The organism is Klebsiella michiganensis (assembly GCF_002925905.1).
Taxonomy (GTDB): domain Bacteria; phylum Pseudomonadota; class Gammaproteobacteria; order Enterobacterales; family Enterobacteriaceae; genus Klebsiella; species Klebsiella michiganensis.
The window spans coordinates 395668-453338 of record NZ_PRDB01000004.1 but is presented as its reverse complement, the minus strand read 5'-3'; the positions used below and the strand labels follow the sequence as shown (position 1 = coordinate 453338).

Genomic DNA, 57671 nt, shown 5'->3' with positions numbered 1-57671 from the left:
ATCGTTACGACATACAGCTTTAGGACTGGCGCTCAGCCTGGCATTTGCCGGACAAGCCCTGGCGGTAACCACTATCCCGTTCTGGCACTCGATGGAAGGGGAGTTGGGGAAAGAAGTTGATTCACTGGCGCAACGTTTCAACGCAGCCAACCCGGACTACAAAATTGTTCCGGTGTATAAAGGCAACTATGAGCAGAGCCTGAGCGCCGGCATCGCCGCCTTCCGTACCGGCAACGCGCCGGCTATTCTGCAGGTTTACGAAGTCGGCACCGCGACGATGATGGCCTCGAAGGCGATTAAGCCGGTCTATCAGGTGTTCAGCGATGCGGGCATTCAGTTTGATGAAACGCAGTTCGTGCCAACCGTCTCCGGTTATTACACCGACTCCAAAACCGGCCATCTGCTCTCCCAGCCGTTTAACAGCTCCACGCCGGTGCTGTACTACAACAAAGACGCCTTTAAAAAAGCCGGATTAGATCCGGAACAGCCGCCGAAAACCTGGCAGGATCTGGCGGCGTATACCGCGAAGCTGAAAGCCGCCGGGATGAAATGCGGCTACGCCAGCGGCTGGCAGGGCTGGATTCAGATTGAAAACTTCAGCGCCTGGCACGGCCTGCCGGTGGCGACTAAAAACAACGGCTTCGACGGTACCGATGCGGTACTGGAGTTCAACAAGCCGGAGCAGGTGAAGCATATCGCTCTGCTCGAAGAACTGAACAAGAAAGGCGACTTCAGCTACTTCGGGCGTAAAGACGAATCCACCGAGAAGTTCTATAACGGCGACTGCGCCATTACTACCGCCTCTTCCGGCTCCCTTGCGGATATTCGCCAGTACGCGAAGTTCAACTATGGCGTAGGGATGATGCCGTACGACGCCGACGTGAAAGGCGCGCCGCAAAACGCCATTATCGGCGGGGCCAGCCTGTGGGTGATGCAGGGTAAAGACAAAGAAACCTATACCGGTGTCGCCAAATTCCTCGATTTCCTGACCAAGCCGGAAAACGCCGCCGAATGGCATCAGAAAACCGGCTATCTGCCGATTACCACCGCCGCTTACAACCTGACCCGCGAACAGGGCTTCTATGATAAGAACCCCGGTGCCGATATCGCGACGCGCCAGATGCTGAACAAGCCGCCGCTGCCGTTCACCAAAGGTCTGCGCCTGGGCAATATGCCGCAGATTCGTACCATCGTGGATGAAGAACTGGAAAGCGTATGGACCGGGAAGAAAACGCCTCAGCAGGCGCTGGACGCCGCGGTTGAGCGCGGTAATCAGCTGCTGCGCCGTTTCGAGCAGTCAACCAGGTCGTAATCTTATAGCCAGCCCCTCACCCTCTCCCCGTCGGGGAGAGGGGATCGCCCGGAGCCGTCTTTTCATCCTCGCCCGTTTAGGGAGAGGGCCGGGATGAGGGGAAACCAACTCAGAGTTTAACTATGTCATCATCCCGTCCGGTGTTTCGCTCGCGTTGGCTGCCCTATGTGCTGGTCGCGCCGCAGCTGGTTATCACCGTCATCTTTTTTATCTGGCCCGCGGGCGAAGCGCTGTGGTATTCGCTGCAGAGCGTCGATCCGTTTGGGCTCTCCAGCCAGTTTGTTGGCCTGGATAACTTTTCAGCCCTCTTCCAGGACCCGTACTACCTGGACTCCTTCTGGACCACCATTAAGTTCAGCACGATGGTTACCGTCAGCGGCCTGCTGATCTCGCTGTTTTTCGCCGCGCTGGTGGATTACGTGGTGCGCGGCAGCCGCTTCTATCAGACGCTGATGCTCCTGCCCTATGCCGTTGCGCCCGCGGTGGCGGCGGTGCTGTGGATCTTCTTGTTCAACCCCGGACGCGGGCTGATTACGCATCTCCTCGGTGAGATGGGCTACGACTGGAACCATGCGCAGAACAGCGGTCAGGCGATGTTCCTCGTGGTTTTCGCCTCGGTCTGGAAGCAGATTAGTTACAACTTCCTGTTCTTCTTCGCCGCGCTGCAATCTATTCCCCGCTCGCTGGTAGAAGCCGCCGCGATTGACGGCGCCGGCCCGGTTCGCCGCTTCTTCAGGCTGGCGCTGCCGCTGATCGCCCCGGTGAGCTTCTTCCTGCTGGTGGTGAACCTGGTATACGCCTTCTTTGATACCTTCCCGGTTATCGATGCCGCAACCGGCGGCGGGCCGGTTCAGGCGACAACAACGCTGATTTATAAGATCTACCGTGAAGGTTTTGCCGGGCTTGACCTTTCCGCTTCCGCCGCCCAGTCGGTGGTGCTGATGTTCCTCGTCATTATTCTGACGGTGGTGCAGTTCCGCTACGTTGAACGAAAGGTGCGCTACCAATGATTGAGAATCGACGCGGGCTGACGATTTTCAGCCACACCATGCTGATTTTAGGGATCGCGGTCATTCTGTTTCCGCTGTATGTCGCCTTTGTCGCGGCGACGCTGGACAGTAAAGCGGTTTTTGATACGCCGATGACGCTGATTCCCGGCGGGCATCTGCTCGAAAACATGAAATTTATCTGGGTGAACGGCGTAGGGGCCAATAGCGCGCCGTTCTGGCTGATGATGCTCAACAGCTTCATCATGGCCTTCGGCATCACGGTGGGCAAAATTACGGTCTCGATGCTCTCCGCTTTCGCCATCGTCTGGTTTCGTTTTCCGCTGCGCAACCTGTTCTTCTGGATGATCTTCATCACGCTGATGCTGCCGGTTGAGGTGCGTATTTTCCCGACGGTGGAAGTGATCGCCAACCTGAAAATGCTCGACAGCTATGCCGGGCTCACCCTGCCGCTGATGGCCTCGGCGACCGCCACCTTCCTGTTCCGCCAGTTCTTTATGACCCTGCCGGACGAGCTGATAGAGGCCGCACGTATCGACGGCGCGTCGCCGATGCGCTTCTTCCGCGACATCGTGCTGCCGCTGTCGAAAACCAACCTGGCGGCGCTGTTCGTCATCACCTTTATCTACGGCTGGAACCAGTATCTGTGGCCGCTGCTGATCATTACCGACGTGAATCTCGGCACGGCGGTCGCGGGCATCAAAGGGATGATCGCCATCGGCCAGGGTACCACGCAGTGGAATCAGGTGATGGCGGCGATGCTGCTCACGCTGATTCCTCCGGTTGTCATCGTTTTAGCCATGCAGCGCGCGTTTGTGCGTGGTTTAGTGGATAGTGAGAAATAAAATGGCAGGACTTAAGCTACAGGCAGTAACCAAAAGCTGGGATGGCAAAACCCAGGTGATCCAGCCGCTGACGCTGGACGTCGCGGACGGCGAATTTATTGTGATGGTGGGTCCCTCGGGCTGCGGAAAATCAACCCTGCTGCGCATGGTGGCGGGCCTGGAGCGGGTCACCAGCGGCGATATCTGGATCGACCGCAAGCGCGTCACCGAAATGGAACCGAAAGATCGCGGTATTGCGATGGTGTTCCAGAACTACGCCCTCTACCCGCATATGTGCGTGGAAGAGAATATGGCGTGGGGCCTGAAAATTCGCGGTTTAGGTAAAGGATTAATTGCCGAACGCGTCCAGGAAGCGGCGCGCATTCTGGAGCTGGACGGCCTGCTGAAGCGCCGTCCGCGCGAACTCTCCGGCGGCCAGCGCCAGCGCGTGGCGATGGGGCGGGCTATCGTGCGCGACCCGGCGGTATTCCTGTTTGATGAGCCGCTCTCCAACCTCGATGCCAAACTGCGCGTGCAGATGCGTCTGGAGCTGCAGCAGCTGCACCGTCGGCTGAAAACCACCTCGCTGTACGTGACGCACGATCAGGTGGAAGCCATGACCCTCGCGCAGCGGGTGATGGTGATGAATAAAGGCATCGCCGAGCAGATTGGTACGCCGGTCGAGGTCTACGAAAAACCGGCCAGCCGCTTTGTGGCGAGCTTTATCGGCAGCCCGGCAATGAACCTGCTGGAAGGCCGGGTCAGCGACGACGGTAGCCGCTTCGAGCTTGAGGGCGGGATGCTTTTACCCATCAACAGCGAGCATCGCCGCTATGCCGGGCGTAAGATGACCCTGGGTATTCGTCCGGAACATTTTGCATTAAGCTCCGAGGCGGAAGGTGGCGTACCGCTGGTGATGGATACGCTGGAAATTTTAGGTGCCGATAACCTCGCCCACGGGCGCTGGGGCGAGCAAAAGCTGGTGGTCCGGCTGCCGCACCAGCAGCGTCCGCAGGCGGGCAGCACCCTGTGGCTGCATCTGCCGCAGGAAAGTCTGCATCTTTTTGATAGTGAAACAGGACAACGCGCATGAGTCACTGGCCTTATCCTCATATCGTCGCCCACCGCGGCGGCGGTAAACTGGCTCCGGAAAATACCCTGGCGGCCATCGATACCGGCGCTCGTTACGGCCATACGATGATTGAGTTTGACGCTAAGTTATCGAAAGACGGGCAGATTTTTTTACTGCACGATGACAATCTCGAACGCACCAGCAACGGCTGGGGCGTGGCGGGCGAACTGGCGTGGAACGATCTGCTAAAAGTGGATGCCGGCAGCTGGTACAGCGGCGAGTTCGAAGGCGAGCCGCTGCCGCTGCTGAGCGAGGTGGCCGACCGCTGCCGTCAGCACGGCATGATGGCCAATATCGAAATTAAACCGACCACGGGCACCGGGCCGCTGACCGGCAAAGCGGTGGCGCTGGCGGCGCGTGAGCTGTGGCAGGGAATGACGCCGCCGCTGCTCTCATCGTTTGACGTTGATGCGCTGGAAGCCGCGCAGGAGGCGGTGCCCGAACTGCCGCGCGGGCTGCTGCTGGATGAGTGGCGCAACGACTGGCGCGAACTGACCGCGCGTCTCGGCTGCGTCTCTATTCACCTCAACCATAAGCTGCTGGATGAACCGCGCGTGGCGAGCCTGAAGGCCGCGGGCCTGCATATTCTGGTCTATACCGTTAACAAACCGCAGCGCGCCGCCGAGCTGCTGCGTTGGGGCGTGGACAGCATCTGCACCGATGCGATTGACGTCATCGGCCCCAACTTCCCGGCGTAATCCGCTTCTGCGTCAGGCGGCCGTTACGGGGTCGTCTGGCGCTGCAGCATCCCACCGTTGGTGTTAGGGAGCGGCTGCTCACGGGTCAGATTGTTATTCTGCTGTACCCGCTGCCGATCGTTATTCAACTGCGTCTGAAGATGCTGCTGCTGCGCGCGCGACTGGCTTTGAATACCCTGCTTAAGATTGTTTTGCTGCTGCATTTGCTGGGTCTGCATCTGATTTTGCATCCGCTGCTGGCTGGGCACCACGTACCCCGGCTGATTGGGGTTATTGTCGATATTGATCGGCTGCGCCATGACGCTCAGCGGCAGCAGCGCCGCCAGATATAACATTGCTTTCATTGTTCTCTCCTCACTTCGTGGGATCGCTTAAGTTTACTCCCTTTCCGGCGCAACAATGATTTTTTAAGACTTATCATCCAGGATTATGGGTAAATAAAAACATCATTCAGGAGTATGACAATGATAAAAACAACGCTCTGGCGTCAGGTGGTCATCGCTGCGTTGCTGGCGGGCGGCAGTTTTACCGTTGCGGCAGATCCCGCCCCTCCGCCGGTATCTTATGGCGTAGAGGAAGATGTATTTCACCCGGTCCGCGCTCAGCAGGGGATGGTGGCCTCGGTGGACGCGCTGGCAACGAAGGTAGGCGTGGATATTCTGCGTCAGGGCGGCAACGCGGTCGATGCCGCCGTGGCGGTGGGCTACGCGCTGGCGGTCACCCATCCGCAGGCCGGTAATATCGGCGGCGGCGGGTTTATGATGCTGCGAACCAAAGACGGTAATACCACGGCGATCGACTTCCGCGAGATGGCCCCGGAACAGGCCACCCGGGATATGTTTCTCGACGATCAGGGCAACCCGGACAGCAAGAAATCGCTGACCTCGCATCTGGCTTCCGGCACGCCGGGCACCGTCGCCGGGTTCTCCCTCGCGCTGGAAAAATACGGCACGATGCCGCTCAACAAAGTGATTCGCCCGGCGATTAAGCTGGCCGAAGAGGGCTTCACGGTAAATGATGCGCTGCCCGACGACCTGAAAACCTACGGCAGCGAAGTGATCCCCGACCATGCCAACACCCGGGCTATCTTCTGGAAAAACGGCGAGCCGCTGAAAAAGGGCGATAAGCTGGTGCAAAAACAGCTGGGGAAAAGCCTGGAGCTGATTGCTGAGCTGGGGCCGGATGCCTTCTATAAAGGCGCGATTGCCGACCAGATTGCCGCTGAGATGAAGAATAACGGCGGGCTTATCACCAAAGCGGATCTGGCGAATTACAAAGCGGTCGAACGTACGCCGGTGAGCGGCGAGTATCGCGGCTATCAGGTGTTCTCGATGCCGCCCCCATCGTCCGGGGGCATTCATATCGTGCAGATCCTGAATATCCTCGAAAACTTCGATATGCATAAGTACGGCTTCGGCAGCGCCGACGCCATGCAGGTGATGGCGGAAGCCGAAAAGCACGCCTATGCCGACCGTTCGGAATACCTTGGCGATCCGGACTTCGTCAAGGTGCCGTGGCAGGCGTTGACCAGCAAAGCGTACGCCAAATCGATTGCTGAGCAGATTGATATCAATAAGGCGAAGCCGTCGAGCCAGATTCGCCCCGGTAAGCTGGCGCCGTATGAAAGCAATCAGACCACCCATTTCTCGGTGGTGGATAAGGACGGTAACGCCGTTGCCGTGACCTATACGCTGAATACGACATTTGGAACCGGCATCGTGGCGGGGAACTCCGGCATTCTGCTGAATAATCAGATGGATGATTTCTCAGCTAAACCCGGCGTGCCAAACGTCTACGGGCTGGTGGGCGGTGACGCCAACGCCGTCGAGCCGAAAAAACGTCCGCTGTCGTCGATGTCGCCAACGATTGTGGTGAAAGATGGCAAAACCTGGCTGGTGACCGGTAGCCCCGGCGGCAGCCGCATTATCACCACCGTCCTGCAGATGGTGGTGAATACCATTGATTTCGGAATGAACGTCGCGGAAGCCACCAACGCCCCGCGCTTCCATCATCAATGGCTGCCGGACGAACTGCGTGTAGAGAAGGGATTTAGCCCGGATACGCTGAAGCTGCTGGAGAGCAAAGGGCAGAAAGTGGCGGTGAAAGAGGCGATGGGCAGCACCCAGAGTATTATGGTTGGCCCGGACGGCACGCTGTACGGCGCATCCGATCCGCGTTCCCCGGATGATTTAACGGCAGGGTATTAGGTTTACCCTCACTCCGACCCTCTCCCTGCCGGGAGAGGGTTAGTTGAGCGTCACCCCTTCAGCCGCGCCATAAAGTAGGCATCGACATATTCGCCGTTGCGCAGGGCGTATTGCTTGCCGGTCCCTTCTACAATAAAGCCAAATTTGCGGTAAAGCGCCATCGCGGATGGGTTGTCCGTAAACACGGTTAATTCAATACGATCGACGCGCAGCCAGTTATCACAGAGATTAATCATCTCTCGCATCAGCGCGCTGCCTACGCCACGGCCGTGCGCCTGCGCGGCAACGCTGACGCCAAAGGTCGCCACGTGGCTGCGACGAGGGCTGGGTTCGATGCTGAGCCTGAGGTGGCCCACCACCTGTTCGTCGATTGTCGCGACCAGATGACGGCTACCGGGTTTCGGTAGCAGGCGTTCCTGCCACATTTCCATAGAAGGATGAGGGAGCTGTAGCGTGTCGTGATAGACCTCCGGATGCGCAGTTATCTGGCGTAAAGGTTCAGCATCCCGTGGCTCGGCGTGACGTATCACTATGTCGCTCATTCTTCATTTTCCTTTTTGGGTTAATCGTCCCCTTAAAGATCGCTGACTTTAAAAAAGGGAGCAACGCCTATTTTTTGCAAAAAGAGGTGGACAAGTGCGAATGAGAATGATTATTATTGCTCTGCATTCAGGGAGACCCTTGCGGAAAGCCTGAAAGCACGACATTGCTCACATTGCTTCCAGTATTACTTTAGCCAGCCGGGTGCTGGCTTTTTTTTGCTTTTTTTTCAGCCTGCACCCGAAGACGCTACTGCGCCGCTTCGGCAGTATGCGCTTCCGCTCTCTCTTTCGTTTCTACCGCGGTATCTGTGATGAATCCCACCACGTTGTTCTTTTCCGCGACCGGCGGCAGCACTTCTGCCTGGCCGGAAAAAACGCCGCCCTTGTTAATGGCCAGCGTGCGGTAGGCCAACGTGCCGGTGACCTGGCCGTTCTTATCGATTTCAATCGTCTCGCTGCGGCACTGGCCGAGGATGCAGCCGTCGATAATCAGCTCGCGGCAGGTGATATTTCCCTCGACCAGGCCTCCGGCCATAATCTTAATCTGGCTCTCTTCGGCGTCGATATTGCCGCTTACGGTACCGTAAATATCGACATCTCCCTCGGCGATAATATTGCCGTCAAAGCGGATGCCGCTGGCGATAACCGTGGCGGCAGGTTTGCGGGAAACGGCTAACGGGGATGCGCTGTTGAGTACCGGCGTAGCCACCGTCTGTGGCGTCGCTTCAACGTTTTTATTCTTTTTAAACATATGGTTAATCCGATGATATTGAAAATGAAAAACGAAAGATGACAAGGAGAAAGAGCCCGATAGCCAGGCCAGATACGTGGATTCGCAGCACCAGGCCATCAGGCCAAGCAGCCAAAAGAGAAGGGCGCTATTCAGGGCGATATACTTGCTTTCCATACGAACGAGATGGCTACTCCTTTAGTCATCGTGTTTTGGGAAACGGCGAGCGCGATGCGGCGTCATGTTCCTACGCGCTGGATAAAAAACGTTCTTTTCCCGAGGGCCCTCTTATCCAGAATTTAGGCCGTAGGGTCAATGAATTTGAGCGTTAAATTTTACATTTAAGAATTTGGCACACTTATTGAAGGGGTTAAGTTCGCAGCCAGCTTGCGCTATGGTTAATAGCAGAGACCTAACAAAGGACCGCGTTATGACTTTGCACTGCGCATTTATTGGATTCGGCAAAAGCACCACCCGCTACCATCTTCCCTATGTCCTGCACCGAAAAGACCGCTGGCACGTGGCGCATATCTTTCGCCGCAGCGCAAAGCCAGAGGAACAGGCACCGGTATACTCGCATATTCACTTCACCAGCGACCTCGACGAAGTGCTTAACGATCCGCAGGTCAAGCTGGTGATTGTGTGCACCCAGGCGGACAGCCATTTTGCCTATGCCAAACGGGCGCTGGAGGCGGGCAAAAATGTACTGGTCGAAAAGCCCTTTACCCCGACCCTTGATGAGGCAAAAACGCTATTCGCCCTGGCGAAAAGCAAGGGATTGACGGTCACGCCGTACCAGAATCGTCGCTTCGACTCCTGCTTCCTGACCACGAAGAAAGTGATTGAGAGCGGAAAGCTGGGCGAGATCGTCGAGATTGAAAACCATTTTGACAACTATCGCCCGGTAGATGGAGGGAAACCCGGCCTGCCTCAGGACGGCACGTTTTACGGCCTGGGCGTCCATACCCTGGACCAAATTATCTCCCTGTTCGGTCGCCCGGACCATGTCTCTTACGACATCCGTAGCCTGCGTAACAAGGCCAATCCGGACGATACCTTTGAGGCCCAGCTGTTCTACGGCAACCTGAAGGCGATTGTCAAAACCAGCCATCTGGTGAAGCTGCCCTATCCAAAATTCATCGTCCATGGTCATAAAGGGTCGTTTATTAAATACGGTATCGACCAGCAGGAGACCAGCCTGAAGGCCAATATTATGCCGGGCGAGCCGGGATTCGGCGCGGACGAGACGGTTGGTCTGCTGGAGTACGTCAATGAGGCGGGCGAAACCGTACGGGAAGAGATCCCGCTTGAAACCGGCGACTATGGGCGGGTCTATGATTCGCTGTATGAAACCCTCGTTAACGGTCAGCCAAATTTCGTCAAGGAATCTGACGTTCTCACGAATCTGGAGATCCTCGAACGCGGCTTTGAACAGCCATCTCCAGCTACGATTACCCTTACCCGATAAGCCCTCATGGCTCCTCTGCACTCGTTCATATTTTTTGAACAGAGGAGTCAATTTTCACCCTCTATGATCGCCAGGGGATTGGGTCCACACTTATCCCATCGAAAACATACGGGGGTGCAACATGATCTACTTACGCAAAGCTAACGAACGCGGCCACGCTAACCACGGCTGGCTGGATTCCTGGCATACTTTCTCTTTCGCGAACTATTACGACCCTAACTTTATGGGCTTCTCGGCGCTGCGGGTGATCAATGACGACGTGATTGATGCAGGCCAGGGCTTCGGTACCCATCCGCACAAGGACATGGAAATCCTGACCTACGTGCTGGAAGGGGCCGTTGAGCACCAGGACAGCATGGGGAATAAAGAGCAGGTGCCGGCGGGTGAGTTCCAGATCATGAGCGCGGGTACCGGGATTCGTCACTCGGAGTACAACCCAAGCAACACGGAAAAACTGCATCTGTACCAGATCTGGATTATGCCGGAAAAAAATGGCATCACGCCGCGCTACGAACAGCGCCGCTTTGACGCCGCGCAGGGCAAACAGCTGGTGCTGTCGCCGGATGCCCGCGAAGGTTCGCTGAAGGTGTACCAGGATATGGAACTGTACCGCTGGGCGCTGCTGAAAGATGAGCAGTCGGTGCACCAGATTGCCGCTGAACGGCGGGTGTGGATCCAGGTGGTGAAAGGTGATGTCACCATCAACGGGACGAAGGCCACCACCAGCGATGGCCTGGCCATTTGGGACGAGCAGGCGATTTCCGTACACGCCGACGGCGATAGCGAAATTCTGCTGTTCGATCTGCCGCCCGTCTGATCGTTCTCCGATCGGGTCTAAATAAATTGCGCAACCTTCCCTGATGTTAGGGAAGGTTGCGCTTTGTCCGTGATAAACTGAGAAAATGTTTCCCCGTTGATCGCAGTCAGGACGATGAAAAAGAAAAGACCCGTACTTCAGGATGTAGCCGATCTTGTCGGCGTGACCAAAATGACGGTCAGTCGCTACTTACGTAACCCGGAACAGGTTTCCGAAGCGCTGCGTGGCAAGATTGCCGTTGCTCTCGATGAACTGGGTTATATTCCTAATCGCGCCCCCGACATCCTCTCGAATGCCACCAGCCGCGCTATTGGCGTGCTGCTGCCCTCGTTAACTAACCAGGTTTTCTCAGAAGTGCTGCGCGGTATTGAAAGCGTGACCGACTCTTTCGGTTACCAGACGATGCTGGCGCACTACGGCTATAAGCCGGAAATGGAAGAAAAACGCCTGGAATCCATGCTTTCCTGGAACATTGACGGCCTGATCCTTACCGAACGAACCCATACGCCGCGCACCCTGAAGATGATTGAAGTGGCGGGTATCCCGGTTGTGGAGCTGATGGACAGCCAGTCGCCGTGCCTCGATATCGCCGTCGGCTTTGATAACTTTGAAGCGGCCCGGCAGATGACCGCGGCGATTATCAATCATGGTCACCGTCACGTTGCCTATCTTGGCGCACGTCTTGATGAACGTACTATCATCAAACAGAAGGGGTATGAGCAAGCGATGCTTGATGCCGGAATGACGCCCTACAGCGTGATGGTTGAGCAGTCTTCCTCTTATTCATCGGGGATTGAGCTGATGCGCCAGGCGCGTCGCGAATATCCGCAGCTTGACGGCATTTTCTGTACCAACGATGACCTTGCGGTCGGCGCGGCGTTTGAGTGCCAGCGGCTGGGGCTTAAAATCCCTGACGATATGGCGATTGCCGGTTTCCACGGCCACGATATCGGCCAGGTGATGGAGCCGCGCCTGGCCAGCGTGCTGACGCCGCGCGAGCGGATGGGGCGGATTGGTGCTGAACGTCTGCTGGCGCGTATTCGCGGTGAAGCGGTGACGCCTAAGATGTTAGATTTAGGTTTCACATTGTCACCGGGCGGATCTATTTAAACTGACAAATTTGAAGTAGATCACACATATTCACATCTGGCACGAATGGTTATTGCTTCTCCACAACTCCGGCATGACAATGTTACCGATAACAGTTACCCGTAACAATTAACCTGTACGCCAGTATTCCACGCCGTTAAACGCTGCCAGGCTGCGCGTATGTGTCCAGTGGGAGGAAGCTTTGAGCACGACTAACCATGATCACCACATCTATGTCCTGATGGGCGTTTCCGGCAGCGGCAAATCCGCTGTCGCCAGCGAAGTGGCGCATCAACTGCACGCCGCGTTTCTCGACGGCGACTTTCTGCATCCGCGCAGCAACATCAACAAGATGGCTTCCGGCGAACCGTTAAATGACGATGACCGCACCCCGTGGCTGCAGGCGCTGAACGATGCCGCGTTTGCCATGCAGCGTACCAATAAAGTGTCGCTGATTGTCTGCTCCGCGCTGAAAAAGAGCTACCGCGACATCCTGCGTAAAGGTAACCCGAACCTCTCATTTATCTACCTGAAAGGCGACTTCGAGGTTATCGAACAACGTCTGAAGGCGCGTAAAGGCCACTTCTTTAAAACTCAGATGCTGGTCACGCAGTTTGAAACGCTGCAGGAACCGGGCGCGGATGAAAACGATGTTTTAATCGTCGATATCGACCAGTCATTGGAAGGCGTGGTCGCCAGCACCATTGAGGTGATCAACAAAGGCAGTAAATAGTGAGTACATTAACGCTTGTTTTAACAGCAGTCGGCTCCGTTTTGCTGCTGCTGTTTTTAGTGATGAAGGCGCGTATGCATGCCTTCGTGGCTTTGATGGTGGTTTCTATTGGAGCAGGGCTTTTTTCCGGCATGCCGTTGGACAAGATCGCGGCGACGATGGAAAAAGGCATGGGCGGCACGCTGGGCTTTCTGGCTATCGTCGTCGCGCTGGGGGCTATGTTCGGTAAGATCCTGCATGAAACCGGCGCGGTCGACCAGATTGCCGTTAAGATGCTGAAATCTTTCGGCCACAATCGCGCCCACTATGCGATAGGCCTGGCCGGACTTATCTGCGCGCTGCCGCTGTTTTTCGAAGTGGCGATCGTGCTGCTGATCAGCGTGGCTTTCTCAATGGCGCGCCACACCGGCACCAACCTGGTGAAGCTGGTGATCCCGCTGTTTGCTGGCGTAGCCGCTGCGGCCGCGTTCCTGCTGCCGGGGCCCGCGCCGATGCTGCTGGCCTCGCAGATGCACGCCGACTTTGGCTGGATGATCCTGATTGGCCTGTGCGCCGCGATCCCGGGGATGATTATCGCCGGACCGCTGTGGGGTAACTTTATCAGCCGTTACGTTGAGCTGCATATTCCGGACGATATTAGCGAGCCGCACCTCGGCGAAGGCAAAATGCCGTCATTCGGCTTCAGCCTGTCGCTGATTCTGCTGCCGCTGGTGCTGGTTGGCCTGAAAACCATCGCCGCGCGCTTTGTGCCGGAAGGCTCTACCGCCTACGAATGGTTTGAGTTTATCGGCCATCCGTTTACCGCGATTCTGGTGGCGTGCCTGGTGGCTATCTATGGCCTGGCGGTACGTCAGGGGATGGCCAAAGATCGGGTGATGGAGATTTGCGGTCATGCGCTCCAGCCTGCGGGCATTATCCTGCTGGTCATCGGTGCGGGCGGCGTGTTCAAACAGGTGCTGGTCGACTCTGGCGTCGGTCCTGCCCTCGGCGAAGCGTTGACCGGTATGGGCCTGCCGATTGCCATCACCTGCTTCGTGCTGGCGGCGGCGGTGCGTATTATTCAGGGCTCCGCGACCGTTGCCTGCCTGACGGCCGTTGGGCTGGTGATGCCGGTTATCGAACAGCTGCACTACAGCGGCGCGCAGATGGCGGCGCTCTCTATCTGCATCGCCGGCGGCTCTATTGTCGTCAGCCACGTTAACGACGCGGGCTTCTGGCTGTTCGGTAAGTTTACCGGCGCGACCGAAGCGCAAACGCTGAAGACCTGGACGATGATGGAAACCATCCTCGGCACCGTAGGGGCGATTGTCGGCATGATTGCGTTTACGCTATTGAGTTAAACGACAAAGTGAAACACCCGGCGGAGCGAGGCGATGCCGGGTTAATTTTTCCGCTCTACTTATATCGAAAACCCTTAGCTTTACCCCTCTCCCGAGCTGCCACTATCAGAAATACGATAAACGTCATACGGCTCACAAACCCGCGCCACGCCTGGCTTTAACCGGTTTGGTTAGCAAGAGTAAAACAACCGAATTTCTGCCGTAATTCATAATCCTGATCAATAAAATAGCGGCGGAAAATATTTCCTTCGCGATATAAATTCCCTGATAATTATTAGGGTATTCCGGGGGGCCAGCGACGGCTGCCGCTATGCAAAATTAGTTACGTTACTGATTGCCTGGCAATCATTGATTAATTTCACTTGCGACTTTAGCTGCATTTTGTAATGTGAAGGACTAACCAGTAGGAAACTGGCCTGGAACAAACAGCACACACCTCGCAGGAATACGTTATGAAAAATGTTGGTTTTATCGGCTGGCGCGGAATGGTCGGCTCTGTCCTCATGCAACGCATGGTTGAAGAGCGCGATTTTGATGCCATTCGCCCTGTTTTTTTCTCCACCTCCCAGCTGGGGCAGCCTGCTCCATCTTTTGGTGGCAGTACCGGTGGCACGCTTCAGGATGCATTCGATCTGGAAGCACTGAAGGCGCTGGACATTATTGTCACGTGTCAGGGCGGCGATTACACCAACGATATTTACCCGAAGCTGCGTGAAAGCGGCTGGCAGGGCTACTGGATTGACGCCGCCTCTTCGCTGCGCATGAAAGACGACGCCATCATCATTCTCGACCCGGTGAACCAGGACGTTATCACCGCCGGTCTGAACAACGGCGTTAAAACCTTTGTCGGCGGCAACTGTACCGTCAGCCTGATGCTGATGTCTCTCGGCGGCCTGTTTGCTCAGGATCTGGTTGAGTGGGTTAGCGTGGCGACTTATCAGGCGGCTTCCGGCGGTGGTGCGCGGCATATGCGCGAGCTGCTGACCCAGATGGGCCAGCTGCACAGCCATGTTGCGGCTGAGCTGGCGGATCCGGCTTCCGCGATCCTGGATATTGAACGCAAGGTCACCTCGTTGACCCGCAGCGGCGAGCTGGCGGTAGACAACTTTGGCGTTCCTCTGGCGGGCAGCCTGATCCCATGGATCGACAAACAGCTGGATAACGGCCAGAGCCGTGAAGAGTGGAAAGGCCAGGCGGAGACCAACAAAATTCTCGCGACCGCCTCACCGATTCCGGTAGACGGCCTGTGCGTTCGCGTTGGCGCGCTGCGCTGCCATAGCCAGGCGTTCACCATCAAGCTGAAAAAAGAAGTTTCTATTCCGACCGTTGAGGAACTGCTGGCCGCGCATAACCCGTGGGCCAAAGTGGTACCGAACGATCGTGATATCACCATGCGTGAGCTGACTCCGGCTGCCGTTACCGGCACCCTGACCACCCCGGTGGGTCGCCTGCGTAAACTGAACATGGGGCCGGAGTATCTGTCGGCCTTCACCGTTGGTGACCAGCTGCTGTGGGGGGCCGCCGAGCCGCTCCGCCGCATGCTAAGACAGCTGGCGTAGTCGTCACAAGATGAGAAAAGGGGTGTTGAAACACCCCTTTTTTTTGCGTAATACAAGGAGTAAACGCGAATGTTAGATTTTTCCCAACGGAGGTAACTCAGCCTTGGCTATGCTTTAAGTAAGGAGTCACGATGTCTCCTTACCTGAAGGTGGGACGGAGCAGGGGGACGCATAACGTGCTGCGCCGTTCAGGTCAAAAAAAAGTCGCCGGATACAGGAAAGGGCGACACCTACAACAGGATGAAACCATGTCTAATCGTATTGATAAGGACGTGATTAATGCGCTTATCGCCGGCCATTTTGCGGATCCTTTTTCCGTGCTTGGCATGCATTACACCGACGCCGGGCTGGAAGTTCGTGCATTATTACCCGATGCCACCGATGTGTGGGTCATTGAACCAAAAACCGGACGCAAAGTCGGCAAGCTGGAATGCCTCGACTCGCGCGGTTTCTTCAGCGGCGTTCTGCCGCGTCGTAAAAATCCTTTTCGCTATCAGCTGGCCGTCACCTGGCACGGGCAGCAGAACCTGATTGATGACCCGTACCGTTTTGGTCCGCTGTTGCAGGATCTCGATGTCTGGCTGCTGTCGGAAGGCACGCATCTGCGTCCTTATGAAACGCTGGGCGCGCATGCCGATACCATGGACGGCGTGGTCGGTACGCGTTTCTCCGTATGGGCGCCGAATGCCCGCCGGGTATCGGTCGTCGGCCAGTTTAACTACTGGGACGGCCGCCGCCACCCGATGCGCCTGCGTAAAGAGTCCGGCATCTGGGAGCTGTTTGTTCCCGGCGCGCTGAACGGCCAGCTGTATAAATTCGAGCTTATCGATGCCCACGGCAACCTGCGGGTGAAGTCCGATCCTTACGCTTTTGAAGCGCAAATGCGCCCGGAGAGCGCCTCGCTCATCTGCGGGCTGCCGGAAAAGGTCGCACAGCCGCCGGAGCGCAAGCAGGCTAACCAGTTTGATGCGCCGATCTCGATTTATGAAGTACACCTCGGCTCCTGGCGCCGCCACACCGATAATAACTTCTGGCTGAGCTATCGCGAGCTTGCCGACCAGCTGGTCCCGTATGCCAAATGGATGGGCTTTACCCACCTCGAACTGCTGCCGGTTAACGAGCATCCGTTTGACGGCAGCTGGGGCTACCAGCCGACCGGGCTGTACGCGCCCACCCGTCGCTTCGGTACCCGGGAGGATTTCCGCTACTTTATCAACGCCGCGCACGCCGCGGGGCTTAACGTTATTCTGGACTGGGTGCCTGGCCATTTTCCGGCGGATGACTTTGCGCTCGCCTCGTTTGACGGCACCTCGCTGTATGAACATAGCGACCCGCGCGAAGGCTACCATCAGGACTGGAACACCCTGATTTACAACTACGGCCGCCGCGAGGTCAGCAATTACCTGGTCGGCAATGCGCTGTACTGGATCGAACGCTTCGGCATTGACGCGCTGCGGGTTGATGCGGTGGCGTCGATGATTTATCGCGACTACAGCCGCAAGCAGGGCGAGTGGGTGCCGAACGAATTCGGCGGTCGGGAAAACCTTGAAGCGATTGAGTTTCTGCGCAATACCAACCGCGTGCTGGGCGAACAGACGCCGGGCGCGGTAACCATGGCGGAAGAGTCGACCGATTTTCCCGGCGTTTCCCGTCCTTCCTCCACCGGCGGGCTGGGTTTCTGGTTCAAGTGGAACCTCGGCTGGATGCACGACACCCTCGACTACATGAAGCTGGACCCGGTGCATCGCCGTCATCATCACGACAAGATGACCTTCGGTATGCTCTACAACTACACCGAAAACTTTGTCCTGCCGCTCTCTCATGATGAAGTGGTGCACGGCAAAAAATCGATACTCGACCGCATGCCGGGCGACGCCTGGCAGAAGTTCGCTAACCTGCGCGCCTACTACGGCTGGCTGTTTGCCTTCCCGGGTAAAAAGCTGCTGTTTATGGGCAATGAGTTTGCTCAGGGGCGCGAATGGAACCACGACGCAAGCCTCGACTGGCATCTGCTGGAAGGCGGCGATAACTGGCACCACGGCGTCCAGCGGCTGGTGCGCGACCTCAACCATACCTATCGTCACCATAAAGCGCTGCACGAGCTGGATTTCGATCCCTACGGCTTCGAATGGCTGGTGGTGGACGACCATGAGCGTTCGGTATTTATCTTTGTTCGTCGCGACAGGGCGGGCAATGAAATTATCGTCGCCAGCAACTTCACCCCGGTCCCGCGTCATGAGTACCGTTTTGGCATCAACCAGCCCGGCCGCTGGCGTGAAGAGCTCAACACCGACTCCATGCATTACCACGGCAGCAACACCGGCAACGGCGGCGTCGTTGAGAGCGACCCGATCGCCAGCCACGGTCGTGAACACTCCCTCTCCATTACGCTGCCTCCGCTGGCGACGGTGTGGCTGGTGCGGGAGGCGCAATGATCGCACTCGCGGCAGGACAGCCCGCGCCTTTAGGGGCCAGCTACGACGGTAAGGGCGTGAATTTCGCGCTCTTTTCCGCCCACGCGGAGCGGGTGGAACTCTGCGTGTTTGACGAGCAGGGTAATGAACGGCGCGTCGACCTGCCCGCGCGCAGCGGCGATATCTGGCACGGCTGGCTCGCCGATGTCGGGCCTGGCCTGCGCTACGGCTACCGCGTCCACGGGCCCTGGGACCCAACGCAAGGGCACCGCTTCAACCCGGCGAAGCTGCTGCTTGACCCCTGCTGCCATCACGTGGAGGGTGGGCTGCCTGACGATGAGCGTCTCCACGGCGGCGACTTCGCTCCCGACAACCGCGACAGCGCAGCGATAGCGCCGAAGTCGCGGGTGATCGACCTGCATTACGACTGGCGCGGCGATAAGCCGCCGCGCACGCCGTGGGGCCAGACGGTGATTTATGAAGCCCACGTCAAGGGGCTGACGTATCTGCACCCCGATCTGCCGGAGAATATCCGCGGCACCTATAAAGCGCTTGGTCATCCGGTGATGATCGATTACTTCCGCATGCTGGGCATTACTGCACTAGAGTTAATGCCGGTGGCGCAGTTCGCCAGCGAACCGCGCCTTCAGCGGATGGGGTTAAGCAACTATTGGGGCTACAACCCGCTGGCGATTTTCGCCCTCGACACGCGCTACGCCAGCGCGCCGGAGCAGGCGTTAAACGAGTTTCGCGATGCGGTAAAAGCGCTGCATGCGGCGGGCATCGAAGTGATCCTTGACGTGGTGCTGAACCATAGCGCGGAGATAGACCTGGAAGGGCCGACCTTCTCCCTGCGCGGAATCGATAACCGTAGCTATTATTGGATCAGGGAAGACGGCGATTACCACAACTGGACCGGCTGCGGGAACACCCTCAACCTCAGCCACCCCGGCGTGGTGGAGTATGCCCGCCAGTGCCTGCGTTTTTGGGTTGACGAGTGCCACGTTGACGGCTTTCGTTTCGACCTCGCCTCGGTGATGGGGCGGACGCCGGCGTTTCGTCAGGATGCGCCGCTGTTTGAGGCCATCCGTAACGACCCGCGTCTGGCGGAGGTCAAGCTGATCGCGGAACCCTGGGATATCGGCCCGGGCGGCTACCAGGTGGGTAACTTTCCGCCGCTGTTCGCCGAGTGGAACGACCATTTCCGCGATACCGCGCGTCGATTCTGGCTGCAGCAGAACGTCTCGCTGGGCGACTTCGCTCAGCGTTTTGCCGCATCCAGCGACGTTTTTCAGCGTAACGGCAGAGCGCCTTCGGCGGCGGTTAACCTGGTCACCGCGCACGATGGTTTCACCCTGCGCGACTGCGTTTGTTTCAATCAGAAACATAATGAGGCAAACGGGGAGGAGAATCGCGATGGGACTAACAATAACTACAGCAACAATCATGGTATAGAAGGATTAGAAGGGAGTCTTGCCGTGATTGAACGGCGCCGTGCCAGCGTTCACGCTCTTCTGGCGACGCTACTGCTGGCGCAGGGAACGCCGATGCTGCTGGCGGGTGACGAACACGGTCACAGCCAGCATGGCAACAACAATGCTTACTGTCAGGACAATGCGTTGACCTGGCTGGACTGGAACCATACTAACCGCGGGCTGACCGCGTTCACCGCCGCGTTAATTCATCTGCGCCAGCGGGTTCCGGCTTTAACCGAGAATCGCTGGTGGCAGGAGGGAGACGGCAGCGTTCGCTGGTTAAACCAACATGCGCAGCCGCTGTCCGCCGATGAATGGCAGCACGGTGCGCCGCGTATGCAGATCATATTGTCCGATCGCTGGCTGATGGCGCTCAACGCCACCGCCGAGGTGGCAGAGATGGTTTTACCCGCGGGGGAATGGCGCGCCATTCCACCTTTCGCCGGAGAGGATAATCCGGTCACTATAGCTGTCTGGCATGGGCCCGCGCACGGAGTGTGCGTATTTCAAAGGTCGTAACCTCGGGGCTTCCGGTTGGTCTCGAAGCGGCGGCGCGACGAGAAGGGCAGGCAAGCTGGGGAGTAAAAAAGGAGTTAATTATGGTTGGGGTAGAAAAGAACGATCCATTGATGCTGGCGCGTCAGTTGCCGATCAAATCCGTTGCGCTGATCCTTGCCGGGGGACGTGGTACCCGTCTGAAGGATCTGACCAATAAACGCGCGAAACCTGCTGTCCATTTCGGCGGCAAGTTCCGCATTATCGATTTTGCGTTATCTAACTGTATTAACTCAGGCATTCGACGCATCGGCGTCATCACCCAGTATCAATCGCATACGCTGGTGCAGCATATCCAGCGCGGCTGGTCGTTCTTCAATGAAGAGATGAACGAGTTTGTTGACCTGCTGCCCGCCCAGCAAAGGATGCAGGGGGAAAACTGGTATCGCGGCACGGCGGATGCGGTGACGCAGAACCTCGACATCATTCGTCGTTACAAGGCGGAGTACGTCGTTATCCTCGCGGGCGACCATATTTACAAACAAGACTACTCGCGCATGCTTATCGATCACGTCGAAAAAGGCGCGCGTTGCACCGTGGCCTGTATGCCAGTGCCTATTGAAGAAGCACGGGCGTTCGGGGTCATGGCGGTGGACGAGAGCGATAAGATTATCGATTTCGTCGAAAAACCGGCTAATCCGCCTGCGATGCCGGGCGATGCCAGCAAATCGCTGGCGAGTATGGGTATCTATGTCTTTGACGCGGATTACCTTTATGAGCTTCTGGAAGAAGACGACAGCGATGAAAGCTCCAGCCACGATTTTGGTAAAGACATCATTCCGAAAATCACCAAAGCTGGCATGGCTTATGCACATCCTTTCCCGCTCTCCTGCGTGCAGTCCGATCCGCAGTCTGAGCCCTACTGGCGCGATGTGGGGACCCTGGAAGCGTACTGGAAAGCCAACCTCGATCTGGCTTCGGTGACCCCGGAACTGGACATGTACGATCAGAACTGGCCGATTCGCACCCATATGGAGCCTTTGCCTCCGGCAAAATTCGTCCAGGACCGCTCGGGCAGCCACGGGATGACCCTGAACTCGCTGGTTTCAGGCGGCTGTATTATCTCCGGCTCGGTGGTTGTGCAGTCGGTGCTGTTCCCGCGCGTGCGGGTGAATTCATTCTGTAATATTGATTCGGCAGTCTTGTTGCCAGAGGTTTGGGTTGGCCGTTCGTGCCGCCTGCGTCGCTGCATTATTGACCGCGCCTGCGTGATCCCGGAAGGTATGGTTGTTGGGGAGAACGCGGAAGAGGATGCACGCCGTTTCTACCGCTCGGAGGAAGGTATCGTGCTGGTCACCCGCGACATGCTGCGGAAATTGGGGTATCCACAGGAGCGCTAATGCAGGTATTACATGTATGTTCAGAGATGTTCCCGCTGTTAAAAACCGGTGGACTGGCGGATGTGATCGGCGCGCTGCCTGCAGCGCAAATTGCCGGGGGCGTCGACACGCGCGTACTGCTGCCCGCGTTTCCTGATATCCGCCGCGGCGTGACGGATGCGCAGGTGGTGACGCGCCGCGAGACGTTTGCCGGGCGCATCACTCTGCTGTTCGGTCACTTTAACGGCGTGGGCATCTATTTGATTGATGCCCCGCATCTCTACGATCGCCCAGGGAGCCCTTACCACGATACTAATCAGCACGCCTATACCGACAACGTGCTGCGCTTTGCGCTGCTGGGATGGGTCGGTAGCGAGATGGCCTGCGGCCTGGATCCTTTCTGGCGCCCTGACGTTGTTCACGCCCACGACTGGCATGCGGGCCTGACCCCGGCCTACCTGGCGGCGCGCGGCCACCCGGCTAAGTCGGTCTTTACGGTGCATAACCTGGCCTACCAGGGGATGTTCTACTCGTGGCATATGAACGACATTGAGCTGCCCTGGTCGTTCTATAACGTTCATGGCCTTGAATTTAACGGCCAGATCTCCTTTCTGAAGGCGGGGCTCTACTACGCCGACCATATTACGGCGGTCAGCCCGACCTATGCGCGCGAAATCACCGAGCCGCAGTTCGCTTACGGCATGGAAGGGCTGCTGCGTCAGCGGCAGCATGAGGGCCGCCTCTCCGGGATCCTCAACGGGGTGGATGACCATATCTGGAATCCGGAAAGCGACCTGCTGCTGGCCGCGCGCTACGATCGCGATCGGCTGGAAGAAAAAGCGGAAAACAAACGCCAGCTGCAAATCGCCATGGGGCTGAAGGTGGATGACAAAGCGCCGCTGTTTGCCGTTGTCAGCCGTTTGACCAGCCAGAAGGGGCTGGACCTGGTGCTTGAGGCGCTGCCGGGCCTGCTGGAGCAGGGCGGTCAGCTGGCGCTGCTGGGGGCGGGCGACCCGGTGCTGCAGGAGGGCTTCCTGGCCGCCGCGGCCGAGCATCCGGGCAAGGTGGGCGTACAGATTGGCTACCATGAAGCCTTCTCGCACCGCATTATGGGCGGCGCCGATGTGATTCTGGTGCCCAGCCGTTTTGAACCGTGCGGCTTAACCCAGCTGTACGGCCTGAAGTACGGCACGCTACCGCTGGTGCGGCGTACCGGCGGACTGGCGGACACCGTGTCCGATTGCTCGCTGGAGAACCTCGCCGACGGTCTGGCTACCGGCTTTGTTTTTGAAGATAGCAACGCTTTGTCGCTGCTGCGGGCTATTCGACGCACATTCGTCCTGTGGTCGCGCCCGTCGCTCTGGCGCTACGTCCAGCGTCAGGCGATGAATATGGATTTTAGCTGGCAGGTTGCCGCAAATTCTTACCGCGAACTTTATCAACGCTTGCTGTAACCAGGAGCCAAAGCTATGAATGTACCTTTTAGCTACTCATCACCCACCCTGAGCGTTGAGGCGTTAAAGCACTCTATTGCTTATAAGCTGATGTTTATCATCGGCAAAGATCCGGCTATCGCTAACAAACATGAATGGCTCAACGCCACGCTGTTCGCCGTTCGCGATCGCATGGTTGAGCGCTGGCTGCGTTCAAACCGGGCGCAGCTCTCTCAGGAAGTGCGCCAGGTTTACTATCTGTCGATGGAGTTTTTGATTGGCCGTACCTTGTCCAACGCGCTGCTATCGCTCGGTATTTATGAGGATGTGAACAGCGCGCTGGAAGAGATGGGGCTGAATCTTGAAGAGCTGATTGACGAAGAGAACGACCCGGGCCTGGGCAACGGCGGTCTTGGTCGTCTGGCTGCCTGCTTCCTCGACTCGCTGGCGGCGCTGGGTTTGCCGGGCCGCGGCTACGGTATTCGCTACGACTACGGGATGTTTAAGCAGAATATCGTCGACGGGCGGCAGAAAGAGTCCCCGGACTACTGGCTGGAGTACGGCAACCCGTGGGAGTTCGAGCGCCACAATACTCGCTACAAAGTGCGCTTCGGCGGCCGCATTCAGCAGGAAGGTAAACACTCCCGCTGGGTGGAGACCGAAGAGATTATTGCCGAAGCTTACGATCAGATCATCCCGGGTTTCGACACCGACGCCACCAACACGCTGCGTCTGTGGAGCGCACAGGCCAGCAGCGAGATCAACCTCGGTAAATTCAACCAGGGCGACTACTTCGCGGCGGTGGAAGATAAAAACCACTCTGAGAACGTGTCGCGGGTGCTCTATCCGGACGACTCCACCTATTCCGGGCGCGAGCTGCGCCTGCGCCAGGAGTATTTTCTCGTGTCGGCGACGGTGCAGGATATCCTCAGCCGTCACTACCAGCTGCATAAAACCTACGCCAATCTGGCGGACAAAATCGCAATTCACCTCAACGATACGCACCCGGTGCTGTCGATTCCGGAGCTGATGCGCCTGCTGATTGACGAGCATAAGTTTAGCTGGGATGAGGCGTTCGAGGTGACCTGCCAGGTCTTCTCCTATACCAACCATACCCTGATGAGCGAAGCGCTGGAGACCTGGCCCGTCGATATGCTGGGTAAAATCCTGCCGCGTCATTTGCAGATTATTTTCGAGATTAACGACTACTTCCTGAAGACCCTGCAGGAGCAGTATCCCAACGATACGGCGATGCTGGGCCGTACGTCGATTATCGACGAGTCTAACGGGCGTCGCGTACGCATGGCGTGGCTGGCGGTGGTGGTAAGCCACAAGGTCAACGGCGTGTCGGAGCTGCACTCCCGGCTGATGGTCGAGTCGCTGTTTGCCGAATTTGCCAAAATCTTCCCGATGCGCTTTACCAACGTCACGAACGGCGTCACTCCGCGCCGCTGGCTGGCGCTGGCGAATCCGCCGCTGTCGAAAGTGCTGGATGAAAATATCGGCCACACCTGGCGTACGGATTTAAGCCAGCTGAAGGAGCTGGAGCAGCATATTGACTATCCGAAGGTTAACCAGGCGGTGCGCCAGGCCAAGCTGGAAAACAAGCAGCGGCTGGCGAACTACATCGGCCAGCAGCTTAACGTGGTGGTCAATCCGAAAGCCCTGTTCGATGTGCAGATCAAGCGTATTCACGAGTACAAACGTCAGCTAATGAACGTGCTGCATGTGATCACCCGCTACAATCGCATTAAGGCCGATCCCGACGCCGAGTGGGTACCGCGCGTGAATATCTTCGCCGGCAAGGCGGCTTCGGCTTACTACATGGCGAAGCATATTATTCATTTAATCAATGACGTCGCGGCGGTGGTGAATAACGATCCGGACGTTGGCGATAAGCTGAAAGTGGTGTTCATTCCTAACTACAGCGTAAGCCTCGCACAGCTGATCATTCCAGCGGCGGATCTCTCCGAGCAGATCTCGCTGGCGGGGACGGAGGCGTCCGGTACCAGCAACATGAAGTTCGCGCTTAACGGCGCGTTAACCATCGGTACCCTGGACGGGGCTAACGTTGAGATGCAGGAGCACGTCGGGGCGGATAATTTCTTTATCTTCGGTAATACGGCGGAAGAGGTTGAAGCCCTGCGGGCTAACGGCTACAAACCGCGTGATTACTATGAGCAGGATGAAGAGCTGCACCAGGCGCTGACGCAGATCGGCACCGGCCTGTTCAGCCCATCGGAGCCGGGACGCTACCGTGACCTGCTGGATTCGCTGATTAACTTCGGCGACCACTATCAGGTTCTGGCGGATTACCGTAGCTACGTGGATTGTCAGGATAAGGTGGATGAGCTGTACCGTCACCCGGAGGAGTGGGCCAATAAAGCGATGCTGAATATCGCCAATATGGGCTACTTCTCTTCTGACCGTACGATTAAGGAGTATGCCGACCATATCTGGCATATCGATCCGGTAAGGTTGTAACGGATTAGCCATAAAAAACGGGGCCCGCAGGCCCCGTTACTGTTTGCGGTGTTACGACGCCAGCGACAGCTCAGACTTTCCCGCGTGCTGCGCCAGCCACTCGCTGATGCGCGCCTGCTGCTCGTCATTCAGCCACATACCTTGTTTAGTGCGACGCCAGATCGCGTCATCCAGCGAACGAACCCATTCGTGCTCAACCAGATAGCGCAGTTCGGCTTCAAAAAACTCATGGCCGAAATGCTCACCCAGATCGTCCAGTGAGGTCGCCTTATCAAGGATTAGCTCGCTATTGCTGCCGTAGGTGCGGGCGTAATGGCGGGCCATCGATTCGCTGATAAACGAAAAGCGGCGGCGCAGTTTCGCCGCGTAGTCGTCACGGTCGCTGCCGATATCGCCGCCGGGCAGCACCGCGGTTTTGGTCCATGCCGGGCCGATGCCTTTGTAGTAAGGCGTCAGTTTCTCCAGCGCATGTTCGGCCAGCTTGCGATAGGTGGTCAGCTTGCCGCCAAAGACCGACAGCAGCGGCGCCTGCCCGTTATCATCATGGATATCAAGAGTGTAATCGCGGGTGATCGCCTGCGGCGAGTCGGATTCATCGTCGCATAGCGGGCGCACGCCGGAGTAGGTCCAGACGATATCGTCTCGCGTGAGAGGCTTTTTAAAGTGGGCGTTATAGACGTTCAGCAGGTAGTTAACTTCGTTGTCGTCGATCGCTACCGCTTTCGGATCGCCTTTATACTCCACGTCGGTGGTGCCGATGATGGAAAATTCATCCATCCACGGGATCACAAACACAATGCGTTTATCTTCATTTTGCAGGATGTAGGCCTGTTTCTGCGTGTGCACGCGCGGCACCACGATATGGCTGCCCTTGATCAAGCGAATACCGTACGGCGAGCGCAGATGCATCCCTTCGTCGAAGAACTGTTTGACCCACGGGCCGGTGGCGTTAACCAGACCGCGCGCCTGCCAGGTAAACTTCTCGCCGCTATCAATATCTTCGGCTTCGACAATCCACAAACCGTTTTCACGTTTTGCCGAGATGGCGCGGGTCCGCGTGCGCACTTCCCCGCCTTTACGCACAACCATCTGGGCATTGGCCAGCACCAGACGCGCATCGTCAACCCAGCAGTCGGAATATTCGAAACCGCGCACGATTTCAGGTTTAAGTACCGATTCTGTGCCAAAACGCAACCCGGTTGAGCCGGGTAGGCTGGTGCGCTTGCCCAGATGATCGTACATAAACAGGCCAATGCGGATCATCCACGCCGGACGCAGGTGCGGGCGATGCGGTAAACGAAAGCGCATCGGGAAGGCGATATGCGGGGCCATTTTCAACAACACTTCGCGTTCGGCCAGCGCTTCGCTCACCAGGCGGAACTCATAGTGTTCAAGGTAGCGCAGCCCGCCGTGAATCAGCTTTGAGCTGGCGCTGGATGTGGCGCAGGCAAGGTCGCTTGCCTCCAGCATCAGTACGGATAAACCACGCCCTGCGGCGTCTGCCGCGATACCGGCACCGTTGATGCCTCCCCCTATCACAATCAGATCTTTGGTTTCCACGCTCGCCACCTCTTACACTTTCGTTTAAGCTCACAAATGTTCGATATCGCTCAATATAGCAAACAATCGCGCTATTGGTAACATCAAAAAAACATTTCAGAGTGATGCGTGTAACATATTGGCGTTTATTTAGCGCCAGGCTGTACACTAGACGCTAAAATCCAGGGCGTTTCGCCGCCTGCCTGTATATCCGTATATAAAGAAGAGAGCTTATGGATCGCTTTGAATGTATTAACGTAGAAGAAGCCCACCAGAAAATGCACCAGCAGACGGCGGTGCTGGTCGATATTCGCGACCCGCAAAGCTATGCGATGGGCCACACGCCGGGCGCATTCCATCTGACCAACGATACGCTGGGCGCGTTTATGCGCGACAACGACTTTGATACGGCGGTCATGGTGATGTGCTATCACGGCAATAGCAGCAAAGGCGCCGCGCAGTATCTGCTGCAGCAGGGTTACGACAAGGTTTACAGCGTGGACGGCGGGTTTGATGCCTGGCACCGGCATTTTCCGGCGGAAGTCGCGCATGGCGCACTTTAGGCGTTAGCGCCGGTTGTGGCTATAATATCTCCCTTTGTGTGGAATAAGCGATCCGCTGCATGTTAATGATTACCTCTTTTGCCAACCCGCGCGTGGCCCAGGCGTTTGTCGACTATATGGCGACGCAGGGCATTATTCTGACTATTCAGCAGCATACGCAGAGCGATATCTGGCTGGCTGATGAGTCCCAGGCCGGACGCGTACAGGCCGAGCTGGCCCGCTTTCTGGAAAATCCCGCCGATCCGCGTTACCTCGCTGCCAGCTGGCAGTCGGGGCACACCAATAGCGGGCTGCACTACCAGCGCTTTCCCTTTTTAGCGACGCTTCGCCATAACGCCGGGCCGGTGACCTGGGGCGTGCTCTTCGCCTGCATCGCCGTCTTTGTCCTGCAAACGGTCATTGGCGATCAACCGGTCATGCTGCTGCTGGCCTGGCCCTACGATCCTTCGCTGAAATTTGAAGTCTGGCGCTACTTTAGCCATGCGCTTATGCACTTCTCGCTGATGCATATTCTGTTCAACCTGCTATGGTGGTGGTACCTCGGCGGAGCGGTAGAAAAGCGCATCGGCAGCGGCAAGCTGGTGGTGATTACGGTGATCGCCGCTTTGCTGAGCGGCTTTGTGCAGCATCAGTTCAGCGGCCCGTGGTTTGGCGGACTCTCCGGCGTAGTCTATGCGCTAATGGGCTATGTCTGGCTACGGGGCGAGCGCGATCCGCAGAGCGGCGTTTATTTACAGCGCGGCTTGATACTCTTCTCTTTAGTATGGTTAATTGCTGGATGGTTTGATGTTTTCGGCATGTCGATTGCGAACGGTGCGCACGTGGCCGGTCTGGTGACCGGGCTGGCGATGGCGTTTGTTGATACGCAGAATGTGCGAAAACGAACGTAGAGATTCCCAGGGATATTTCATGAAACAAACACAACGTCATGACGCGATTATCGAGCTGGTAAAAAAACAGGGATACGTCAGTACCGAAGAGCTTGTCGAGCAGTTTGCCGTCAGCCCGCAGACCATTCGCCGCGATCTGAATGATTTAGCCGATCAGAAAATGATTCTGCGTCATCACGGCGGCGCTGCGCTGCCGTCCAGCTCGGTGAATACGTCCTGGCACGACAGAAAATCGACCCAAACCCAGGAAAAAGAGCGCATCGCCCGCAAGGTGGCGAGCGAAATCCCCGATGGCGCGACGCTGTTTATCGATATCGGTACCACGCCGGAAGCGGTGGCCCATGCGCTGCTTAACCATAACGACCTGCGCATCGTCACCAATAACCTCAACGTCGCCAATACGCTGATGGTGAAAGAGGACTTCCGCATTATCCTGGCCGGCGGCGAGCTGCGCAGCCGGGATGGCGGTATTATCGGTGAGGCCACCCTGGACTTTATCTCCCAGTTTCGCCTTGATTTCGGCATTCTCGGCATCAGCGGTATCGACAGCGATGGCTCGCTGCTGGAGTTCGACTACCACGAAGTGCGCACCAAACGGGCGATTATTGAAAACTCCCGCCACGTGATGCTGGTCGTTGACCATTCTAAATTTGGCCGTAATGCGATGGTCAACATGGGCAGCATCAGTATGGTTGATGCGGTCTACACCGATGTGATGCCGCCCGCCGGCGTACTGAAGGTGATTACCGATAACAACCTTCAGCTGGAGCTGTGCTGAACCTTTAGCATTTCCGGGTCATGCCAGAGCGTTGCTCCGCCTGACGCGCGCGATTGATGGCGGATGTTGATGAGTGACGGGATTATCTCCGCCGCCAGGCGGAGGGAAACCTGCCGCCGGCGATGACGTAACGGTTATGTTGCCTGAAGCGAGCCGATAGCGGCTTAAACCCCGTATCCCATCATTTTCAACAGCTGCTGGGCATGCTGAACGGCATCCTGGCGGTGCGCCACCCCCAGCTTCTGATACAAGTTACGGATATGCGTTTTAATCGTAGTGGCGGCCACGTCCAGCTCACCGGCGATCTGCTCGTTGCTGTAGCCGGAATAGATAAGTCCCAGGACCTGCCATTCGCGCTGGGTCAGCGGGCTGGTGCGGATAAGCTCCGGCACTTCCGGGTGGTTCAGCAGCCGTTCGACGAAGCTCTCGTCAAAGTGGGCGAACTTATGCCGATGATGCTGGTTGATATCGCGCAGAATACGCTGGGCGCGGTGCTGCTCCAGCTCCGGCAGCGTATTGAGCTGAATCAGCTGGCGCAGCTGCTGCGCCATCGCTTCGCCTTCAATGACAAAATGATTAATAAACCCGGTGCGGTTAGCGAGGGTGAGCGCTTCCAGCAGCGCTTTTTGCGCTTCGCTCTTACGCCCGGCCTGCCAGTAGAGCTGGTTGAGCAGCAGCAGGTTGCGGTTCAGGTCGCTCATCAAACGCAGCGAGCGGGCGTTATCGTTTAGCTCTTCCAGCACCATTTCGGCGGAATCAAAATCGCCGAGCAGGATCTGCGCGCGGGCTATATTGCGCCACTGGCTCTGCAAGAAATGGTTGTTAGCGAATTCCGGTTTTGGCGTCTGGCGCAGCCAGTTTGCCGCGGCGGCTTTATCGCCGATCATCTGCCAGTAGATCACCCGGACTTTGTCGGCATTGGATACCCAGTCGCTATGGTAATGGCCGTTGCCCAGCAGGTTTTCCAGGCGATTCAAATGGCTGCGGGCGTTATCCAGGTCGCCCCGTGCCAGCGAGCACTGTACCATCAGCGTCAGGCACTGCAGCTGCTGCTGCGGCTGATAGGAGGAAAGCACGTTCATGCCGCTGCGCGCGGAGGTCTCCGCTTCATCCAGCCGCGCCCAGGCCCACAGCAGCTGGGAGCGAATCCGCAGCAGGAACTCGTGCATCGGCAGCTGCTCAAGGTGCTGTTCGCGAATCAGCTGGAACGCTTTTTCCTGAATTTCCCAGGCGGCCTGCAGGAACCCCTGCGCAAAGAGGATTTCGCTTTGCTGGATCATGCTCCATAACGCGTAGTGCCAGACGTCATGACGGCGGGCCATCTGTTCCGTCTGCTGCATGACCGCCAGCGATTTGCTCAGCTGGCCTTTGCAGTGCAGAACTTCACCGTGTACGGATGTGGCAACGATACGGCTGTAGTAGCTGGCCAGCGGCAGTTCATCAAGGGCCACCATCGCCAGGCGCTCGGCTTCGTCCTGATCGCCTGCGTTGATCGCCACCTGGGCGCGCAGGGCGTTGAAATCCCCGTGCATGGCGGTGTCCATTTCCGTATCCATCTCCTGCTCGGCGCGCGCCAGCAGGGTATTCACTTCGCTATAGCGGTGCTGGCTCTGCATCAGCCAGGCCTGCAAAAGAATTAAACGCGGGTTTTCCAGCAGGTTTGACCACGGCAGCGCGGCGAGGGACTGCTCCAGCAAACTCAGTTCGCTGTGGTTAAACATGCCCCACGCGTGGTTGAGCAGAATATCGCGCAGCATTTTGGCGTCACCCGCGGCCAGGGCGTGGTGAATGGCTTCGCTCGGGAAGCCTTGCGCCATCCAGCTTTCTGCCGCCGCACGGTGAATTTCCGGCAGCTCAACCGCCAGCTCCCACTGGCAGCGCTGGCGCAGGAAGTTGCCGAACAGCGGATGGTAGCGGAACCATTCGCCGGAATCGTCCATCCGCTGCAGGAATAAGCCCTGACGTTCAATTTCTTCCAGCTGCATCTGGCCATTCTCTTCGCCGGTAACGCGGACGATGAGCGCATCGTTCATTGAACGCAGTAGCGAACTTTTCAGCAGGAAATTACGCGTCCGCGGGTCCACGTTATCCAGCACCTCATCGACCAGATAGTCAGAAAGATGGCTGGCGTTAATGCCGGCAAGACGACGAGCGGAGTGGTGGGCGGAAGTATTGTTCTGGCGCGCCGAGAGGGCAATCAGCTGTAGCGCGGTGGCCCAGCCGGCAACATCGTCGCACAGCCTTTTGCTGTCGTCGGCCTCAATGGGCGAACTGAGACGACAGTCGAAAAACTGCTTGGCTTCCTGATGGGTAAAAGCCAACTGCTGGCTGCCGATTTCCAGCAGCTGATCGCGCACGCGCAGGTTGGCGATACCCAGCTGCGGCAGATTACGCGACAGCACCACCAGCGTCATATTTTCTGGCTGATGGCGGAGGAAGAAACGCATTGCGTCATGAATCACCGGATTGCTGATCAGATGGTAATCATCAATCACCAGGAACAGCGGGCGCTGCCAGTCGGCCAGTTCAATAAACAGTTGTGCGAAGAGGGAAGGCAGGCTGGCGTACTGGCGCTTTTGCACCATCGCTTCGCTGGCCGCGCAGTGGCCGCCGGTTGCCTGTTGAACGGCGGCGATAAGATAGCTGGCAAAACGCTCCTGTTGGTTATCGCCTTCATCCAGGGAGAACCAGCCGAGATCGTTTTTCCCCGCCGCCCATTGAGACACGAGCGTGGTCTTACCGTAGCCAGCCGGGCTGGTCACCAACGCGAGACGATAATTGTTCGCGCCGGAAAGTTTCGCCAGCAATCGCTCACGAACCACAGTGTGTTCAAGGCGGACCGGGCGACTTAATTTAGACGGAATCAACATAGTTCTTCATTTCGCTGTGCAAGGGAGGAGTTGCGAATTTTTTTGCGCTTCGTAATTAATATCCAATAAGGTCGGCCATAATGAATTTTATTGCAAGTTATGTCCGAGTTTTATGCTCTTGAATTTGCTCTATGTCACAAATTTGGACATAGAGAGAAATTCACAGAAATCCGCGTCAGCGTGCGCGGTTATTGGGATTGCGCAGGTTACAGGCACGATAAGCTAATCTTTTATTACAAAATTAGTAGCTGTTTGTTTTTAATAAAATATTATCAGCGAAATCTTATAAGTCATCTTTTTGAGCTATTTCTACATTAAAGTACGTTTATTCCCCTGATATTTACTTTTATTTGGCAATATTTACAAAACAGCATTTCGCTTGCTTTTATCGTCCTGGCTTGTAACAAAATTTTGAGCGCAAGGCGGGCCGGTTTGTTGTTTCGGTATGGCGAATTTTGCAGCATAATTTTTGCCGGTAGGCTAACGTAATAGTGGCCACGATCACACTTTTCGCTCATCCCTGCTACTCCTCCCCGGCTAATCCCTGGCGGGATGAGGACGCGACTCCGGGAGGTCGGCACACTAACGCTAACGTTTTAGTAAAGGACCCGGATTACTTATGTCACAGACTTCTTTTAACAAAGCTCAGTTTCAGGCTGCACTGACGCGTCAGTGGCAGCATTTTGGTTTACAGTCCGCTTCCGAGATGACCCAGCGTCAGTGGTGGCGCGCCGTTAGCGGTGCGCTGTCCGAGCTGTTGTCGGCTCAGCCGGTAGCAAAAGCGGCCGAAGGGCAGCGCCACGTAAACTATATCTCCATGGAGTTTTTGATCGGTCGCCTGACCGGCAACAACCTGCTTAACCTTGGCTGGTATCAGCAGGTCAGCGATGAGCTTCAGGCCCACGACATTAATTTGACCGACCTGCTGGAAGAGGAAATCGACCCGGGTCTGGGCAACGGCGGTCTTGGCCGTCTGGCGGCTTGTTTCCTTGATTCAATGGCTACCGTTGGCCAGTCGGCGACCGGCTACGGCCTGAACTACCAGTACGGTCTGTTCCGCCAGTCTTTCGCTGACGGCCAGCAGATGGAAGCGCCGGATGACTGGGGGCGTAATAGCTACCCGTGGTTCCGCCACAACGAAGCGCTGGACGTGCAGGTTGGCCTCGGCGGTAAAGTGACCAAAAGCGGTGAGTGGATACCGGCATTCGTGATTACCGGCGAAGCCTGGGATCTGCCGGTTCTGGGCTACCGCAACAACGTGGCTCAGCCGCTGCGCCTGTGGCAGGCTAAGCACGCGCATCCGTTTAACCTGACCAAATTCAACGACGGCGATTTCCTGCGTGCCGAACAGCAGGGCATTGACGCCGAAAAACTGACGAAAGTTCTCTACCCGAACGATAACCATCAGGCGGGTAAAAAACTGCGTCTGATGCAGCAGTACTTCCAGTGCGCCTGCTCGGTTGCCGATATTCTGCGTCGCCATCATCTGGCGGGCCGCAAGCTGGCGGAGCTGGCGGATTATGAAGTCATCCAGCTTAACGATACTCACCCGACGATTGCGATTCCGGAACTGCTGCGCGTGCTGATTGATGAGCATCAGCTGAGCTGGGACGACGCCTGGGCGATTACCAGCAAAACCTTCGCGTATACCAACCACACCCTGATGCCGGAAGCGCTGGAGTGCTGGGATGAGAAGCTGGTGAAAGCGCTGCTGCCGCGCCACATGCAGATCATCAAACAGATTAACGACCGCTTTAAAACGCTGGTGGATAAAACCTGGCCGGGCGATAAGCAGGTATGGGCGAAACTGGCGGTGGTGCACGATAAACAGGTTCGCATGGCGAACATGTGCGTGGTGAGTGGCTTTGCGGTTAACGGCGTTGCCGCGCTGCACTCCGACCTGGTGGTGAAAGATCTGTTCCCGGAATATCACCAGCTGTGGCCGAATAAATTCCATAACGTCACCAACGGTATTACCCCGCGCCGCTGGATCAAACAGTGCAACCCGGCTCTGGCCGCGCTGCTGGATAAAACCCTGAAGAAAGAGTGGGCCAACGATCTCGACCAGCTGATCAACCTCGAAAAATATGCCGATGACGCTAAGTTCCGTCAGACGTATCGCGACATTAAGCTGGCCAACAAGGTTCGTCTGGCGGAGTTTGTGAAGCGGCGTACCGGTATCGAGATTAATCCGCAGGCGATTTTCGATATCCAGATTAAACGTCTGCACGAGTACAAACGTCAGCACCTCAACCTGCTGAACATCCTCGCGCAGTACAAAGAAATCCGCGAGAACCCGCAGACGGACCGCGTACCGCGCGTGTTCCTGTTCGGTGCGAAAGCGGCGCCGGGCTACTACCTGGCGAAGAATATTATCTGGGCGATCAACAAGGTTGCCGCAGCGATCAATAACGATCCGCTGGTTGGCGATAAGCTGAAAGTGGTATTCCTGCCGGACTACTGCGTCTCGGCGGCGGAAATGCTGATCCCGGCGGCGGATGTCTCCGAGCAGATCTCTACGGCGGGTAAAGAGGCCTCCGGTACCGGCAATATGAAGCTGGCGCTGAACGGCGCGCTGACCGTGGGAACCCTGGACGGGGCGAACGTGGAAATCGCTGAGCAGGTGGGTGACGAAAACATCTTTATCTTCGGTCATACCGTGGAAGAAGTGAAAGCGCTGAAGGCCAAAGGCTACGATCCGCTGAAATGGCGTAAGAAAGACAAGCTGCTGGACGCGGTGCTGAAAGAGCTGGAGAGCGGCAAATATAGCGATGGCGATAAGCATGCCTTTGACCAGATGCTGCATAGCCTGCTGAAAGGCGGCGATCCGTACCTGGTGCTGGCTGATTTTGAAGCCTACGTGGCGGCGCAGAAGCAGGTTGATGCGCTGTATCGCGACCAGGAGGCCTGGACGCGCGCAGCGATCCTGAACACCGCGCGCTGCGGCATGTTCAGCTCCGACCGCTCGATTCGCGATTATCAGCAACGTATCTGGCAGGCAAAACGCTAAGGACAGGCCTATGGAGACTAAACGCCTTGATAACGCTGCCCTGGCGGCGGGAATAAGCCCAAGCTACATCAACGCTCATGGAAAGCCGCAGTCCATTGCTGCGGTGACCAAGCAGCGGCTGCTTGATGCGATGCATCGTACTGCGACCGCCGTGAAGGCGGCGGTTAACCCGCTGCCTGCGGTGCAGGTGTTCACCTACGGCAAAAAGATGTCTCTGCCGGTGGCGGGCCAGGGGGAGTTCCACTGGATCCTCACCACCGAAGAAGGGAAACAGTATCAGGGCCAGGCGCGCGGCGGTGAAACGCTGCCGCTGCCGGCAAGATTGCCGGAAGGGTACCACACGCTGACGCTGACTCAGGACGGCGACCGCTGGCACTGCCGGGTCATCGTTGCGCCCGCGCGCTGCTACGAACCGCAGGCGCTGAAGGATGGCAAGAAGCTGTGGGGAACCTGCGTACAGCTGTATACGCTGCGCTCGGAGAAGAACTGGGGGATTGGCGACTTCGGCGATTTACGCGCGATGCTGCCGGAAATCGCCCACCGCGGCGGTGCGTTTATCGGGCTTAACCCGATTCACGCGCTCTATCCGGCTAATCCGGAGAGCGCCAGTCCGTACAGCCCCTCTTCACGCCGCTGGCTCAACGTTATCTATATTGATGTCAATGCGGTAGAGGATTTCCGACACAGCAAAGAGGCGCAGAAATGGTGGCAATCACCGGCTACGCAGCAGGCCCTACAGGCCGCGCGTCAGACCGATGATGTTGACTACACCGCCGTGACCGCCCTTAAGCTCACTGCGCTGCGCATGGCCTGGAAAGGTTTTTCCGCACGTAACGATGAGACGACGGCGGAGTTCCGTCAGTTTGTGGCGCGCGAGGGGGAAAGCCTGTACTGGCAGGCGGCGTTTGACGCGCTGCACGCCTGGCAGGTTAAGCAGGATCCGCTGCGCTGGGGCTGGCCCGCGTGGCCGAAGGCTTATCAGGATACCGATAGCCCGGAGGTTAAAGCGTTCTGCACCGAACACGCCGATGAGGTGAATTTTTACCTGTGGCTGCAGTGGCTCGCTTTCACTCAGTTTGCCGAATGCTGGCATACCAGCCAGAACGACGCTATGCCGATCGGCCTGTATCGCGATCTGGCGGTGGGCGTTGCGGAAGGCGGGGCGGAAACCTGGTGCGATCGCGAGCTGTACTGCCTGAAAGCTTCCGTCGGCGCGCCGCCGGATATCCTGGGCCCGCTGGGACAAAACTGGGGCCTGCCGCCGATGGATCCGCATATCATCGTGGCGCGCGCCTATGAGCCGTTTGTCGAACTGCTGCGCGCCAACATGCAAAACTGCGGGGCGCTGCGCATCGATCACGTGATGTCGGTGCTGCGTTTGTGGTGGATCCCTTACGGTGAAACGGCCGATCACGGCGCCTATGTGCAGTATCCGGTCGACGATCTGTTGTCGATTCTGGCGCTGGAGAGTAAGCGTCATCGCTGTATGGTGATCGGCGAGGATCTGGGAACCGTACCGGTAGAGATCGTCGGTAAGCTGCGTAAAAGCGGCGTTTACTCTTACAAAGTGCTCTATTTCGAAAATGACCACGAGAAGACTTTCCGTGCGCCGAAGGCGTATCCGGAGCAATCAATGGCTGTGGCTACGACGCATGACCTGCCAACGCTGCGCGGCTACTGGGAAAGCGGCGACCTGACGCTGGGTAAATCGCTTGGCCTGTATCCGGATGCGGTGGTACTGCGCGGACTGTATCAGGACCGCGAGCGGGCGAAGCAGGGGCTGCTGGACGCTCTGCACCGCTACGGCTGTCTGCCGAAGCGTACCGGGCACAAAGCGTCTCTGATGGCGATGACGTCGACCCTCAATCGTGGAATGCAGCGCTATATTGCCGACAGCAACAGCGCCCTGCTGGGCCTGCAGCCGGAAGACTGGCTGGAGATGGCCGAGCCGGTCAATATTCCGGGCACCAGCACGGAGTATCCAAACTGGCGTCGCAAGCTCTCCACCACCCTCGAGGCGATGTTTGCCGATGAGCAGGTGAATAAGCTGCTTAAGGATCTGGATAAGCGGCGTAAGGCGGCGAGTAAGAAGAAGCCAGCGTGATGTCAACGCGATAAAAAAGCCGGGAAGCGATTCCCGGCTTTTTCATTTCTGCGGACCCGATTAGCGTTTCGGCCCCGCGGCCACCAGCGCAGCGCCCGCCGGCGTATCGGTGTACTTCTCGAAGTTCTCGATAAACAGCTTCGCCAGCTGTTCCGCTTTCTCCTGCCACTGCTCCGGCGATCCGTAGGTGTTGCGCGGGTCAAGGATATGGGTATCCACGCCGGGAAGCTCGGTCGGGATCTGCAGCTCAAACATCGGCAGAGTGAAGGTTTCGGCGTTGTCCAGCGAACCATCAAGAATGGCGTCGATAATGGCGCGAGTATCTTTGATAGAGATACGTTTACCGGTACCGTTCCAGCCGGTGTTGACCAGATAAGCCTGGGCGCCGGAGGCCTGCATGCGTTTCACCAGCACTTCCGCGTACTGCGTCGGGTGCAGCGACAGGAACGCCGCGCCAAAGCAGGCGGAGAAGGTTGGCGTCGGCTCCGTAACGCCGCGCTCGGTACCTGCCAGTTTGGCGGTGAAGCCAGACAGGAAATGGTACTGGGTCTGGTCGGCGGTCAGGCGAGAAACCGGCGGCAGGACGCCAAAGGCGTCGGCGGTCAGGAAGATAACCTTGGTGGCATGACCGGCCTTAGAGATCGGCTTAACGATGTTCTCGATATGGTTGATCGGATAAGAGACGCGGGTGTTTTCGGTCTTCGAACCGTCGTTAAAATCGACGGTGCCGTCGGCCAGCACCACCACGTTCTCCAGCAGCGCATCGCGGCGAATCGCATGGTAGATATCCGGCTCCGCGGCTTCGGAAAGCTTAATGGTCTTGGCGTAGCAGCCGCCTTCGAAGTTGAAGACCCCGTCGTCATCCCAGCCGTGTTCGTCATCGCCAATCAGACGGCGTTTCGGATCGGTAGAGAGGGTGGTCTTGCCGGTACCGGAAAGGCCGAAGAAGATGGCGACATCCTCTTTTTCCCCTACGTTGGCGGAGCAGTGCATGGAGGCGATGCCCTTCAGCGGCAGCAGGTAGTTCATGATCGAGAACATCCCTTTTTTCATTTCGCCGCCGTACCAGGTGCCGCCGATGAGCTGAATGCGCTCGGTCAGGTTGAACGCGACGAAGTTCTCGGAGTTCAGACCCTGTTCTTTCCACTGCGGGTTGGTGCACTTGGCGCCGTTCATCACGATGAAGTCCGGCTTGAAGTTTGCCAGCTCTTCATCGCCTGGTCGGATAAACATGTTCTTCACGAAATGCGCTTGCCAGGCGACTTCGGTAATAAAGCGGACGCTCAGGCGGGTGTCGGCATTGGCGCCGCAGAAGGCGTCAACGATAAACAGACGCTTGCCGGAGAGCTGGCGGGTCACCAGCCCCTTCAGGTGCTGCCACGTTTCCTCAGAGAGCGGCTTGTTGTCGTTCTTGCCTTTGCCTTTATCAGCCCACCACACCGTATCGCGGGTGGTGTCGTCACGAACGATATACTTATCTTTTGGAGAACGGCCGGTAAAAATACCGGTATCTACGGCGATTGCACCAAGATTTGTTAATACGCCACGTTCATAGCCTTCCAGATTGGGGGCGAGCTCTTCTTCATACAAAGTGTCGTAGCTGGGGTTATGAACGATATCCTGGACGTCATTGATACCATAAGCCTTGAGATCCTGCGGGGTTAAACCATTATTAACGCGCATGTCACTGCTCCTTAGCCAATATGTACTGCTTTAAATTGTAGGGTTTATTACGGGGTATAGACCGCGACCAGGCTCATAGATTTACGTATCTCGACAAACGGCGGACTTACGAAAAACGTTGTGACTCCTGTCACGAGGCGTAGGGGATTATCTCAGGAATTGGGGCATAGTTGGGGGTAGATGTTTCTTAATGGTTAAAAAGTAATTAAAAAAACTGTTGAAATGTGAATGTAATCGCTTACCTGAAAGAAAATTACGTAACTCTTTCATGGGGAATCGATTCACCACGCGCAGAAAAAGCGTTGACGCCAGGCGCGAAAAGGGAAACCGCGCCTGACGAAGCGATGATTAGTGGAGCTGCGGGTCGGCCGGGGAGGCGTTGTTACGAATTTCGGCAATATCCATCGCATTAAAGATGTAGTGATTACCGCAGTAGTCGCAGTGCATATCGATTTCACCTTCATCGGCCAGGATGCTATCGATCTCCTCATCCGGCAGCGTTTTCAGCGCGCCGGCGCAGCGCTCGCGAGAGCAGGTGCATTTAAACTCGACGTTCTGCGGCTCGTAAACGGTGACTTCTTCTTCGTGATACAAGCGCCAGAGCACATCGTTCGCTGGCAGGGTAAACAGCTCTTCAGCTTTGATGGTCTCAGTCAGGGTGCTCAGATGTTCGAAATCCGCCGCCTGTGCGTCCTGCGCCGGCAGAACCTGCAGCAGCATGCCGCCGGCCATCGGTTTACCGTCGTGTTCACCGCTACGAATGATCAGTCGGGTCGGCAGCTGTTCGGAGCGCTGGAAGTAATCTTCGAGGCAGGCCGCAAGGGTATCCCCCTCGAGACCGACCACGCCCTGATAGCGCTCGCCCTCTTCCGGAGAGATGGTAATGACCAGATATCCGTTACCGACCATGGTTTTCAGGTCCGCCCCTTCCGGGATCTCGCCCTGGACGCGGGCTACACCGCGCATCTGCTGCTGGTTGTTGCCGTTGATCACCGCCAGCGACAGCGGGCCATCGCCCTGCAGCTGAACGGTAATATCGCCGGCGAACTTCAGCGTGGCGGTCAGCAGGCTGGTGGCAACCAGCAGTTCCGCCAGCACGGTTTTCACCGGCTGCGGGTAGCTATGGTTGGTCAGAATCTGTTCTAAAGTTTCTGAAACGGTTACCAGCTCACCGCGTACGGCATAGTTTTCAAACAGATAGCGGTGTAATTGATCGTGTTGAGTCATAATCATCTCTCTTGCGGGCCACAGTTATTCACTATCGCCGTGTTTAAATCTCATCAGGTCGCGGCGCTCTTTCTTATCCGGTCGCCTGTCGGGATGCGGCATGGTTAACGCGTTCATCTTCCGCGCCAGCGCCATTTTCTCGCGTTTCTCGATGCTCTCCGCCGTCTCTTCATAAAGCGCGACGGCTTCACTGGCGGGTCTGCGCTGTTCGGTAATGCCCTTTACCACGATGGTTCGTTCGTCATTGCCCTGGCGAAGCAGCAGGGTCGCGTTCAGCTCGACCACTTTGCCCGGCTTACTGCGTTGTCCGTTATAGTGCACCTTGCCGCCTTCAATCATCTCGCGCGCCAGCGCACGGGTTTTATAAATGCGGGCCGCCCACAGCCATTTGTCCAGCCTGACGGCTTCGACGGGTTTTTCTTTCATGGCCTCTCCTGTTATAGGGTCAGCGAGGGGATCAGATGCCGGTAGTCATTCAACCCCGGATGGCGAGCGTAGCTTTTTTCCGCCAGCCCGGAATCGGGGTTGGTGATACCGAGGCAATAGCGGATGCCGTACTCCGCCGCCGCGTCCAGAATCGCCTCGTTATCGTCGACGAAGAGCGTATTACGCGCGTCGAAGCCGGTTTCTTCAGCCACGGCGTGCCACAGCCGCTGATCTTCTTTCGGATAACCAAATGTGTGGGTGGAAAGCAATAAATCAAGGTGTGCATCCAGCCCGGTGTGCTTTAGCTTCACCGCCAGATTATGCGGATGGGCGTTGGTCAGCAAAATCCGCCGTTTGCCGCTGTTTTTTAGCGCCTCGAGGAACGGCACGGTATCTTCACGCAGCGCGGCCCTTGGCCCCTGCTCGCTGGTCATCGCGCAAATATCCAAACCCAGGCGCTCGCTCCAGTAGTCCAGGCAGTACCAGTTTAGCGTATGTTGCACCGCGTGGTACTCCTGGCGCATTGCGTCCCTGGCTTCCTGCAGGTTGAGACCCCGCGCGGCGCCCCAGGTTTCCGGCACCAGTTTTTGCCAGAAGTAGTTGTCGAAGGCGAGGTCGAGCAGTGTGCCGTCCATATCCAGCAGAACGGTATCAACCTCCTGCCAGGCGATATCAAAATGCATGGTGAGTCTCCAGCGAGGGGGAAATTGCGCGACAGGGTATCATACCCGGTCGCGCAGAGAATTATTCTTGCGGTTCCGGCGAGGAAAGGAGATCCGGATTCAAGCAGCTTTCGTAGTATTTCTGAATCTCTTCCTGACGCTGGCGATGGCGCTGATAGCGACGAAAAGCCTGAAGGCCGTGATACGCCGTACAGCCCAGCATGGTCAGCAGCAGCAGCGTGGTGCCGAGATAGCGCCACAGACCGGTGCGATCGGGAATACGATGCAGGTTGATGTGCTGCGTCCCGTTGGCATCGGTATAAAGATTGGTGACGATGCCTTCTGCCTGGAACGGCGTGTGCATTAACATGCCCGCCAGGCGCTGCAGTTCGCTCCACTGCTGGTGTGCAGGGAAGTCGTATAACCCGGTGCCTGGCCATGGCTGATTCACCAGGTCGCTGCCTTCATCGCTGGCAATCAGGAAACCGCCGGGCGCCGGGCTATTCAGCGCCTGCGCCGCGCGCGAGGTTTCACGGCTGATGAACGGGGCGGTGGAGGTGGTGACCAGATTCTCCAGCGACTCCGCGCTTACCGGGCGTAACAGGACGTTGACGCCATCCAGCTTACCCGCGTTTGCGCGTTTGGTCAGGGTTTCCCAGTTGCGGGTATTACCGAGGTTAACCAGCGCATTCTTCAAACGAACGCAATCGTCTTTCGCAGAGCACAGGTCGTTAGTTTTGGTGACGATATCGCCAAAGTCATCCAGCAGCACCATGCCTGACTTCTGAATGGCGGAACGCAGCGCCGGGCTGACGCGCGAATCGTCATCGGATTCGGGATGGAGCTGGCGCTGAACTGTCTGCATCAGGGCGGTGGCTTTACTGACGATATCTGACTCCGGCAGCGGCAGGGGAGGGGCATCATTCCAGACGATTTGTGAACAATCGAACGGCATAAACGGCGAGTTCTCTTTTGCCGTCCAGGCGCCCGGCGAGTGGATGTTGCACATTCCAGTGCCTTTCAGGCGCAGCGTGTCGCCGATGCGAATCTTTGACTTCTCCAGCTGGGCAACCGTCGTGGCTTCGATAGTTTGTGCGCCCTTGAGCCATGAAAGGGTGAATTTAAAGGGCATATTCAGCGGTACGCTGGCCCACAGCATCACGACGACCAGCAGCGCGCCCAGGGCGATAATCGCGCTGCGGAGCCAGTACTGAAGCGGGAAGTTTTTGACCTCATCATGCAGCGACAGGAAGCGCCCCTGGCGGACAACGTGGCGGCTAAGATAGATGTCGATATCCGTTTGTTGGCCGAGGTCCTGCGCGATCCACGGCTGCCAGTGGCGCGGGTAGATAAGATCGATAATACCGAGGGAAATATTATTGATATGTTCCTGGTTGTTTTCACCAAACAGCCCCCAGCGTTTAGGCATGCCGCGCAGGCAGTGAATTTCCCGCAGCGATGTTTTACGTGGGGGGGCGTAAATACCCCATATGCCCGCAAGCAGGAGAAGCAACCCGCCGCCCAGTAGCCAGGGGGAAAAAACGTTGGGAGTCATCAGGCTGCAATAAAACAGCAGGAAAGCGGTGACCACCAGGATGGCTTCGCGCAGACCGTCAGGGCGGCTGAGCGCGTACTCTTCAGGGGTTTCCGGGCGGATGTTCAGCAGCTCAATTTGTTCGCTCTCTTCTCCGCGGATGGAAGCCTGAGGCACGGAGGATTTTTCAAGCGCCAACCCTCGGGACTCGTGCGGGTAGTCGCTGAGGGTTTGCCCGTTGAGAGCAATCACCAGCGGCAGGCTATCGGTGGAGATTAATTCGACGCTGTTTTCATCATTGATGTGTTGTTCCCAGAAGGGGGGAAGATGAATTTCCACGGAATCAAGAAAGTAGCGCCATTTGTTGAGGTCGTCGGTGGTGATGCCGTAGCGAGTGATGGCTCGGGTGACGCTATAAACGGTGCCGCTCTGTTCGTTCAGGGTCAGGTTTACCGGCGCGCTGCTGGCGCCTGATGCCGGCAGCTGCTGGTTGCGGCTGAGACGGTCGAGGTATTTTTCTACGGCGCTGCGCTCTTCATCGGAAAGCTTGCGCGTCGCGGCATCGCTAAAGGCCTGCAGCAGCGGCAGGCGACGACGTCTTGCATGCGTGCGATACCACCACCCGATAAGCAATGCGCAGATTAGCAGAGCTATCAAAAATATCAGAAAGGTGCCCATGCCCATCCCATCATAGTTATTCTTTTCTTACTGGTATCGTCGGTTGCCATTCATCAATGGAGGTAAAACAGCCGTCGCAATCGGCACTCTGTTAAAGCGGGAACATCTCTTATGCAAAGCAGCAGCATACAACCTTATCAAAAACGTTAAAATCCAGGAATCAGTATATTCTCAAATACTATTCAACCTATTGACTTTTTAGTCATTGTGATAATCGGGCTCGGGACGGGAAAGTTGCAACTATGTAAATTAGTAGCGATTAGGATTGCCGAAACCGTGCTGCGTATCGCACAATGGCCGTTGTAATCACAGCATAGACCGATGACAATGAGCAAATCATTACAAAAACCCACTATTCTCAACGTTGAAACAGTCGCGCGCTCGCGCCTTTTTAATGTTGAAAGCGTGGACCTCGAGTTCAGCAACGGCGTGCGCCGAGTGTATGAACGGATGCGGCCTTCTACCCGTGAAGCCGTGATGATTGTGCCGATTGTCGATGACCATATAATCTTGATTCGCGAATACGCTGTCGGTACGGAATCCTATGAGCTGGGCTTCTCAAAAGGCCTGATCGATCCGGGTGAAAGCGTACTGGAGGCCGCCAACCGCGAGCTAAAAGAAGAGGTCGGCTTTGGCGCGCAAAAACTGACGTTTTTGAAAAAGCTGAGCATGGCCCCCTCCTACTTCTCCAGCAAGATGAACATTCTGGTGGCGGAAGATCTTTATCCGGAATCGCTGCCCGGCGACGAGCCCGAGCCGCTGCCCCAGGTTCGCTGGCCGCTGTCGCAGCTGATGACGCTGCTTGATGAAGAAGACTTTAACGAAGCGCGTAACGTTAGTGCGCTGTTCCTGCTGCGCGAATGGCTGCAGGCTCAGGGGCGGCTGTAGCGTCACTCCCGGATAACGAAAAATGCCCCGCGGCTGCCTCACGGCGCCGTTGCGGTAGGTCGTGGTAAAGGCGCCAGCCGTGGCACGATATCTACAACCGGTTTTCCGTCAGCCAAAAAAAAGCGCCCGCAGGCGCTTTTTTTGTCAGAACAGTTCGTGGGTTTCCCCCCCGCCATCGGTAATGGTGGTGCCGACTTCATGAACCGCCTGCTGGGTAGGCTGAGTGCCCTCAATAAAGTACTCAGCGCGGCTGTTACCGCCGCTGGCCAACTGACCGGTACTGCGGTCAATGTTGACCGTAATAATACCCGGCGGCGGCGTAAGCGGTTCTTCCGGTACGCCTTGCAGCACGTTTTTCATAAAGTCATCCCAGGCCGGCTGAGCGCTTTTGGCGCCGCCTTCATAGCCCGATATCTGATCTTTGATTGCCCCGGAGGCAGTGGTGCGGCCAAGGTCGCGACGGTGGTCATCGAAGCCGATCCATACCGACGTCACCACGCCAGGGCCGTAGCCCGAGAACCACGCATCTTTTGAACTGTTGGTGGTCCCGGTTTTGCCGCCGATATCGTGACGCTGCAGATCGCGTCCCGCTCGCCAGCCGGTGCCCATCCAGCCCGGTTCGCCGAAGATATTAGTGTTCAGGGCGCTTTTAATCAGGAACGCCAGCGGGGTGTTGATCACGTGCGGCGCATACTCCGGTGCGCCACTTTGCGCCACCAGCGACTGGTTCGCCTGCGCCAGCTGCGGCTGCGGAGGAACGCCGGGGTTTTGCGGGTCCTGAGAGGTCGCTACGTCCTCAACGTCTTTGTTCTCGAGCACATCGGACTTCGGCGTATCGCCATAAATCACCGGAATATTGCACTGCGGGCAGGCAATTTTTGGCCGCTCTTCAAAAATGACGCCGCCCTGATCGTTCTCGATTTTGCTGATGAAATAAGGGCTGACCAGGAAACCGCCGTTAGCCATCACCGAATAGCCGCGAGCAACCTGAAGCGGGGTGAAAGACGCGGAGCCCAGCGCCAGCGATTCTGTCCGCACGATGTTCTGCGCCGGGAAGCCGAAGCGCTGAAGATACTCTGCCGCGTAGTCCACGCCCATGGCCCGCATCGCGCGAACCATGACAACGTTCTTTGATTGACCCAGCCCCTGACGCAGGCGGATAGGGCCCGCATACTGCGGCGGGGAGTTTTTTGGCCGCCAGTCGGAGCCGGAGCCGGCATCCCAGCGGGAAATCGGCACATCGTTGAGCATGCTCGCCAGCGTTAAGCCTTTATCCATTGCCGCTGTGTAGAGGAACGGCTTAATGTTAGAACCGACCTGGCGCAGCGCCTGAGTCGCGCGGTTGAACTTGCTCTGGTTGAAATCGAAGCCGCCGACCAGCGCAATGATCGCCCCGTTTTGCGGGTTGATCGATACCAGCGCCGAGTTGACATCAGGCACCTGCGATAGCCACCAGCTGCTACCCACCTGGCGGACCCACACCTGCTGCCCGGCCTGTACCACATCGTTCACTTTACGCGGCGTGGCGCCCTGTTGGGTATCAGAGATAAACCGACGCGCCCAGCGGACGCCTTCCATATTCAGCGACACCGAGGTGCCGTTGCTCATGAGTGCGACGGCTTCCTGCGGGCTTGCCGAAGTGACTACCGCCGGAGAGAGCGGTCCGGTACTCGGGGTTTTTTTCAGGGTATCGAGGATTTTCTGGTTATCCCACGGCGTTTCGCCCACCTTCCACAGCACCTTTTCCGGGCCGCGATAGCCGTGGCGCATGTCGTAATCCAGCACGTTATTCCGCACCGCCTGCTGGGCTGCCTGCTGATTTTTACGGGTAATGGTGGTGTAGACGCGATAACCGTCTTCATAAGCCTGCTCGCCGTAGCGGCTGACCATTTCCTGACGCACCATTTCGCTAAGATACGGGGAGGAGAAGGCGATTTCCGGCGTATGGTAGCTGGCGTCAATCGTCTGGCTACGCGCTTGATCGTACTGCGACTGCGTGATGTAGCCTTCGCTCAGCATCCGTGAGAGAACAACGTTGCGGCGGGCGGTTGCGCGATCCATGGAGTAGAGCGGGTTAAACGTCGACGGCGCTTTAGGCAGGCCCGCAATGACCGCCATTTCGCTCAGCGTAAGCTGATCGACGGATTTCCCAAAATAGACCTGCGCGGCCGCGCCGACGCCGTAGGCGCGGTAGCCAAGATAGATTTTGTTCAGGTACAGCTCAAGGATTTCATCTTTATTGAGCAACTGCTCGATGCGGATCGCGAGGAAGGCTTCTTTCACCTTACGCATCAGCGTCTTCTCAGGGCTCAGGAAGAAGTTGCGCGCCAGCTGCTGAGTAATCGTACTGGCGCCCTGCGAGGCGTGGCCGGAGAACATCGCGACGCTGGCCGCGCGGAAAATTCCGACCGGGTCAACGCCATGATGCTCATAAAAACGGCTATCTTCGGTGGCGATAAACGCTTTTATCAGCTCAGGCGGCATTTGCTGCAGCGTGACGGGAATACGGCGTTTTTCGCCATATTGCGCAATCAGCTCGCCATCCGCGCTATAGACCTGCATCGGGATCTGCAGGCGCACATCCTTCAGGGTTGCGACGTCGGGGAGCTGCGGCTCTATATATTTATAGAGACCAAAAATCGAGCCTGCTCCCAGCAGTACGCAACAGACTGCAAGGATAAAAAGATACTTTACGAACTTCACCGGAGATTTCTCATTTAGTTTTCATTGGGCAGTTTATAAACAAACGCGCAGTAGTATAAAGGCAAGCCTGGAGCATTGATATAGCGAAGCATATCGGCGGATAAGGAGATCGTAGGCATGGCTTTTAGAAACTGGCGCATAGGAATGCATATTCAGCAGGACCATATTGCTATCGTCGCGTTATTACTCGAGCGTTCACGCTGGGCGCTACGTCGCTGGTGGAGTATCCCGCTGATGCCCGGCACCGTGCGGCAGGGCATCGTGGTGGACGTTGAGTCGCTGGCCCGCCAGCTGCAGTCCTGGCGGCGGGAGCTGCCTTTGCAGCATCAGGCGTGTATTGCCTTCCCGGCGGCGCGAACGCTGCAAAAGCAGCTTCCGCGCCCGCAGATTTCATTACGAGAAAGCGAGCAGGCGACCTGGATCGCCAGCGCGATGGCGCAGCAGCTGGAAATGCCCGCGTCATCGCTCTGCGTCGATTATGTGGACGCCAGAGCGGCCGATGGCTGGCGGGTCACCGCCGCGCAGCGCCTGGATATTAACGTCCTCGGCCAGCTGGCAAGCCGCCTTAAGCTGAAGGTGGTCGGAATTGTGCCGGACGCCAGCGCGCTTGGCGCCTTTTTCCCCTGGCTGCCCGTCGAGGTTCAGGGGCTGGCGTGGCGTGACGAAGCGAGCTGGCTTTGGGCGACCGCCGATAGCTGGGGATGCTGTCCATGCAGCGACGTACCCTCTTTTCCCGGCCTGGTTTCCCGGGTGAACGCCGGAGAGTTTCGCCTTTGCACCTCTGCCTCGCTCGACGGCCAGAATTTTGACGCATGGAGTGTCATTCATCGCCTGCAGCCCCCGCTCCCGGCCCGTGGCGATAGCTTTACCGTTGCCCTCGGCCTGGCGCTGGGAGCGGGTCAGCCATGAGCCACATCGTTAACTTCCTTCCCTGGCGCGAAACGCGTCGACGGCAACGTCTGCGGATGGCAGGACTGCTGATTGTGGGTTTGCTACTTATTCTGCTTGTGGCGATCCTCGCCTCACGGCTCAACAAACGGGCCAGCCACTCGCTTGAAACGGCGAGGATAAGCGCTGACGACCTGCTTTATAGCGCATTACAGCAGCGTGAACGCGCCATGCGCCAGCGCCTGCAGCAGCAGGAACAACGGCGCCTGCGCTATCTGCGGCGCGAGAGAACCGCAGCCTGGCAGCCAACGTTACAGGCGATAGCGTCGCGTATGCCGGAGCACGCCTGGTTAACGCTGCTGGAATACCGACAGAATACCCTGGTACTGAGCGGACTCACGTTGCATCTAAAGGGGCTGGCTGAGCTTGAAAAGGCGCTGGGGAGCGTTGCCGGCTTGCGTCCGCCAAAGGCGGGAGAAACGCACCGCGACAGCGAAGGGCGCTGGTTATTTCACTTTTCCATGGCCGAAGAGGACGACAATGCAGTGGGACGTTGAACGTTGGCTGACGGGGCGAAAATATCTGTTCATGATATCCGTCGCTCTGGTCCTCATCGCCGTAATCGGGTTCTGGCTACTGCTGCCTCTCCAGGCAGAAACGTCGGCGGGGCGCTCGCCGCAGGTACAGGCGCAGTGGCGAAAACTGCTGCCGCTGCGTAGCGCTTTACAGACCGCCGGCATGGAGGAAGACGCGACCCAGGTTTTTACGCCTATTGATCTTCCGATTGCCGGGGCGACGCTTATCGCCTGGCGGCCAGGGGGCTCCGCAGGCGAGATGCAGCTGGCTGTTGACTGGCAAGCGGTGCCCGCGCTCTTTTCCTGGCTGGCTCGCTGCGGGATGCGCGCTACGGCTTTCTCCCTGCAGCCGGAAAAGCAGGCGTTACGGTTGACCCTGCATCTGGAGGCGGAAGATGCGCCTTAAATGGTGGTGTTGGCTGCTGTTCCCGCTCCCGCTGCTGGCTGAAGAGCGCGATCCGTTTCAGCCCCCGGTGGACCGCTGCCGGACGGCGCAGCTTAGCCAGTGGCGCTACGGCGGTGCTATCGGCGATTCGCTGGCGCTTATGGGTATCGTGCAGGATAGCGCCGGGAAATGGCGTCGCGTGAGGGCGGAGGCGATTTTGCCCACGGGCTGGCGGGTGACGCGCCTGACGCCAGAGAAAATGACAATATCAACCGGTCCTGGGTGTGAACCCGCACAGTGGGTCTGGCTGCGAAAGGGAATAAAGAATAATGCGATGGACAAGCCTGCTGTTTCTGCTCCTGCCGCTGATGGTCGTCGCGGCCAAAAAGGATCTTCCCGTGTCGCTGGTCGTCGATGATGCGCCGGTGTCTCAGGTACTGCAAACGCTGGCGGAGCTGAAGCAAAAAAATCTCGTGGTGGCTCCTGACGTCAGCGGTACGGTATCTCTTCATCTGAAGGAGGTGCCCTGGTTACAGGCGCTGCGCTCGGTTATCGACAGCGCCGGTCTGGCCCTGACTCAGCAAGGTTCGGTCCTGTACGTGCACACTCAGGCGTGGCAAAAGGCGCAGCGGCTGCAGCTGGAAGCGGAAAAAGCAAAGCGCCTGCAGAATCTTCCTTTGCAGGGGCATAGCGTGACCTTGCATTATGCGGATGCAGAAGATTTAGCGAAGGCGGGTGAAAAACTGCTCAGCGCTCGCGGGCATATGATGGTCGATAAGCGAACCAACCGCCTGTTGATTCGTGATGATGCCCGGCACCTCCCGGCGTTAAAAGCGTGGGCACGGGAAATGGATGTGCCCGTCGGCCAGGTTGAGCTGGCGGCGCACATCGTCTCAATGAGCGAAACCAGCCTGCGCGAACTAGGCGTTAAGTGGAGCCTGGCCGACGCCAGCAGCCCGCCGGGCTCCGGTAAATTAACCACCTTGAGCAGCAACCTGGCGGTAGGGGATGCCAGCACGAGGGCCGGGTTTAACATCGGCCGCATCAGCGGGCGGCTTCTGGAGCTGGAACTTTCCGCGCTTGAGCAGAAGCAGCAGGTGGACATTATCGCCAGCCCTCGGCTGTTGGCTTCCCATATGCAGCCCGCCAGCATTAAGCAGGGCAGCGAGATACCTTATCAGGTCTCCAGCGGCGAAAGCGGGGCGACCTCCGTTGAGTTTAAAGAGGCGGTGCTGGGGATGGAGGTGACGCCGACGGTGCTGCATCACGATCGCGTGCGTTTAAAACTCAGGATTAGCGAAAATACGCCGGGCCAGGTGCTCAAACAGGAAAATGGTGAAGCGCTGGCTATCGATAAACAAGAAATAGAAACGCAGGTTGAAATGAAAAGCGGCGAGACCCTGGCGTTAGGCGGGATCTTTGCGCAGAAAAATAAAACGTCTCGCGATGGTATTCCTCTCCTTAGCGACATCCCCTGGCTTGGTCAGTTATTTCGCCGTGACGGTAAGGATAACGAACGACGTGAACTGGTTGTCTTCATCACTCCACGTATTCTGGCAGTGCATTAAGCGGGTTTTTCATGCTAAACACGTTTCAGGTGTTTGACGTGAGGACGGATTTAGCATACAAGGGGTACCGATTTGAGAGTCGGGTACGACATCAATCCTCCCTTTCTTGTCCGGTGATTTATTCTGTTGCCAAACCAGCCGGAGTATTGAGATAATTTTTAGTCTGACTCTCGCTCTAATTGCATATGAGGTTTCAGTTCATGTCCTGCTGCGCTGGGTGTCTGCGAAGCGGGTTTACCATTAACGAATAGTCTTAGTAGTACCGAAAAAATGGCAGAGAAACGCAATATCTTTCTGGTTGGGCCTATGGGTGCCGGCAAAAGCACTATTGGGCGCCAGTTAGCCCAACAGCTCAACATGGAATTTTACGATTCCGATCAAGAAATTGAGAAACGCACTGGCGCAGATGTGGGTTGGGTCTTTGATGTAGAAGGCGAAGACGGCTTCCGCGACCGTGAAGAAAAAATCATCAATGAGTTGACGGAAAAACAGGGAATCGTGCTGGCAACCGGCGGTGGCTCTGTAAAATCCCGTGAAACGCGTAACCGTCTCTCCGCCCGCGGCGTGGTGGTCTACCTGGAAACAACTATCGAAAAGCAGCTTGCCCGTACGCAGCGCGATAAAAAGCGTCCTTTGCTGCAGGTTGATGCTCCGCCTCGCGAAGTACTGGAAGCGCTGGCGGATGAACGCAATCCGCTGTACGAAGAGATTGCAGATGTCACTATCCGCACTGACGATCAAAGCGCGAAAGTGGTAGCAAACCAGATTATTCATATGCTGGAAAGCAACTGATTCTGGCTTAATAAAGTGCGTCAGAGTAAAAGCAACTGAGGTGGACGTCGCGTTATGGAGAGGCTTACTGTAACCCTCGGGGAACGTAGTTACCCGATTACCATCGCGGCTGGTTTGTTTAACGATCCAGCTTCCTTCCTGCCACTGAAATCAGGCGACCAGGTCATGCTGGTCACCAATGAAACGCTGGCGCCGCTTTATCTGGATACCGTACGCTCCGTACTTGAGCAAGCGGGCGTAAAAGTCGATAGCGTGATTCTTCCCGACGGCGAGCAGTTTAAAAGCCTGGCGGTGATGGATACCGTTTTTACCGCGCTATTGCAAAAACCACACGGCCGCGACACGACGTTAGTGGCGCTCGGCGGTGGGGTGATTGGTGATTTAACGGGATTTGCAGCGGCCAGCTACCAGCGTGGCGTGCGCTTTATTCAGGTTCCTACCACTCTGCTGTCGCAGGTGGATTCTTCGGTCGGCGGCAAAACGGCCGTCAACCATCCTCTCGGCAAAAACATGATTGGCGCCTTCTGGCAGCCGGTTTCTGTTGTTGTCGATCTTAACTGTCTCAAAACGCTGCCGAAGCGTGAGCTCTCTTCCGGCCTGGCTGAAGTGATCAAGTACGGCGTTATTCTTGACGGCGAATTTTTCGACTGGCTGGAAAATAATATTGATGCATTGCTGGCGCTGGATGAAAAAGCGATGGCGTACTGTATCCGTCGCTGCTGTGAGCTGAAAGCTGAAGTTGTCGCCGCCGACGAGCGCGAAACCGGGTTACGTGCTTTACTCAATCTTGGCCATACTTTTGGTCATGCTATCGAAGCTGAGATGGGCTACGGTAACTGGTTACATGGTGAAGCGGTCGCTGCCGGTATGGTGATGGCGGCGCGTGCATCCGAACGTCTGGGGCGGTTTAATCCGCAGGATACGCAGCGCATTATTCATCTGCTGCGGCGTGCTGGCTTGCCGGTAAGTGGCCCGCAGGAGATGGCAGCAGAGGCGTATTTGCCCCATATGATGCGTGATAAAAAGGTGCTGGCGGGCGAGATGCGGCTGGTGCTACCCCTCGCGATAGGGAAGAGCGAGATACGCGGCGGAGTCCCGCATGATGTTGTTCTTGGCGCGATTGCTGATACTCAGCAGGCGCAACAATAAGAAGGTCTGGCCGCGTTCGCGCGGCGTTATCATTTCGGGTGACGTGCAATAGTCGTGAGCATAAGCCTTTTAGTGGGGTGTTAAATGGATGAATTAAAACCAGAAGACGATATGAAAGCCGATCGCAGCGATCGTCGTACTGGTCGTTCTCGTCAGTCTTCAGAGCGTGATGCCGATCCGCAAATCAATTTTGATGATGTCGAACTTGATGATGCTGACGATGGTCGCCCGACGCGCGGCAGCAAAGCACGCCGTGAGCGCGATGAAGAACAGTATGAAGAGTACGAAGAAGAAGTAGAGTCTGACGAAGACGATGACGAAGAGCGTCAGGTTGAGCGTCGTCCTCGTAAGCGTAAGAAGGCGCCTGCGAAACCGGCTTCCCGTCAGTACATCATGATGGGCGTGGGGATCCTCGTTCTGCTGCTGCTGATCGTTGGCGTGGGTTCCGCGCTGAAATCACCATCCTCATCCAGCGAGCAAACGGCTTCCGGCGAGAAGAGCATCAACCTGTCCGGCGAGCAGGACAATAATAATACCCAGCCTGCTGCTCAGGATTCATCAGCGGCAAACAACGCGCAGCCGCAGGATGTTTCTCTGCCGCCTATCGCGTCTAACCCGACTCAAGGTCAGGCGACGGCTGAACCCCAAGGCCAGCAGCGCGTTGAGGTTCAGGGCGATCTGAACAATGCGCTGACCCAGCAGCAGGGTCAGATTGATAGCGCGGTCGCGAATTCTACTCTGCCAACTGAACCAGCCACCGTTGCGCCAGTGCGCAATGGCACCGCGGCCCCGCGCCAGGCGACGACAGAGCGTCAGACGGCGGCGACACCGCGCCCGGCGGAGCGTAAGCATACGGTTATCGAACCGAAACCGCAGGCCACGGCGAAAGCGCCGACCCAGCCGAAGCCGGCAGCGGTCCAGCCTAAGCGTGTCGAAAACGTCGCGACCACGACGCCGGCAGCCGCGCAGCCGACTAAGCCTGCCGCAACTGCCCAGGCCAAACCAGCCGCGACTACCGCGAGTGCTGCGACCGCGACCACCGCGCCAGCAGCAACTGCCGCTGCCGCTCCGGCTGCTACGGCCGCTGCGGGTAAAAGTGCGGGTGACGTCAGTTCGATGAAATCTGCGCCGTCCGGTCACTACACGCTGCAGCTCAGCAGCTCTTCTAACTACAACAACCTCAACAGTTGGGCGAAGAAAGAGAAGCTGGAAAAATATGTTGTCTATGAGACTACGCGTAACGGTCAGCCCTGGTATGTCCTGGTGAGCGGCATCTACGCTTCGAAAGATGAAGCGAAACGTGCTGTTGCTACGCTGCCAGCAGATGTACAGGCAAAAAATCCGTGGGCAAAACCGCTGCATCAGGTTCAGTCTGACCTGAAATAATGCCGCAGTGTAGTCTGAAGCGCAGGATGCTGTCGGAGCTTTCTCCACAGCCGGAGAATGTGTAATTAGTTAGGCAGCATGAAAAAGAATCGCGCTTTTCTGAAATGGGCAGGGGGTAAATACCCCCTGCTTGACGATATTAAGAAGCATTTGCCGCAGGGCGACTGCTTGATTGAGCCTTTTGTGGGCGCCGGGTCGGTATTTCTGAATACCGACTTTTCTCGTTATATCCTCGCTGATATCAATAGTGATTTGATTAGTCTGTATAACATCGTCAAGCTGCGTACCGATGACTATGTTACGGCGGCGCGTGAGATGTTTACGCCAGAGAACAACGTCGCAGAGCAGTATTATCGGTTCCGTGATGAGTTCAACCAGAGTCAGGAGCCGCTGCGTCGCGCGGTGCTGTTCCTGTATCTGAATCGTCATGGCTACAATGGCCTGTGTCGCTACAATCTGCGCGGTGAGTTTAACGTGCCGTTTGGTCGCTATAAGAAGCCCTATTTTCCCGAAGCTGAGCTGTATCATTTCGCGGAGAAGGCGCAGCATGCAGAGTTTCATTGTGAATCTTATGAAGAGTGCATGAAGCGGGCAGATAACCGCTCCGTTGTTTACTGCGATCCACCCTATGCGCCGCTGTCATCAACGGCGAATTTTACGGCTTATCATACGAATAGCTTTAGCCAGGAGCAGCAGGAGCTGCTGGCTAAAAAGGCGGAATCGCTGATGAAAAAGCGCATTCCAGTGCTGATTTCAAACCATCGCACGCCGCTCACTGAGGAGTGGTACAAAAACGCCGCTGAGACGCATATTGTTAAGGTTCGACGCAGCATCAGCAGCAACGGTGGTACACGTAAGAAGGTGGACGAGCTTCTGGCTCTGTACCGTCCGCCCAAGACCAAATAAATTTCAAGGAGATGCGGATGAAGCAGTATTTGATTGCCCCTTCGATTCTGTCGGCTGATTTTGCCCGTCTGGGCGAGGATACCGCCAATGCGTTGGCTGCGGGTGCGGATGTTGTGCACTTTGACGTGATGGACAACCACTACGTGCCGAATCTGACCATTGGTCCGATGGTGCTTAAATCACTGCGAAATTACGGTATCACCGCGCCGATTGATGTGCATTTGATGGTCAAGCCCGTTGACCGCATCGTTCCTGATTTTGCCGCCGCGGGCGCCAGCATCATTACTTTCCATCCGGAAGCTTCTGAACACGTTGACCGCACGCTGCAGCTTATCAAAGAGCACGGCTGTAAAGCCGGTCTGGTGTTTAACCCGGCCACTTCCCTGAGCTACCTCGACTACGTGATGGATAAGCTGGATATCATCCTGCTGATGTCCGTCAACCCAGGCTTTGGCGGTCAGTCTTTTATTCCGCACACCCTGGAAAAACTGCGTGAAGTTCGTCGTCGCATTGATGAATCCGGCTACGACATCCGTCTGGAAGTCGACGGCGGCGTAAAAGTCAGCAATATCGCTGAGATTGCCGCAGCCGGTGCGGATATGTTTGTTGCCGGATCGGCCATTTTCGATCAGCCTGACTACAAAAAAGTGGTCGATCAAATGCGTAGCGAATTAGCAAAGGTTAGCCATGGATAAGTTACAAAATATTCGCGGCGTGGCGTTCGATCTCGACGGGACGCTGGTAGACAGCGCGCCGGGATTGACTGCTGCCGTTGATAACGCCCTGTATGCGCTGGAACTGCCGATGGCGGGCGAAGAGCGCGTCGTGACCTGGATTGGCAACGGCGCTGACGTTCTGATCCAGCGGGCTCTGACCTGGGCCCGTCAGGAGCGCGCGGCGCTGAGAGCGGCGCAGGGTAAACCTTCCGTCGATCATGACGATATCCCGCAGGCTGAACAGCAGGCCATTTTGCGCAAGCTGTTCGACCGCTACTATGGCGAAGTGGCGGAAGAGGGGAGCTTTTTGTTTCCCGCCGTTGCCGATACGCTGGGCGCGCTGCACGCAAAGGGTCTGCCGCTGGCGCTGGTAACCAATAAACCGACGCCGTTTGTCGCGCCGATTCTGGCGTCGCTGGATATCGCGAAATATTTTACCGTTGTTATCGGCGGCGATGATGTAAAAAACAAAAAACCTCATCCGGAACCGCTGCTTCTGGTCGCGGAGAAACTGGGGCTGGCACCCGCGGATCTGCTGTTCGTTGGCGACTCGCGCAACGATATTCAGGCCGCGAAGGCCGCGGGCTGCAGCTCGATCGGCCTGACCTACGGCTACAACTACGGCGAGCCGATTTCGCTGAGCGAGCCGGATTATATCTTTGACCAATTTAATGAACTCTTGCCCGCTTTCGGGCTACCGTACAGTGAAACTCAGGAATAAAAAATGACTAAGCCCATCGTTTTTAGTGGCGCACAGCCCTCCGGTGAATTGACCATTGGCAACTATATGGGTGCGCTGCGTCAGTGGGTAAACATGCAGGACGATTACCACTGCATTTACTGCATCGTTGACCAGCACGCGATTACCGTTCGTCAGGACCCGCAGCAGCTGCGTAAGGCCACGCTGGACACCCTGGCGCTGTATCTGGCGTGCGGTATCGACCCGCAAAAAAGCACCATCTTCGTTCAGTCCCACGTGCCGGAGCACGCGCAGCTCGGCTGGGCGCTGAACTGCTACACCTATTTCGGCGAACTGAGCCGTATGACCCAGTTTAAAGACAAGTCATCGCGCTATGCGGAAAACATTAACGCCGGTCTGTTTGACTATCCGGTACTGATGGCTGCCGACATTCTGCTGTATCAGACTAACCTGGTCCCGGTTGGCGAAGACCAGAAACAGCACCTGGAGCTGAGTCGCGATGTCGCCCAGCGTTTCAACGCTATCTACGGCGACGTGTTTAAAGTGCCGGAACCGTTTATTCCAAAATCCGGCGCGCGCGTGATGTCGCTGCTGGAGCCGACCAAAAAGATGTCCAAGTCAGATGATAACCGCAACAACGTTATCGGCCTGCTGGAAGACCCGAAATCTGTGGTGAAGAAGATCAAACGCGCGGTCACCGACTCCGACGAGCCGCCGGTTGTTCGCTACGACATCCAGAACAAAGCGGGCGTCTCCAACCTGCTGGATATCCTCTCTGCCGTTACCGGTCAGAGCATTCCAGAGCTGGAGCAGCATTTTGAAGGCAAAATGTACGGTCACCTGAAGGGCGAAGTGGCTGAAGCCGTTTCCGGCATGCTGACCGAACTGCAGGAGCGCTATCACCGATTCCGCGGTGATGAAGCATTCCTCAATCAGGTCATGAAAGAGGGTGCAGAGAAAGCCAGCGCTCGCGCTTCCATTACCTTGAAAGCGGTTTACGAAGCGATTGGTTTCGTCGCTAAGCCCTGAGCAATTTGCTGGTCTCAGCGCAATAAAAAGCCGGGTGCAATGCATCCGGCTTTTTAATTTGTGAGCGGTTTTGAGCTACATCAGCGTCATTAATGGTTGGAGAACCAGTTTAGCTTATCGCGCAGGCCGACCACGCGGCCGACAATAATCAGCGCCGGGCTGGCCATTTGCTGGGCCAGAATATCCAATTGTTCTAACGTGCCGGTGACAACCTTCTGCGTTATCGCCGTTCCGTTTTCAACGATGGCTGCGGGCATATCCGCCGCCATGCCGTGGGCAATCAGTTTTTCCCGGATCGCCGGGGCCTGGTTCAGGCCCATATAAAACACCAGGGTTTGCTTTTCAACCGCCAGGTTTTCCCAGTCCAGCTCGCCGCCGGTCTTAAGGTGGCCGGTGACCAGGCGCACGCCCTGAGCAAAATCCCGGTGGGTCAGGGGAATGCCCGAGTAGGCGGAACAGCCTGAGGCCGCGGTAATTCCCGGTACAACGGAGAACGGAATACCGGCATGGCACAAGGTTTCCAGCTCTTCGCCGCCGCGGCCAAAGATAAACGGATCGCCGCCTTTCAGTCGTACAACGCGTTTCCCCCCCTGGGCTTCGCGCAGCAGAATCTGGTTAATCTCTTCCTGCGGTACGCAGTGGTAGCCCGAGCGTTTACCCACGAAGACCCGGTCGGCATCGCGGCGCACCAGATTCATGATATCGTCGGAGACCAGGCGGTCATAAACCACGACATCGGCCTGCTGTATTTGCTGCAGGCCTTTGAGGGTCAGCAGTCCGGCGTCGCCGGGGCCGGCGCCTACCAGTACCACTTCACCGCGATGATCCAGCGGCTCGGTCAGCAGCTGCTCCGTGGCGTCAGCGACGGCCTGGCGGTCCTCGTT

At 57.0% G+C, this 57671-nt stretch carries 47 protein-coding genes (2 of these 47 only partly in view); 35 read left to right on the top strand and 12 right to left on the bottom strand.

What is annotated here, in order from left to right; translation table 11 throughout:
• From ugpB to ugpQ, 5 genes are all read left to right on the top strand, one after another.
• Positions 1 to 1312 carry the 3' portion of a sn-glycerol-3-phosphate ABC transporter substrate-binding protein UgpB gene (gene ugpB / locus CDA56_RS13210; RefSeq protein WP_004855028.1) on the top strand. 5 nt of this gene lie to the left of the window's left edge, so the window shows 1312 of its 1317 coding nt (coding positions 6-1317); its start codon lies off the left edge, out of view; it ends in the stop codon at positions 1310 to 1312.
• Between the two features lie 122 nt (positions 1313 to 1434).
• On the top strand, positions 1435 to 2322 hold the full coding sequence (gene ugpA / locus CDA56_RS13205; protein ID WP_102803180.1) for a sn-glycerol-3-phosphate ABC transporter permease UgpA: 888 nt from the start codon (positions 1435 to 1437) through the stop codon (positions 2320 to 2322).
• The gene (gene ugpE, locus CDA56_RS13200; RefSeq protein ID WP_004116045.1) at positions 2319 to 3164 is read left to right on the top strand and encodes a sn-glycerol-3-phosphate ABC transporter permease UgpE; all 846 of its coding nucleotides are present in this window, start codon (positions 2319 to 2321) and stop codon (positions 3162 to 3164) included. The genes ugpA and ugpE overlap by 4 nt, the downstream gene beginning before the upstream one ends.
• Before the next feature lies 1 nt (position 3165).
• Positions 3166 to 4236, top strand: coding sequence for a sn-glycerol-3-phosphate import ATP-binding protein UgpC (locus tag CDA56_RS13195; RefSeq protein ID WP_103815079.1), 1071 nt, complete (start codon positions 3166 to 3168; stop codon positions 4234 to 4236).
• Positions 4233 to 4973, top strand: coding sequence for a glycerophosphodiester phosphodiesterase (gene ugpQ, locus CDA56_RS13190; protein ID WP_102803179.1), 741 nt, complete (start codon positions 4233 to 4235; stop codon positions 4971 to 4973). Before CDA56_RS13195 ends, ugpQ begins: the two co-directional genes overlap by 4 nt.
• 23 nt (positions 4974 to 4996) lie before the next feature.
• Here the strand turns inward: ugpQ and CDA56_RS13185 are convergent, their stop codons facing one another.
• Complete coding sequence (locus tag CDA56_RS13185; protein WP_004855016.1) at positions 4997 to 5317, bottom strand: DUF2756 family protein; 321 nt, start codon at positions 5315 to 5317, stop codon at positions 4997 to 4999.
• A gap of 120 nt (positions 5318 to 5437) precedes the next feature.
• Here CDA56_RS13185 and ggt point away from each other — a divergent pair, with 120 nt between their 5' ends.
• Complete coding sequence (ggt, locus tag CDA56_RS13180; RefSeq protein ID WP_104011369.1) at positions 5438 to 7180, top strand: gamma-glutamyltransferase; 1743 nt, start codon at positions 5438 to 5440, stop codon at positions 7178 to 7180.
• A gap of 50 nt (positions 7181 to 7230) precedes the next feature.
• Here ggt and yhhY read toward each other — a convergent pair whose 3' ends face one another.
• Together yhhY and CDA56_RS13170 are read right to left on the bottom strand one after the other, a co-directional pair.
• Complete coding sequence (yhhY, locus tag CDA56_RS13175) at positions 7231 to 7722, bottom strand: N-acetyltransferase (RefSeq protein WP_025107856.1); 492 nt, start codon at positions 7720 to 7722, stop codon at positions 7231 to 7233.
• A gap of 247 nt (positions 7723 to 7969) precedes the next feature.
• Complete coding sequence (locus CDA56_RS13170; RefSeq protein ID WP_242446367.1) at positions 7970 to 8473, bottom strand: bactofilin family protein; 504 nt, start codon at positions 8471 to 8473, stop codon at positions 7970 to 7972.
• Positions 8474 to 8882: 409 nt separating this feature from the next.
• On the opposite strand from CDA56_RS13170, the gene CDA56_RS13165 reads away from it, so the two are divergent.
• The 11 genes from CDA56_RS13165 (at position 8883) to glgP (ending at position 25138) form a co-directional block, all read left to right on the top strand.
• Complete coding sequence (locus CDA56_RS13165; RefSeq protein WP_102803176.1) at positions 8883 to 9920, top strand: oxidoreductase; 1038 nt, start codon at positions 8883 to 8885, stop codon at positions 9918 to 9920.
• A 121-nt stretch (positions 9921 to 10041) separates the two neighbouring features.
• Positions 10042 to 10737: a pirin family protein gene (locus CDA56_RS13160; RefSeq protein ID WP_025107853.1), complete on the top strand. Its 696-nt coding sequence runs from the start codon at positions 10042 to 10044 to the stop codon at positions 10735 to 10737.
• Positions 10738 to 10851: 114 nt separating this feature from the next.
• The gene (gntR, locus tag CDA56_RS13155; protein ID WP_004106498.1) at positions 10852 to 11847 is read left to right on the top strand and encodes a gluconate operon transcriptional repressor GntR; all 996 of its coding nucleotides are present in this window, start codon (positions 10852 to 10854) and stop codon (positions 11845 to 11847) included.
• Positions 11848 to 12028: 181 nt separating this feature from the next.
• Complete coding sequence (gene gntK, locus CDA56_RS13150; protein WP_004854998.1) at positions 12029 to 12559, top strand: gluconokinase; 531 nt, start codon at positions 12029 to 12031, stop codon at positions 12557 to 12559.
• Positions 12559 to 13899, top strand: coding sequence for a gluconate transporter (gene gntU, locus CDA56_RS13145; RefSeq protein ID WP_014227075.1), 1341 nt, complete (start codon positions 12559 to 12561; stop codon positions 13897 to 13899). The genes gntK and gntU overlap by 1 nt, the downstream gene beginning before the upstream one ends.
• Positions 13900 to 14351: 452 nt before the next feature.
• Positions 14352 to 15458 carry an aspartate-semialdehyde dehydrogenase gene (gene asd / locus CDA56_RS13140; protein ID WP_102803175.1) on the top strand — a complete coding sequence of 369 codons (1107 nt, stop codon included), beginning with the start codon at positions 14352 to 14354 and terminating at the stop codon, positions 15456 to 15458.
• A gap of 248 nt (positions 15459 to 15706) precedes the next feature.
• Complete coding sequence (gene glgB / locus CDA56_RS13135) at positions 15707 to 17893, top strand: 1,4-alpha-glucan branching enzyme (RefSeq protein WP_014227074.1); 2187 nt, start codon at positions 15707 to 15709, stop codon at positions 17891 to 17893.
• On the top strand, positions 17890 to 19866 hold the full coding sequence (glgX, locus tag CDA56_RS13130) for a glycogen debranching protein GlgX (RefSeq protein WP_102803174.1): 1977 nt from the start codon (positions 17890 to 17892) through the stop codon (positions 19864 to 19866). The genes glgB and glgX overlap by 4 nt, the downstream gene beginning before the upstream one ends.
• Before the next feature lie 80 nt (positions 19867 to 19946).
• Positions 19947 to 21242: a glucose-1-phosphate adenylyltransferase gene (glgC, locus tag CDA56_RS13125; RefSeq protein ID WP_004106488.1), complete on the top strand. Its 1296-nt coding sequence runs from the start codon at positions 19947 to 19949 to the stop codon at positions 21240 to 21242.
• Positions 21242 to 22675, top strand: a complete 1434-nt coding sequence (gene glgA / locus CDA56_RS13120) for a glycogen synthase GlgA (protein WP_004854984.1) — start codon at positions 21242 to 21244, stop codon at positions 22673 to 22675. Before glgC ends, glgA begins: the two co-directional genes overlap by 1 nt.
• A gap of 15 nt (positions 22676 to 22690) precedes the next feature.
• Positions 22691 to 25138 carry a glycogen phosphorylase gene (gene glgP / locus CDA56_RS13115; protein ID WP_014227071.1) on the top strand — a complete coding sequence of 816 codons (2448 nt, stop codon included), beginning with the start codon at positions 22691 to 22693 and terminating at the stop codon, positions 25136 to 25138.
• Between the two features lie 51 nt (positions 25139 to 25189).
• Here glgP and glpD read toward each other — a convergent pair whose 3' ends face one another.
• Complete coding sequence (gene glpD, locus CDA56_RS13110; RefSeq protein WP_004854978.1) at positions 25190 to 26698, bottom strand: glycerol-3-phosphate dehydrogenase; 1509 nt, start codon at positions 26696 to 26698, stop codon at positions 25190 to 25192.
• Between the two features lie 212 nt (positions 26699 to 26910).
• Here glpD and glpE point away from each other — a divergent pair, with 212 nt between their 5' ends.
• From glpE to CDA56_RS13095, 3 genes are read left to right on the top strand one after another with little or no spacing between them, the layout of a single operon-like run.
• Complete coding sequence (gene glpE / locus CDA56_RS13105; protein ID WP_004126086.1) at positions 26911 to 27240, top strand: thiosulfate sulfurtransferase GlpE; 330 nt, start codon at positions 26911 to 26913, stop codon at positions 27238 to 27240.
• Positions 27241 to 27299: 59 nt separating this feature from the next.
• Entirely contained in the window at positions 27300 to 28130 is an 831-nt protein-coding gene (gene glpG, locus CDA56_RS13100) for a rhomboid family intramembrane serine protease GlpG (protein WP_014227070.1), read from the top strand.
• Between the two features lie 19 nt (positions 28131 to 28149).
• Positions 28150 to 28908, top strand: coding sequence for a DeoR/GlpR family transcriptional regulator (locus CDA56_RS13095; protein ID WP_004106478.1), 759 nt, complete (start codon positions 28150 to 28152; stop codon positions 28906 to 28908).
• A 164-nt stretch (positions 28909 to 29072) separates the two neighbouring features.
• Here CDA56_RS13095 and malT read toward each other — a convergent pair whose 3' ends face one another.
• Positions 29073 to 31778: an HTH-type transcriptional regulator MalT gene (malT, locus tag CDA56_RS13090; protein WP_014227069.1), complete on the bottom strand. Its 2706-nt coding sequence runs from the start codon at positions 31776 to 31778 to the stop codon at positions 29073 to 29075.
• A 619-nt stretch (positions 31779 to 32397) separates the two neighbouring features.
• Between malT and malP the strand changes: the two genes are divergently transcribed.
• Together malP and malQ are read left to right on the top strand one after the other, a co-directional pair.
• Positions 32398 to 34788: a maltodextrin phosphorylase gene (malP, locus tag CDA56_RS13080; protein WP_049070359.1), complete on the top strand. Its 2391-nt coding sequence runs from the start codon at positions 32398 to 32400 to the stop codon at positions 34786 to 34788.
• Between the two features lie 10 nt (positions 34789 to 34798).
• Positions 34799 to 36892 (top strand): 4-alpha-glucanotransferase, encoded by a 2094-nt coding sequence (gene malQ, locus CDA56_RS13075; protein ID WP_047722858.1) that lies wholly within the window; start codon positions 34799 to 34801, stop codon positions 36890 to 36892.
• A gap of 60 nt (positions 36893 to 36952) precedes the next feature.
• Here the strand turns inward: malQ and pckA are convergent, their stop codons facing one another.
• The 5 genes from pckA to CDA56_RS13050 form a co-directional block, all read right to left on the bottom strand.
• The gene (pckA, locus tag CDA56_RS13070; RefSeq protein WP_014227066.1) at positions 36953 to 38575 is read right to left on the bottom strand and encodes a phosphoenolpyruvate carboxykinase (ATP); all 1623 of its coding nucleotides are present in this window, start codon (positions 38573 to 38575) and stop codon (positions 36953 to 36955) included.
• A 348-nt stretch (positions 38576 to 38923) separates the two neighbouring features.
• Positions 38924 to 39808 carry an Hsp33 family molecular chaperone HslO gene (gene hslO / locus CDA56_RS13065; RefSeq protein ID WP_160741635.1) on the bottom strand — a complete coding sequence of 295 codons (885 nt, stop codon included), beginning with the start codon at positions 39806 to 39808 and terminating at the stop codon, positions 38924 to 38926.
• Between the two features lie 18 nt (positions 39809 to 39826).
• Positions 39827 to 40228, bottom strand: a complete 402-nt coding sequence (gene hslR / locus CDA56_RS13060) for a ribosome-associated heat shock protein Hsp15 (protein ID WP_014227064.1) — start codon at positions 40226 to 40228, stop codon at positions 39827 to 39829.
• Positions 40229 to 40239: 11 nt separating this feature from the next.
• Positions 40240 to 40911 (bottom strand): GMP/IMP nucleotidase, encoded by a 672-nt coding sequence (yrfG, locus tag CDA56_RS13055; RefSeq protein ID WP_029946960.1) that lies wholly within the window; start codon positions 40909 to 40911, stop codon positions 40240 to 40242.
• 61 nt (positions 40912 to 40972) lie between these two features.
• On the bottom strand, positions 40973 to 43102 hold the full coding sequence (locus CDA56_RS13050; protein WP_048263509.1) for an intracellular growth attenuator family protein: 2130 nt from the start codon (positions 43100 to 43102) through the stop codon (positions 40973 to 40975).
• A 327-nt stretch (positions 43103 to 43429) separates the two neighbouring features.
• Between CDA56_RS13050 and nudE the strand changes: the two genes are divergently transcribed.
• The gene (gene nudE, locus CDA56_RS13045; RefSeq protein WP_004854946.1) at positions 43430 to 43990 is read left to right on the top strand and encodes an ADP compounds hydrolase NudE; all 561 of its coding nucleotides are present in this window, start codon (positions 43430 to 43432) and stop codon (positions 43988 to 43990) included.
• A gap of 144 nt (positions 43991 to 44134) precedes the next feature.
• On the opposite strand, the gene mrcA is transcribed toward nudE, so the two are convergent.
• Positions 44135 to 46693 carry a peptidoglycan glycosyltransferase/peptidoglycan DD-transpeptidase MrcA gene (gene mrcA, locus CDA56_RS13040; protein WP_009654857.1) on the bottom strand — a complete coding sequence of 853 codons (2559 nt, stop codon included), beginning with the start codon at positions 46691 to 46693 and terminating at the stop codon, positions 44135 to 44137.
• A gap of 117 nt (positions 46694 to 46810) precedes the next feature.
• Between mrcA and CDA56_RS13035 the strand changes: the two genes are divergently transcribed.
• From CDA56_RS13035 to trpS, 12 genes are all read left to right on the top strand, one after another.
• Entirely contained in the window at positions 46811 to 47602 is a 792-nt protein-coding gene (locus tag CDA56_RS13035; RefSeq protein WP_049084395.1) for a type IV pilus biogenesis protein PilM, read from the top strand.
• Positions 47599 to 48138, top strand: a complete 540-nt coding sequence (locus CDA56_RS13030) for a PilN domain-containing protein (protein WP_047722861.1) — start codon at positions 47599 to 47601, stop codon at positions 48136 to 48138. The genes CDA56_RS13035 and CDA56_RS13030 overlap by 4 nt, the downstream gene beginning before the upstream one ends.
• Positions 48122 to 48562: a HofO family protein gene (locus CDA56_RS13025; protein WP_025107843.1), complete on the top strand. Its 441-nt coding sequence runs from the start codon at positions 48122 to 48124 to the stop codon at positions 48560 to 48562. Before CDA56_RS13030 ends, CDA56_RS13025 begins: the two co-directional genes overlap by 17 nt.
• Entirely contained in the window at positions 48552 to 48959 is a 408-nt protein-coding gene (locus tag CDA56_RS13020; RefSeq protein ID WP_014839685.1) for a HofP DNA utilization family protein, read from the top strand. The genes CDA56_RS13025 and CDA56_RS13020 overlap by 11 nt, the downstream gene beginning before the upstream one ends.
• Entirely contained in the window at positions 48868 to 50109 is a 1242-nt protein-coding gene (gene hofQ / locus CDA56_RS13015) for a DNA uptake porin HofQ (protein ID WP_162934534.1), read from the top strand. Before CDA56_RS13020 ends, hofQ begins: the two co-directional genes overlap by 92 nt.
• A 270-nt stretch (positions 50110 to 50379) precedes the next feature.
• Positions 50380 to 50901, top strand: coding sequence for a shikimate kinase AroK (gene aroK, locus CDA56_RS13005; RefSeq protein ID WP_004106441.1), 522 nt, complete (start codon positions 50380 to 50382; stop codon positions 50899 to 50901).
• Between the two features lie 54 nt (positions 50902 to 50955).
• Complete coding sequence (gene aroB, locus CDA56_RS13000) at positions 50956 to 52050, top strand: 3-dehydroquinate synthase (RefSeq protein ID WP_048263507.1); 1095 nt, start codon at positions 50956 to 50958, stop codon at positions 52048 to 52050.
• An 84-nt stretch (positions 52051 to 52134) separates the two neighbouring features.
• Complete coding sequence (gene damX, locus CDA56_RS12995; RefSeq protein WP_103815077.1) at positions 52135 to 53436, top strand: cell division protein DamX; 1302 nt, start codon at positions 52135 to 52137, stop codon at positions 53434 to 53436.
• Between the two features lie 78 nt (positions 53437 to 53514).
• Complete coding sequence (gene dam / locus CDA56_RS12990; RefSeq protein WP_025107840.1) at positions 53515 to 54342, top strand: adenine-specific DNA-methyltransferase; 828 nt, start codon at positions 53515 to 53517, stop codon at positions 54340 to 54342.
• A gap of 17 nt (positions 54343 to 54359) precedes the next feature.
• Positions 54360 to 55037, top strand: a complete 678-nt coding sequence (gene rpe, locus CDA56_RS12985; RefSeq protein ID WP_049084398.1) for a ribulose-phosphate 3-epimerase — start codon at positions 54360 to 54362, stop codon at positions 55035 to 55037.
• A complete protein-coding gene (gene gph / locus CDA56_RS12980) occupies positions 55030 to 55779 on the top strand; it encodes a phosphoglycolate phosphatase (RefSeq protein WP_025107839.1) in 750 nt (249 codons plus the stop codon). The genes rpe and gph overlap by 8 nt, the downstream gene beginning before the upstream one ends.
• A gap of 3 nt (positions 55780 to 55782) precedes the next feature.
• Positions 55783 to 56787, top strand: coding sequence for a tryptophan--tRNA ligase (gene trpS, locus CDA56_RS12975; protein ID WP_102803173.1), 1005 nt, complete (start codon positions 55783 to 55785; stop codon positions 56785 to 56787).
• An 89-nt stretch (positions 56788 to 56876) separates the two neighbouring features.
• Here trpS and cysG read toward each other — a convergent pair whose 3' ends face one another.
• Positions 56877 to 57671: the 3' portion of a siroheme synthase CysG gene (gene cysG / locus CDA56_RS12970; protein ID WP_004854905.1), read on the bottom strand. The gene runs 579 nt beyond the window's last position; the window shows 795 of its 1374 coding nt (coding positions 580-1374); its start codon lies off the right edge, out of view — the gene reads right to left on this strand; it ends in the stop codon at positions 56877 to 56879.

Coding starts and splice junctions, on each gene's coding strand:
- nudE (WP_004854946.1), top strand. CDS start 43,430: ATGAGCAAATCATTACAAAAACCCACTATTCTCAACGTTGAAACAGTC.
- malP (WP_049070359.1), top strand. CDS start 32,398: ATGTCACAGACTTCTTTTAACAAAGCTCAGTTTCAGGCTGCACTGACG.
- dam (WP_025107840.1), top strand. CDS start 53,515: ATGAAAAAGAATCGCGCTTTTCTGAAATGGGCAGGGGGTAAATACCCC.
- ugpA (WP_102803180.1), top strand. CDS start 1,435: ATGTCATCATCCCGTCCGGTGTTTCGCTCGCGTTGGCTGCCCTATGTG.
- CDA56_RS13185 (WP_004855016.1), bottom strand. CDS start 5,317: ATGAAAGCAATGTTATATCTGGCGGCGCTGCTGCCGCTGAGCGTCATG.
- glgA (WP_004854984.1), top strand. CDS start 21,242: ATGCAGGTATTACATGTATGTTCAGAGATGTTCCCGCTGTTAAAAACC.
- pckA (WP_014227066.1), bottom strand. CDS start 38,575: ATGCGCGTTAATAATGGTTTAACCCCGCAGGATCTCAAGGCTTATGGT.
- yhhY (WP_025107856.1), bottom strand. CDS start 7,722: ATGAGCGACATAGTGATACGTCACGCCGAGCCACGGGATGCTGAACCT.
- gntR (WP_004106498.1), top strand. CDS start 10,852: ATGAAAAAGAAAAGACCCGTACTTCAGGATGTAGCCGATCTTGTCGGC.
- CDA56_RS13095 (WP_004106478.1), top strand. CDS start 28,150: ATGAAACAAACACAACGTCATGACGCGATTATCGAGCTGGTAAAAAAA.
- CDA56_RS13050 (WP_048263509.1), bottom strand. CDS start 43,102: ATGGGCACCTTTCTGATATTTTTGATAGCTCTGCTAATCTGCGCATTG.
- CDA56_RS13020 (WP_014839685.1), top strand. CDS start 48,552: ATGCGCCTTAAATGGTGGTGTTGGCTGCTGTTCCCGCTCCCGCTGCTG.
- CDA56_RS13160 (WP_025107853.1), top strand. CDS start 10,042: ATGATCTACTTACGCAAAGCTAACGAACGCGGCCACGCTAACCACGGC.
- gph (WP_025107839.1), top strand. CDS start 55,030: ATGGATAAGTTACAAAATATTCGCGGCGTGGCGTTCGATCTCGACGGG.
- CDA56_RS13025 (WP_025107843.1), top strand. CDS start 48,122: ATGCAGTGGGACGTTGAACGTTGGCTGACGGGGCGAAAATATCTGTTC.
- trpS (WP_102803173.1), top strand. CDS start 55,783: ATGACTAAGCCCATCGTTTTTAGTGGCGCACAGCCCTCCGGTGAATTG.
- ugpE (WP_004116045.1), top strand. CDS start 2,319: ATGATTGAGAATCGACGCGGGCTGACGATTTTCAGCCACACCATGCTG.
- malT (WP_014227069.1), bottom strand. CDS start 31,778: ATGTTGATTCCGTCTAAATTAAGTCGCCCGGTCCGCCTTGAACACACT.
- ggt (WP_104011369.1), top strand. CDS start 5,438: ATGATAAAAACAACGCTCTGGCGTCAGGTGGTCATCGCTGCGTTGCTG.
- glgP (WP_014227071.1), top strand. CDS start 22,691: ATGAATGTACCTTTTAGCTACTCATCACCCACCCTGAGCGTTGAGGCG.
- CDA56_RS13165 (WP_102803176.1), top strand. CDS start 8,883: ATGACTTTGCACTGCGCATTTATTGGATTCGGCAAAAGCACCACCCGC.
- malQ (WP_047722858.1), top strand. CDS start 34,799: ATGGAGACTAAACGCCTTGATAACGCTGCCCTGGCGGCGGGAATAAGC.
- ugpQ (WP_102803179.1), top strand. CDS start 4,233: ATGAGTCACTGGCCTTATCCTCATATCGTCGCCCACCGCGGCGGCGGT.
- CDA56_RS13170 (WP_242446367.1), bottom strand. CDS start 8,473: ATGTTTAAAAAGAATAAAAACGTTGAAGCGACGCCACAGACGGTGGCT.
- yrfG (WP_029946960.1), bottom strand. CDS start 40,911: ATGCATTTTGATATCGCCTGGCAGGAGGTTGATACCGTTCTGCTGGAT.
- glgX (WP_102803174.1), top strand. CDS start 17,890: ATGATCGCACTCGCGGCAGGACAGCCCGCGCCTTTAGGGGCCAGCTAC.
- asd (WP_102803175.1), top strand. CDS start 14,352: ATGAAAAATGTTGGTTTTATCGGCTGGCGCGGAATGGTCGGCTCTGTC.
- CDA56_RS13030 (WP_047722861.1), top strand. CDS start 47,599: ATGAGCCACATCGTTAACTTCCTTCCCTGGCGCGAAACGCGTCGACGG.
- aroB (WP_048263507.1), top strand. CDS start 50,956: ATGGAGAGGCTTACTGTAACCCTCGGGGAACGTAGTTACCCGATTACC.
- glpE (WP_004126086.1), top strand. CDS start 26,911: ATGGATCGCTTTGAATGTATTAACGTAGAAGAAGCCCACCAGAAAATG.
- damX (WP_103815077.1), top strand. CDS start 52,135: ATGGATGAATTAAAACCAGAAGACGATATGAAAGCCGATCGCAGCGAT.
- aroK (WP_004106441.1), top strand. CDS start 50,380: ATGGCAGAGAAACGCAATATCTTTCTGGTTGGGCCTATGGGTGCCGGC.
- glpG (WP_014227070.1), top strand. CDS start 27,300: ATGTTAATGATTACCTCTTTTGCCAACCCGCGCGTGGCCCAGGCGTTT.
- hslR (WP_014227064.1), bottom strand. CDS start 40,228: ATGAAAGAAAAACCCGTCGAAGCCGTCAGGCTGGACAAATGGCTGTGG.
- CDA56_RS13195 (WP_103815079.1), top strand. CDS start 3,166: ATGGCAGGACTTAAGCTACAGGCAGTAACCAAAAGCTGGGATGGCAAA.
- glgB (WP_014227074.1), top strand. CDS start 15,707: ATGTCTAATCGTATTGATAAGGACGTGATTAATGCGCTTATCGCCGGC.
- hslO (WP_160741635.1), bottom strand. CDS start 39,808: ATGATTATGACTCAACACGATCAATTACACCGCTATCTGTTTGAAAAC.
- CDA56_RS13035 (WP_049084395.1), top strand. CDS start 46,811: ATGGCTTTTAGAAACTGGCGCATAGGAATGCATATTCAGCAGGACCAT.
- rpe (WP_049084398.1), top strand. CDS start 54,360: ATGAAGCAGTATTTGATTGCCCCTTCGATTCTGTCGGCTGATTTTGCC.
- glgC (WP_004106488.1), top strand. CDS start 19,947: ATGGTTGGGGTAGAAAAGAACGATCCATTGATGCTGGCGCGTCAGTTG.